This window comes from Saccharicrinis aurantiacus, assembly GCF_001660705.2.
Lineage (GTDB): Bacteria > Bacteroidota > Bacteroidia > Bacteroidales > Marinilabiliaceae > Saccharicrinis > Saccharicrinis aurantiacus.
Genome location: NZ_LYBV02000039.1, coordinates 1 through 57,671, shown reverse-complemented (window position 1 = coordinate 57,671; position 57,671 = coordinate 1). Strand labels below are relative to the sequence as shown.

Annotated in this window: 54 protein-coding genes and 3 tRNA genes (1 of these 57 running past the window's edge); 32 read left to right on the top strand and 25 right to left on the bottom strand. The window is 32.5% G+C overall.

What is annotated here, in order from left to right; genetic code table 11:
• The 13 genes from uvrC to nadA all read right to left on the bottom strand — a co-directional run.
• Positions 1–1,640, bottom strand: partial view of an excinuclease ABC subunit UvrC gene (gene uvrC, locus A8B35_RS20495; RefSeq protein WP_075603847.1) — the 5' portion only. Its footprint begins 178 nt before the window's first position; the window shows 1,640 of its 1,818 coding nt (coding positions 1–1,640); its start codon is at positions 1,638–1,640; the stop codon falls past the left edge of the window.
• Positions 1,640–3,262, bottom strand: coding sequence for an adenine deaminase (gene ade, locus A8B35_RS20490; protein ID WP_075603846.1), 1,623 nt, complete (start codon positions 3,260–3,262; stop codon positions 1,640–1,642). Before ade ends, uvrC begins: the two co-directional genes overlap by 1 nt.
• A 22-nt stretch (positions 3,263–3,284) precedes the next feature.
• On the bottom strand, positions 3,285–5,162 hold the full coding sequence (mnmG, locus tag A8B35_RS20485; RefSeq protein WP_075603845.1) for a tRNA uridine-5-carboxymethylaminomethyl(34) synthesis enzyme MnmG: 1,878 nt from the start codon (positions 5,160–5,162) through the stop codon (positions 3,285–3,287).
• A gap of 66 nt (positions 5,163–5,228) precedes the next feature.
• On the bottom strand, positions 5,229–5,651 hold the full coding sequence (ybeY, locus tag A8B35_RS20480) for an rRNA maturation RNase YbeY (RefSeq protein WP_075603844.1): 423 nt from the start codon (positions 5,649–5,651) through the stop codon (positions 5,229–5,231).
• The gene (locus A8B35_RS20475) at positions 5,644–6,045 is read right to left on the bottom strand and encodes an ATP-binding protein (protein ID WP_075603843.1); all 402 of its coding nucleotides are present in this window, start codon (positions 6,043–6,045) and stop codon (positions 5,644–5,646) included. The genes ybeY and A8B35_RS20475 overlap by 8 nt, the downstream gene beginning before the upstream one ends.
• 97 nt (positions 6,046–6,142) lie before the next feature.
• Entirely contained in the window at positions 6,143–7,312 is a 1,170-nt protein-coding gene (locus A8B35_RS20470) for a murein hydrolase activator EnvC family protein (RefSeq protein ID WP_075603842.1), read from the bottom strand.
• Entirely contained in the window at positions 7,293–8,132 is an 840-nt protein-coding gene (locus tag A8B35_RS20465; RefSeq protein ID WP_075603841.1) for a DUF4292 domain-containing protein, read from the bottom strand. Before A8B35_RS20465 ends, A8B35_RS20470 begins: the two co-directional genes overlap by 20 nt.
• Positions 8,110–9,858, bottom strand: coding sequence for a tetratricopeptide repeat protein (locus A8B35_RS20460; protein WP_075603840.1), 1,749 nt, complete (start codon positions 9,856–9,858; stop codon positions 8,110–8,112). The genes A8B35_RS20465 and A8B35_RS20460 overlap by 23 nt, the downstream gene beginning before the upstream one ends.
• A 7-nt stretch (positions 9,859–9,865) precedes the next feature.
• Entirely contained in the window at positions 9,866–10,306 is a 441-nt protein-coding gene (gene dut / locus A8B35_RS20455) for a dUTP diphosphatase (RefSeq protein WP_075603839.1), read from the bottom strand.
• The gene (locus tag A8B35_RS20450; RefSeq protein WP_075603838.1) at positions 10,306–11,796 is read right to left on the bottom strand and encodes a lipopolysaccharide biosynthesis protein; all 1,491 of its coding nucleotides are present in this window, start codon (positions 11,794–11,796) and stop codon (positions 10,306–10,308) included. The genes dut and A8B35_RS20450 overlap by 1 nt, the downstream gene beginning before the upstream one ends.
• Positions 11,797–11,805: 9 nt before the next feature.
• Positions 11,806–12,831 carry a Holliday junction branch migration DNA helicase RuvB gene (gene ruvB, locus A8B35_RS20445; protein WP_075603837.1) on the bottom strand — a complete coding sequence of 342 codons (1,026 nt, stop codon included), beginning with the start codon at positions 12,829–12,831 and terminating at the stop codon, positions 11,806–11,808.
• Between the two features lie 14 nt (positions 12,832–12,845).
• Entirely contained in the window at positions 12,846–13,226 is a 381-nt protein-coding gene (locus A8B35_RS20440; protein WP_075603836.1) for a response regulator, read from the bottom strand.
• Between the two features lie 86 nt (positions 13,227–13,312).
• On the bottom strand, positions 13,313–14,308 hold the full coding sequence (gene nadA / locus A8B35_RS20435; protein ID WP_075603835.1) for a quinolinate synthase NadA: 996 nt from the start codon (positions 14,306–14,308) through the stop codon (positions 13,313–13,315).
• A gap of 1,100 nt (positions 14,309–15,408) precedes the next feature.
• On the opposite strand from nadA, the gene rpiB reads away from it, so the two are divergent.
• From rpiB to A8B35_RS20420, 3 genes are all read left to right on the top strand, one after another.
• A complete protein-coding gene (gene rpiB, locus A8B35_RS20430) occupies positions 15,409–15,846 on the top strand; it encodes a ribose 5-phosphate isomerase B (RefSeq protein ID WP_075603834.1) in 438 nt (145 codons plus the stop codon).
• Between the two features lie 77 nt (positions 15,847–15,923).
• Positions 15,924–17,300 carry a lactate utilization protein B gene (locus A8B35_RS20425; protein WP_075603833.1) on the top strand — a complete coding sequence of 459 codons (1,377 nt, stop codon included), beginning with the start codon at positions 15,924–15,926 and terminating at the stop codon, positions 17,298–17,300.
• A 119-nt stretch (positions 17,301–17,419) separates the two neighbouring features.
• Positions 17,420–17,863, top strand: a complete 444-nt coding sequence (locus A8B35_RS20420) for an RrF2 family transcriptional regulator (protein ID WP_075603832.1) — start codon at positions 17,420–17,422, stop codon at positions 17,861–17,863.
• Here A8B35_RS20420 and A8B35_RS20415 read toward each other — a convergent pair.
• Positions 17,851–18,258: a VanZ family protein gene (locus A8B35_RS20415; protein ID WP_083634598.1), complete on the bottom strand. Its 408-nt coding sequence runs from the start codon at positions 18,256–18,258 to the stop codon at positions 17,851–17,853. The genes A8B35_RS20420 and A8B35_RS20415 overlap by 13 nt on opposite strands.
• A 107-nt stretch (positions 18,259–18,365) precedes the next feature.
• On the opposite strand from A8B35_RS20415, the gene hemW reads away from it, so the two are divergent.
• From hemW to A8B35_RS20400, 3 genes are read left to right on the top strand one after another with little or no spacing between them, the layout of a single operon-like run.
• On the top strand, positions 18,366–19,493 hold the full coding sequence (hemW, locus tag A8B35_RS20410; protein ID WP_075603830.1) for a radical SAM family heme chaperone HemW: 1,128 nt from the start codon (positions 18,366–18,368) through the stop codon (positions 19,491–19,493).
• A 3-nt stretch (positions 19,494–19,496) separates the two neighbouring features.
• Positions 19,497–19,883: a rhodanese-like domain-containing protein gene (locus A8B35_RS20405; RefSeq protein ID WP_075603829.1), complete on the top strand. Its 387-nt coding sequence runs from the start codon at positions 19,497–19,499 to the stop codon at positions 19,881–19,883.
• 11 nt (positions 19,884–19,894) lie between these two features.
• On the top strand, positions 19,895–20,752 hold the full coding sequence (locus tag A8B35_RS20400) for a cation diffusion facilitator family transporter (protein WP_075603828.1): 858 nt from the start codon (positions 19,895–19,897) through the stop codon (positions 20,750–20,752).
• A 252-nt stretch (positions 20,753–21,004) separates the two neighbouring features.
• On the opposite strand, the gene A8B35_RS20395 is transcribed toward A8B35_RS20400, so the two are convergent.
• Positions 21,005–21,664 (bottom strand): DUF2461 domain-containing protein, encoded by a 660-nt coding sequence (locus A8B35_RS20395; RefSeq protein ID WP_075603827.1) that lies wholly within the window; start codon positions 21,662–21,664, stop codon positions 21,005–21,007.
• Positions 21,665–21,800: 136 nt separating this feature from the next.
• Here A8B35_RS20395 and A8B35_RS20390 point away from each other — a divergent pair, with 136 nt between their 5' ends.
• A complete protein-coding gene (locus A8B35_RS20390) occupies positions 21,801–22,460 on the top strand; it encodes a 2-C-methyl-D-erythritol 4-phosphate cytidylyltransferase (RefSeq protein ID WP_075603826.1) in 660 nt (219 codons plus the stop codon).
• Here the strand turns inward: A8B35_RS20390 and A8B35_RS20385 are convergent.
• The 8 genes from A8B35_RS20385 to A8B35_RS20350 all read right to left on the bottom strand — a co-directional run bounded on the left by A8B35_RS20385 (position 22,452) and on the right by A8B35_RS20350 (position 30,278).
• Entirely contained in the window at positions 22,452–23,279 is an 828-nt protein-coding gene (locus A8B35_RS20385; RefSeq protein ID WP_075603825.1) for a metal ABC transporter permease, read from the bottom strand. The genes A8B35_RS20390 and A8B35_RS20385 overlap by 9 nt on opposite strands.
• Position 23,280: 1 nt before the next feature.
• Complete coding sequence (locus A8B35_RS20380) at positions 23,281–24,024, bottom strand: metal ABC transporter ATP-binding protein (protein WP_075603824.1); 744 nt, start codon at positions 24,022–24,024, stop codon at positions 23,281–23,283.
• Between the two features lie 2 nt (positions 24,025–24,026).
• Complete coding sequence (locus A8B35_RS20375; RefSeq protein ID WP_075603823.1) at positions 24,027–24,920, bottom strand: metal ABC transporter solute-binding protein, Zn/Mn family; 894 nt, start codon at positions 24,918–24,920, stop codon at positions 24,027–24,029.
• Between the two features lie 309 nt (positions 24,921–25,229).
• Positions 25,230–26,870, bottom strand: a complete 1,641-nt coding sequence (locus A8B35_RS20370) for an AMP-binding protein (protein WP_075603822.1) — start codon at positions 26,868–26,870, stop codon at positions 25,230–25,232.
• A gap of 185 nt (positions 26,871–27,055) precedes the next feature.
• Positions 27,056–27,751 (bottom strand): DUF2490 domain-containing protein, encoded by a 696-nt coding sequence (locus A8B35_RS20365; RefSeq protein ID WP_075603821.1) that lies wholly within the window; start codon positions 27,749–27,751, stop codon positions 27,056–27,058.
• Between the two features lie 126 nt (positions 27,752–27,877).
• On the bottom strand, positions 27,878–28,300 hold the full coding sequence (locus A8B35_RS20360; protein WP_075603820.1) for an SPOR domain-containing protein: 423 nt from the start codon (positions 28,298–28,300) through the stop codon (positions 27,878–27,880).
• A gap of 131 nt (positions 28,301–28,431) precedes the next feature.
• The gene (locus A8B35_RS20355; RefSeq protein ID WP_139314958.1) at positions 28,432–29,133 is read right to left on the bottom strand and encodes a response regulator transcription factor; all 702 of its coding nucleotides are present in this window, start codon (positions 29,131–29,133) and stop codon (positions 28,432–28,434) included.
• Between the two features lie 113 nt (positions 29,134–29,246).
• Positions 29,247–30,278 (bottom strand): sensor histidine kinase, encoded by a 1,032-nt coding sequence (locus tag A8B35_RS20350; RefSeq protein ID WP_075603819.1) that lies wholly within the window; start codon positions 30,276–30,278, stop codon positions 29,247–29,249.
• Positions 30,279–30,601: 323 nt separating this feature from the next.
• On the opposite strand from A8B35_RS20350, the gene A8B35_RS20345 reads away from it, so the two are divergent.
• The 9 genes from A8B35_RS20345 (at position 30,602) to A8B35_RS20310 (ending at position 43,413) form a co-directional block, all read left to right on the top strand.
• On the top strand, positions 30,602–30,790 hold the full coding sequence (locus tag A8B35_RS20345; protein ID WP_075603818.1) for a hypothetical protein: 189 nt from the start codon (positions 30,602–30,604) through the stop codon (positions 30,788–30,790).
• Between the two features lie 90 nt (positions 30,791–30,880).
• Complete coding sequence (locus A8B35_RS20340) at positions 30,881–31,816, top strand: DUF362 domain-containing protein (protein WP_075603817.1); 936 nt, start codon at positions 30,881–30,883, stop codon at positions 31,814–31,816.
• A gap of 31 nt (positions 31,817–31,847) precedes the next feature.
• Entirely contained in the window at positions 31,848–32,711 is an 864-nt protein-coding gene (locus A8B35_RS23090; protein ID WP_083634596.1) for a 4Fe-4S binding protein, read from the top strand.
• A complete protein-coding gene (locus tag A8B35_RS23085; protein ID WP_083634594.1) occupies positions 32,704–33,372 on the top strand; it encodes a 4Fe-4S dicluster domain-containing protein in 669 nt (222 codons plus the stop codon). Before A8B35_RS23090 ends, A8B35_RS23085 begins: the two co-directional genes overlap by 8 nt.
• 48 nt (positions 33,373–33,420) lie before the next feature.
• Positions 33,421–34,677 carry a nickel pincer cofactor biosynthesis protein LarC gene (larC, locus tag A8B35_RS20330; RefSeq protein WP_075603816.1) on the top strand — a complete coding sequence of 419 codons (1,257 nt, stop codon included), beginning with the start codon at positions 33,421–33,423 and terminating at the stop codon, positions 34,675–34,677.
• An 84-nt stretch (positions 34,678–34,761) separates the two neighbouring features.
• The gene (gene larB, locus A8B35_RS20325; protein ID WP_075603815.1) at positions 34,762–35,523 is read left to right on the top strand and encodes a nickel pincer cofactor biosynthesis protein LarB; all 762 of its coding nucleotides are present in this window, start codon (positions 34,762–34,764) and stop codon (positions 35,521–35,523) included.
• Between the two features lie 112 nt (positions 35,524–35,635).
• Complete coding sequence (locus tag A8B35_RS20320; protein WP_075603814.1) at positions 35,636–37,912, top strand: inorganic phosphate transporter; 2,277 nt, start codon at positions 35,636–35,638, stop codon at positions 37,910–37,912.
• A gap of 696 nt (positions 37,913–38,608) precedes the next feature.
• Positions 38,609–41,359 carry a TonB-dependent receptor gene (locus tag A8B35_RS20315; RefSeq protein WP_075603813.1) on the top strand — a complete coding sequence of 917 codons (2,751 nt, stop codon included), beginning with the start codon at positions 38,609–38,611 and terminating at the stop codon, positions 41,357–41,359.
• A gap of 35 nt (positions 41,360–41,394) precedes the next feature.
• A complete protein-coding gene (locus A8B35_RS20310) occupies positions 41,395–43,413 on the top strand; it encodes a hypothetical protein (RefSeq protein ID WP_075603812.1) in 2,019 nt (672 codons plus the stop codon).
• Between the two features lie 99 nt (positions 43,414–43,512).
• On the opposite strand, the gene A8B35_RS20305 is transcribed toward A8B35_RS20310, so the two are convergent.
• Positions 43,513–44,493 (bottom strand): adenosine kinase, encoded by a 981-nt coding sequence (locus A8B35_RS20305; protein ID WP_075603811.1) that lies wholly within the window; start codon positions 44,491–44,493, stop codon positions 43,513–43,515.
• Positions 44,494–44,633: 140 nt separating this feature from the next.
• Here A8B35_RS20305 and A8B35_RS20300 point away from each other — a divergent pair.
• The 6 genes from A8B35_RS20300 (at position 44,634) to A8B35_RS20275 (ending at position 50,132) form a co-directional block, all read left to right on the top strand.
• Positions 44,634–44,707 (top strand) — tRNA-Asn (locus A8B35_RS20300).
• A 28-nt stretch (positions 44,708–44,735) separates the two neighbouring features.
• A tRNA-Asn gene (locus A8B35_RS20295) sits at positions 44,736–44,809 on the top strand.
• Between the two features lie 394 nt (positions 44,810–45,203).
• Positions 45,204–46,163: a hypothetical protein gene (locus A8B35_RS20290; protein ID WP_075603810.1), complete on the top strand. Its 960-nt coding sequence runs from the start codon at positions 45,204–45,206 to the stop codon at positions 46,161–46,163.
• Between the two features lie 99 nt (positions 46,164–46,262).
• Positions 46,263–46,751, top strand: coding sequence for a sigma-70 family RNA polymerase sigma factor (locus A8B35_RS20285; protein WP_075603809.1), 489 nt, complete (start codon positions 46,263–46,265; stop codon positions 46,749–46,751).
• Complete coding sequence (locus A8B35_RS20280; RefSeq protein WP_075603808.1) at positions 46,748–47,647, top strand: FecR family protein; 900 nt, start codon at positions 46,748–46,750, stop codon at positions 47,645–47,647. Before A8B35_RS20285 ends, A8B35_RS20280 begins: the two co-directional genes overlap by 4 nt.
• Complete coding sequence (locus tag A8B35_RS20275; RefSeq protein ID WP_083634591.1) at positions 47,610–50,132, top strand: TonB-dependent receptor; 2,523 nt, start codon at positions 47,610–47,612, stop codon at positions 50,130–50,132. The genes A8B35_RS20280 and A8B35_RS20275 overlap by 38 nt, the downstream gene beginning before the upstream one ends.
• Here the strand turns inward: A8B35_RS20275 and A8B35_RS20270 are convergent.
• Positions 50,127–50,753 carry an HAD family hydrolase gene (locus A8B35_RS20270; RefSeq protein ID WP_075603807.1) on the bottom strand — a complete coding sequence of 209 codons (627 nt, stop codon included), beginning with the start codon at positions 50,751–50,753 and terminating at the stop codon, positions 50,127–50,129. The genes A8B35_RS20275 and A8B35_RS20270 overlap by 6 nt on opposite strands.
• A gap of 84 nt (positions 50,754–50,837) precedes the next feature.
• On the opposite strand from A8B35_RS20270, the gene A8B35_RS20265 reads away from it, so the two are divergent.
• From A8B35_RS20265 to A8B35_RS20220, 10 genes are all read left to right on the top strand, one after another.
• Positions 50,838–50,911: transfer RNA gene (locus A8B35_RS20265), tRNA-Ile, on the top strand.
• 113 nt (positions 50,912–51,024) lie between these two features.
• Positions 51,025–51,939 carry a hypothetical protein gene (locus A8B35_RS20260; protein ID WP_075603806.1) on the top strand — a complete coding sequence of 305 codons (915 nt, stop codon included), beginning with the start codon at positions 51,025–51,027 and terminating at the stop codon, positions 51,937–51,939.
• A 103-nt stretch (positions 51,940–52,042) separates the two neighbouring features.
• Positions 52,043–52,438, top strand: coding sequence for a helix-turn-helix domain-containing protein (locus A8B35_RS20255; RefSeq protein ID WP_075603805.1), 396 nt, complete (start codon positions 52,043–52,045; stop codon positions 52,436–52,438).
• A gap of 54 nt (positions 52,439–52,492) precedes the next feature.
• Positions 52,493–53,473: an AAA family ATPase gene (locus A8B35_RS20250; RefSeq protein ID WP_075603804.1), complete on the top strand. Its 981-nt coding sequence runs from the start codon at positions 52,493–52,495 to the stop codon at positions 53,471–53,473.
• A 148-nt stretch (positions 53,474–53,621) separates the two neighbouring features.
• On the top strand, positions 53,622–54,470 hold the full coding sequence (locus tag A8B35_RS20245; protein WP_075603803.1) for a toprim domain-containing protein: 849 nt from the start codon (positions 53,622–53,624) through the stop codon (positions 54,468–54,470).
• A 112-nt stretch (positions 54,471–54,582) separates the two neighbouring features.
• Positions 54,583–54,891: a plasmid mobilization protein gene (locus tag A8B35_RS20240; RefSeq protein WP_075603802.1), complete on the top strand. Its 309-nt coding sequence runs from the start codon at positions 54,583–54,585 to the stop codon at positions 54,889–54,891.
• Complete coding sequence (locus tag A8B35_RS20235; RefSeq protein WP_075603801.1) at positions 54,888–55,808, top strand: relaxase/mobilization nuclease domain-containing protein; 921 nt, start codon at positions 54,888–54,890, stop codon at positions 55,806–55,808. The genes A8B35_RS20240 and A8B35_RS20235 overlap by 4 nt, the downstream gene beginning before the upstream one ends.
• The gene (locus A8B35_RS20230) at positions 55,762–56,277 is read left to right on the top strand and encodes a hypothetical protein (protein ID WP_139314956.1); all 516 of its coding nucleotides are present in this window, start codon (positions 55,762–55,764) and stop codon (positions 56,275–56,277) included. Before A8B35_RS20235 ends, A8B35_RS20230 begins: the two co-directional genes overlap by 47 nt.
• A gap of 7 nt (positions 56,278–56,284) precedes the next feature.
• Positions 56,285–57,031: a ParA family protein gene (locus A8B35_RS20225; protein ID WP_075603901.1), complete on the top strand. Its 747-nt coding sequence runs from the start codon at positions 56,285–56,287 to the stop codon at positions 57,029–57,031.
• Positions 57,032–57,038: 7 nt separating this feature from the next.
• Positions 57,039–57,299: a hypothetical protein gene (locus tag A8B35_RS20220; RefSeq protein WP_075603799.1), complete on the top strand. Its 261-nt coding sequence runs from the start codon at positions 57,039–57,041 to the stop codon at positions 57,297–57,299.
• Positions 57,300–57,671: the final 372 nt, after the last annotated feature.

Here is a 57,671-nt window from a genome sequence, read left to right as displayed (position 1 = left end):
TTCTTAGAACGCTGATTACGATGAAAAGTTATTCCAAATCTGTGCGCTTCGTTTCGAGCGTGCTGAATAACTTTTAATGACTCTGAATTTTTATCAAGATATAAAGGAATAGGGTCACCTGGAAAAAATATTTCTTCTAGTCGTTTTGCTATTCCTATAACAGAAACCTGATCTGTCACACCTATTTCTCTTAACGATTTCATGGCAGCTCCCAATTGCCCTTTTCCTCCATCAATAATTATTAGCTGCGGTAAAGATTCGTTTTCTGCAAGTAATCGTGAATAACGTCGTTTTAATATCTCCTCCATCGATGCAAAATCATCAGGACCTACAACTGTTTTAATATTAAAATGACGGTAATCTTTCTTACTAGGTTTACCATTCTTAAAAACAACACAAGCAGCAACAGGAAACGCACCTTGAATATTTGAATTATCAAAACATTCAATATGCTTTGGCAAATAAGGCAAACGAAGATCTTTCTGCATTGTGTTCATTAATCGCTCTTCTCGAGTTTCTTTCTTTCGTATAGATTGCTGCTTTAACTTTTCGAGTCTATAATACTTAACATTGCGCTCAGATAATTCTAACAAATTTCGTTTATCACCCTTTTGGGGAATGCTGAACTTAATGTTTTTAAAATCAGTATCGGGCTTTACATTTACAATTACCTCTCGAGATGTACTATGTAATCGCTCCCTAATTTCTGTAATTGCTATTGATAACAACTGCTCTTTGGATTCGTTAAGGCGCTTTTTAAGTTCAATTGTATGTGCTTGAATAATGGCTCCATTTACCACCTTTAAAAAATTAATATAGGCAGATTCTTCATCATGAATGATTGAATAAACATCAATGTTAGTAATATTAGAACTAACAACAGTTGATTTACTTTGATAAGAACTAAGCTGATTAATCTTTTGCTTTATTTCTTCAGCATCTTCAAACTTAAAATCAGCAGCATAAGCCATCATCAATTCCTTCAGATATTTTATAACAGAACCAATATTACCCCTAAGAATATTCTTAATAGCATCAATGTTTTTGCGATATGACTCTTCATCATACTCACCTATACATGGCCCCTTGCAGTTACCTAGATGATACTCCAAACAGACCTTATATTTACCCTCTGCAATTTTATTTGGAGAAAGATTTAGCTTACAATTTCGTAAAGGATAGAGTGATTTGAACAAATCAAGTAATGTCCTAACCATAGTTGTGGAAGTGTAAGGACCAAAATATAAACTACCATCCTTAATTACATTGCGAGTAGAGAATACGCGTGGAAAGTTTTCATTCTTTATAACTATCCAAGGATATGATTTATCATCCTTCAGCAGCACATTATAACGAGGCTGATATTTCTTTATTAAGTTATTTTCGAGTAGTAAGGCATCCTCTTCACTACCTACTACAATATGTTCTATATTGGCAATATTACGAACTAAAATAGCTGTTTTACCATTCTCTGGCCTACGAACAAAGTAAGAGGAAACGCGCTTTTTAAGATTTTTAGCTTTGCCAACATAAATGATTTTACCATCAGAATTAAAGTATTGGTATACTCCCGGGTCTGATGGTAATACAGCTATCTTTTGCTTTAAGAAGTCAATCTTAGGATTGATACTTTTATCCATTAAACAAATAAACTAGTAAACGAGAATCTATTTACATCGAATAAACCTTTATCTCCTATTTTAAGAGATGGGATAACTAATAAGGACATAAATGAAACAGTCATAAAAGGAGCTTTTAAAGGAGATCCTAACTTTTGAACCTTCGTATTTAACTGCTCATACTTTCGAGCTACCTCTACTCCATCGGATGCAGTCATTAAACCAGCCACCTCTAGAGGGAGTATATCTACCCCCGAATCGTCTTTTACAGAAATTCCACCTTTCTCTTCAATAATAGCATTTAATGCTTCAACTATTGATTGATCATCCACTCCAACCGCAATCAAGTTATGACTATCGTGAGCTACACTACAAGCAAAAGCACCTGCTTTAATTCCAATATTTTTAATGAATCCAACAATTGGTTTTTCAGACTTATAACGATTAACAACAACAATCTTTAATATGTCATCTCCCACTAAAGGTTGCAAATATTCATCTTCAGAATTGGTTTCCCACAAATACTCATCAGTTAACAAATCACCATCTACTGGAACAATAACCCTAACCTTCTTCCCTATTTGGTTTTCAATTTTTATATCACATTCTGAAAGCGAACTAATATTAAAATTATTAATAGGTGTAGATTTTTCAACCTCAAACTTTAAAGTATTATTATAAACACACGTTCCGTTTATATATGTTTCTAGAATATTAAAATCAGTCAAGTTATCTATAATAATAAAATCTGCGGCATCCCCCTTCCTTAACAAACCAACAGGTAAATTATAATGTTGAATTGGTTTTAATGTTGCGGCTCTTAATAGCGACATAATATCATAACCTTGTGCAATACCCTTCTTTATAATTTTATCTATATGACCTTTATTTATAATCTCATCAGGATGACTATCATCAGTACAAAGCATTACTTCATCAGGATGAGTTCGAAATAAATCAGCTAAAATATCGAAGTTTTTTGCAGCACTACCCTCTCTTATTTGAACGGTAATACCTCTATTTATTTTTTCAATAGCTTCTTCTGTTGATACACATTCGTGATCAGAACTGATGCCTGCTTGCGCGTATTTACGCAAACCTTCCCCAACTATTCCTGGTGCATGACCATCAATTTTCTTCCCACTTCTATGGGCAGCTTTAATTTTACTAAGTACTTCTTCGTCTTGATTTATTACCCCTGGAAAATTCATCATTTCTGACAGAAACCAAATATCATCCCTTTCTAATAGCTTCTGTATATCATCACTATTCAAAACGGCCCCACTCGACTCAAAAGGAGTTGCTGGCACACACGATGGGGCACCAAAGAAGCATTTTAAGGGTGTTTGTTCTGCATCCTTAATCATATAATCAACCCCCTCAATACCCAACACATTAGCTATTTCATGAGGGTCGGTAACTACAGCCACCGTTCCACGTGGAACAACCAGTTTAGAAAACTGACTAGGCGTTAACATTGAACTCTCAATATGAACATGAGAATCAACTAGTCCTGGTAAAATATAGTTATCAGAAACCGTATCGCGTTCCTCAACCTTAAAAACTAATCCATCTTTGACTTCTATCCTTCCCTTAAAAATTCGAGAATTAATAACATCAACAATATTACCTTCGTAAATCATAATTTAAGTTCCACGTGGAACATTAACGTCCCATTAATACCAATAATACATTTATATCACTCGGACTAACACCAGATATTCTACTGGCTTGACCAATTGTTTCAGGATTTAATTTAGCGAGTTTTTGTCGTGCTTCAGTAGATAATGAATTAAGTTCGCTATAATTAAACCGACCTTGTATTTTAAGATTTTCTAAACGTGTTAATTTTTCAGCCATCAACTTTTCTCTTGAAATATAGCCCGAGTACTTTATAAGTATTTCTGCAGCATCAAGAATTTCATCATATCTCTCCTTATCAATTGAATCTAGAAATTTATTAAAAGGCTCAATAGTTTTTGCAAGTTCAAAAATAGAAATTTGAGGACGAGTTAAAATATCTTTCAATTTAACTGTTTGTTTTAAAACGGAAGTGTTTTTAGTTTGAAGAAATTCATTTATAAATTTTGGCTTAATACTAAAATCCTCAAGGAACTTGATTACTGAATCGCGTTGTTCAATCTTGGCGTTTAATAATTCAAGACGCGAATCTGTTGCAAGACCAATCTTATGAGATTTAGGAGTTAATCTAAAGTCAGCATCATCTTGACGCAATAATATTCTATATTCCGCACGCGATGTAAACATTCTATAAGGTTCATCAACACCTTTAGTAACTAGGTCGTCAATTAAAACACCAATATAAGCTTCATCCCTACCGAGTGTAAACTTCTCTAAATTATTAATTTTCTGATGGGCATTTATACCGGCCATTAAACCTTGAGAAGCGGCTTCTTCATATCCAGTAGTTCCATTAATTTGGCCAGCAAAATACATATTATCAACCAATTTGGTTTGTAAGGTATGATAAAGCTGTGTTGGAGGAAAATAATCATATTCTATAGCATAGCCAGGTCTAAAAATAGATGCATTCTCTAATCCAGGAATATCTTTTAATGCTTGTATCTGAGTTTGCCAAGGTAATGAACTACTAAAACCATTTAAATAATATTCAATTGTGGTCTCCCCCTCTGGTTCCAAATGTAATTGATGTTTATCTTTTTCAGCAAAGGTTACAATTTTTGTTTCTATACTAGGGCAATATCTCGGACCTATGCTTTCGATAGTACCATCATACATAGGAGAACTATCAAGATCACTACGTAAAGTATCATGTACATTAGAATTAGTATAGGTTAACCAACAACTTTTTTGTTGAAGCGGGCTAACTTCATTTGGTAAATAGGAGAATTTATAGAATGTTTCTTCGCCTGGTTGCTCAATACATTTAGAGTAATCAATAGTTCTGCCATCTATACGAACGGGTGTTCCTGTTTTCATGCGTCCGGTAGTAAAACCAAAATCAGCAAGCTTTTTAGAAAGTCCGTAAGAACTTGGCTCACTAATACGACCGCCTTCCATCTGAACTTTACCTATATGCATTAATCCATCAAGGAAAGTTCCATTCGTAAGAATTAGAGATTTACAAGAGAACTCTACTCCCATTTTCGTAAGAACAGAGCTTACTTTATTATCATTAAAATTAATATCTACAACAGTATCTTGCCAAAAGTATAAATTATCAGTTTGTTCTAGTATACTTCTCCAATTAGAAGAAAAAACCATCCTATCACACTGAGCCCTAGGACTCCACATTGCTGGTCCTTTACTTCTATTGAGCATTTTAAACTGAATAGAAGACCTATCGGTAACAATACCAGTATAGCCACCTAGAGCATCAATTTCACGAACAATTTGACCCTTTGCAATACCGCCAATAGCGGGATTACAGCTCATTTGAGCAATTTTATTTAGATCCATCGTAATTAATAAAGTACGCGAACCTAATTTAGCAGCAGCAGCTGCTGCTTCACATCCAGCATGCCCCCCACCAACTACAATTATATCATAATTAAAATCCATAGCAAAAAAATAATTTGCAAAGATACAAGTATTCAGTTTCTTACATCCTATTATGGAACAGAAAATTTAGGAAATTGTTTTTAATAATTCTAAGGACAAGTTCTCTTGTTTAGTCATTTCCAGTTGATCTTCATCAGATTGATCATCATAACCAATTAAGTGAAGAATACCATGGATAATTACTCTATTGAGCTCTTTAGTAAAAGAAGTATTAAATAGTTGAGAGTTACTTTTAACAGTATCTAAACTAATAAAAAGATCGCCTGATATGATTGAGCCTTCATTATAGTTGAACGTTATAATGTCAGTGTAATAATCGTGATCAAGATAATCTTTATTAACTTGAAGAATATACTTATCAGAGCAAAATATATAAGAAATATCCCCTATTGATTTATCATTAGTATCAATAACTTTTGATATCCAACTACTTAAAACACTATTAGAAAGTGTAATTTCATCAATATCTTCAAAATAGAAATTAATCATGTAGATTAAAAGTAAGCTTAACTAAACGACCTTCATTTTCAAAATCTAGCTCATCACTAAGATGTTTCATTAAAAAAATTCCACGTCCGTGAGACTTTTCAATATTTTCTGGTAAAGTTGGATCGGGAATAGTAGTAAAATCGAAACCAGAGCCAGAATCTTCTATTGAAAAAATAAGTTTAGTTTCAGTTAATTGATAGGATACAGATACTAATAAATCATGGTTCAATTTATTACCATGTACTATAGCATTATTAACCCCTTCCACTACGGCTAAAGATAATTTACCATAAACATCAGCATGTAAATCGAATTTAACAGAAATATCATCGATAAGTTTTTCGACAGTATTAATGTTTTGTATGTCGGAATTGATAACAATTTTTTCCACCATAATTTATCTTAATTACAAAATCTGTTCAAATTTAATAATTATACTAAAAATTAAACAAATGGTTACTTTATATTGATAAAATAACATTCAAGTAACATTAGTTAATACTTTTTCCCAACCAAATGAGAGGATTAATTTTTTTACTTCCCTCCCAAACCTCAAAATGCAAAATAGCATTATTATCTGTACTAGAAGTAAAAATTCTTCCAATTTTTTGATTTTTAGCTAATATTTGCCCGTTTTTAACGCTTACGTCCTTGAGGTTTGCATAAACTGTTAAATATTTACCATGACGAACAATAACAGCCTTATTGTAGCCAGGAATGGCAATTACACGGCTAACCTTACCATCAAATATAGATTTAACATCATTATCCTTGGTCGTAGTGATATCTATACCATTATTCTTCACTTTTACGCCCTTTAAACTCGGATGATTATGTTCACCAAAATAACTAGTTACTATTCCATTACTAACAGGCCATGGCAATTTTCCTTTAAATTTATAAAAATCACTAGGGTCAAATGTTGCGGATTTATTTGCTTCACGTGAAATTAATTTCTCAATTTCTTTTTGTAGGCTTTTACTTTTTTTAGTGTTATTCTTAATATTTTGTTTCAACCATCTTTCATCAGTATTTAATTTAGCTATCATAAGCTTTTTTGATGATATAGATTTTTCGATATTACGTGATTGATTAAATAAACTATCGTAAACAGATTGTTTCGAATTAAGAATATTTTCTTGTACTTGTAAAATACTATCGTGCTTTATAATGCTCTCGTTCAAAACTATTCCTTGCTTTTTGCGATAACTACTATATTGACGCAATAATTGAAACCTACGATACGCTTCAGAAAAGGAAGAACTGCTAAATAATAGCATAAACTCATTATAATTAGAAGTACTAAATTTATTAGCTTCGATAATCAAATTAGAATAATTCTTTTTTAACGATTTAATGTCATCATTTAAATCATTTAATAATAGAAGATTTCTATTTACTTCATCATTTAAAAGACTAATTTCTTCTTTGTAGGATAAAAGTAGCTGATTTTGAATACTCAATTTGGAGTTTAATAACTCTAGTTGATTTAAAGTATTATTCTTAGATTTCTTTTTTGATACAAGTAGTTTATTTGCCCTATTAATTTCAGAAATATATTTTGCATGTTCTGATTTTAATTTCCCAATATCATCAGATTGCGCACTTATATGCACAAAAGAAAAATAAAGTAAAATAAAACTACATATTCGTAACTTCATAACTAGATGGGATTTTAAAATGTAGGCTACCTCCATCATTTACTTCAAGATTATTGGTAGTCAAAGACAATTTGAAATGATTTATTCCATCAATAACATCAACATTGATAAGTTTAGGAAAAACAAGATTGTTAAATTTAGTAAATTCTGAGTAAGTAATTTCTGTTGTTCTATTACTTGAAAAATCTTTAATAAAGTGATTACTTATTCTATATAATTCCGGAAGAATTAGCATATCATGAATTAATAAATCACTATTCTGGCGCTTTACAAGCCGATTAAAACGCCTTTCCTTAATAACACCGAAAGTATATTGATTATTTCGAATTCCATGCTTATAACGCTTTAAAACATCAGATATAGGTTCATCTGATGGAGGATATGTAAACGCCATATTTGCTAGGATGGATTGAAGAATATCGAAATTAATATCAAGATTATATTTATTAGCAAAAAAATCATATTCAGTATGAAATACCTTTTTATTATGCTTATCCAAAATAATAATACTATTAGGTAAGAATTGAGCCCTAACAACCTCAATTCCCATTACAGCCATAATTGAAACAATAATAGCAGAATCCTTTTGTATCACGTAACTACCTTTGAAGCTCTTTTTTGTTTTACCATCGTTAAAGCTAATATTTAGCTTTTTAGAATACAGTTTTTTAAAATCAAGTTGATTTTCAAGGATAGAATTTCTTAATTTGGAGTCTGTTATATTAGAAACCGTACCTTCATTAAGAGTACGTGTGGTCTTACAACTAGTAATGAAAACTAGTATAGTAACTACAAAACTAATTCTCAATATATGATTCACTTTCAATCTTTTTTAATAATGTTTCTGATTTATTCCCCATATCCAATGATTTCTTCCACTGCTCAACTGCACCAAGAATATCCCCATTTTTAAAAAGTATATCACCGTAATGCTCAACAATCACATCACTAGTATCTCCACCATTATCAATAGCACGTTCAATAATATATTTTGCCTCAAAAAAACGGCTTCTTTTAAATAAAACCCAAGCATAAGTATCAAGATAAGTACTATTACCTGGTTCCAATTCAACAGATTTGGCAACCATTTTTTCAGCTTTATCAAGGTCTTTATTTTCTAATGATAAATAATAACTATAGTTATTTAAAACAATAATATTGTGTTCATCAATTAAAAGCGCTTGGTCATAGGCCTTAAAAGCAGACTCAGTATCTTTTAAGCTATAGTATACATCACCAAGACTAGCATATATTTGACCTTTAAGTTTCATATTGGAATCAGCATTCTTTTCTCCTTGAATAAGAATTAATTTTGCTTCTTCCCATTTTTCAAGCTGCATGCAAGAAATACCATGGAAGAAACAAAAAACAGCTTCATCAGGATAAATCAATAATGCTTCTTTAGAATCACTATATAATAAATCAATTTCTTGAAGCTCAATTTCCAAATATAAAAGATCCTGCCAAACAGCAGCATTTTCAGGTTCAATTTCTAAACCCTGTTTATATAGCGATAACGCTTTGTGTTTATCTCCTGACTTTTGCACATAGTTAGCCTTATAATAAAAGCTACGCGCATCATTTGAGTGAACCTCGGTTAATATTTCAAAAAGACTAGTGATTTGAGTCGTATCAGAGTAATTTTTAAACTCATCAGACATTAGGAAAGGTAACATACGTTGAAACTTAACCTCTATATTTAAGTCAGTATCTTTTAATCCGTTTTGAAAATAGGAGAAGAACTTTACTGTATCCTTTCTTTGTAGCTCAATATTAGCAAGTGAAAAGTAGCCTAAACCATTAGTAGAATCAAGCTCTAATATTTTCATGTAAGCAGATTCAGCCTTATCAAGATCTTTAGTATAAAGATAAACATCACCTAAGAAACCATAATAACGTGGTTCATAAGGATTATCTTTAATTAAGGCATTAACTTCTTTATAAGCAGAATTATTCTTACCTAATTCGAGATACAATTTTTCTTTTTCAAGAGAAACCATCTCGTTTAGTCCTAACTGATTTTCTAATAAATCTAGCGACGAAATAGCTTCCTCAAACTGTTTATTGGATGTATAAAGTTGAGACAAAACATACAAGTATTCGATATTATCAGGGTACTTATTACTCAAATTCTGATAAGTAGTGATAGCACTACTAATTTGACCATTCTGCTGATAGATATCACCGAGTAAACGTTGGTAGTATTTATTGCTAGAATCGAGATTAGAAGCTTTAACAAGTAAATCTTGAGCTCCGGTATAATTTTTAACGCCAATTTCTATATTAGCCAACTCGTAATAACATACACTACTATTAGGGTCAATCTTCAGGCATTCAACGTAATACAATTTCGATTTATTTAAATCACCATGTAATTTTAAACGTTGAGCTTCGTAAAAGAAATAATCAAACTTTCTCTTTTCTGAAGAATTAAGAGATGTATGAGTTTTAACCCCCTTATTAGAATCGGAACTACTTGTATTTTTAACACTTCCACATGAAGCAAGGAAAAGTAATACGAAACCTAAATAAATATATTTAACCATAGAAATTTTAATTTTTACCTGTATGTCCAAAACCACCTTCTCCACGTACTGAGTCATTCAGTTCGTCAACTACATCAAATTGTGCATGGACATATTCCTTAATAACCATTTGACAGATACGCTCACTGTTTTTAACAACAAATGCTTCATTGGATAAGTTTACGAGTATTACTTTTATTTCTCCTCTATAATCAGCATCTATTGTTCCAGGGGTGTTTAAAACAGTAATACCAAACTTGGCTGCTAATCCACTTCGAGGCCTAATTTGAGCTTCGTACCCTTCAGGAAGTTCAATAAATAAACCCGTTGGGATGATAACTCTTTCAAGTGGGTTTATAGTAATATCTTCAGTAATGAAAGCCCTTAAATCTACACCTGCAGAGTGCGGCGTAGCATATTCAGGGATGCTATTTGTACTCTTATTGATTATATTAATTTTAACTGCCATTATATTGCTTTCTTTAAATTCTTGAATTCGTTTTTATACACAATCAGTAAAAATACAATTAATAATCCTATACTTAAACTGTATCTAAATATATAGTTTAAAAGTGTATCAAACGTATTTGAGAAAAATGTATTGAAAATATATGTGATAAGGTATAAGCTAATAGTTAATAAACCATACGAACTTATCTTTTTCCAATTATAATAGATAGGATATATTTTATTCGAATAATATATGGATTGCAGCACCATTATAGCATAACCAACTAAACTACTAATTGCTGCACCTATATATCCAAACATGGGAACAAGAACAAAATTTAATAATACTGTAACAATACATCCGACGATACCCATTACGGCGCCGTATTTAGTATTATCAGAAACCTTATACCAGACAGATAAAGTGAAGTAAACGCCGCTAAGTAACTGTGCAAGTAAAACAATAGGAATGATAACGTTTCCTTCTAAATAGTCGCTTGTTAAAAAGAGGTTGATAACATCTAAAAAGTAACAAACTCCAAGAAATATAAAGAAACCAAAAATAGTGAAGTAAGTAAGTATATTATTATAAATCGAATTGTCGTTAGATTCGCGATGATGCTTAAAGAAAAAAGGCTCAAAAGCCATACGGAAAGATTGGGTAAACATGGCCATCAATACACCAATTTTAAAATTTGCACCATAGATCGCCAATTGCTTAATACCTTCATCTCCACCTATTAATTTAGGAAGAAGAATTTTATCTATATTTTGATTTATCATACCTGTAATTCCAACAATTAATATCGGTAAAGAGTATTTATACATCCTAATTAATAGAGTAAAGTCAAACTTGCCAATGGAGCTAATAGCAGTTTTTACTAAAAAAAGAAGAACTACAATTGAAGCCAATAAATTGGATATTAAAACGAAATAAGCTTCTCTACCAGGCGAGTAAACAATATGAACAAACTTGTAAAGGATAGAATCTGCAGAATAATTCTCAACAATTATAGGGCATATCCTTAAAAAGAAAATATTTAGTCCAATAATAACAAGAACATTAATGAGTTTTAAAAGTGCGAATTTTATACTTCTATTGTCAAATCTTAGCTTAGCAAAAATTAACGCACTAACGGCATCGATAGCAACTAGTAAAGCTGCAACTTTAATAAGATCAGTATAGTTACTATTAGCAATATTATCCGAGATTGGATAAAGAAGTAATAGAAATAAAATAGAACTAGAGCAGATACTTATGAAGGCTGTTGTGAATACGGTTTTAAAATCGTCTTTTTTAGCAAATCTAAAAAAAGTAGTTTCGAAACCATAAGTTAAAATCACTAAAAATATGGCGATATAACTATAAATATTCGTTACTAGTCCGTATTGGAATAAATCCATTGTACGGATATAGTAAGGCATTAAAAGCCAGTTTAAAAGACGAACCAAAATAGTCCCACCTCCGTAAATAACAGTTTCGCTAGCTAAAGATTTAAACTTTCCCAAAATGAAGTATTAAAAAAGTGAGAATTGCTCTTGGTTACTATTGTTCCTACCCAAATGATCATATGCAAGTGGAGTTACCATCCTACCACGAGGAGTTCGTTTTATAAATCCTTCTTTAATAAGGAAAGGTTCATAAACTTCTTCGATGGTTCCACTATCTTCGCCAATGGCTGTACCAATAGTAGTTAAACCGACAGGTCCTCCTTGAAACTTATCGATTAGAGTTAACAAAATTTTATGATCCATTTCATCTAAACCATGCTGATCAATATTTAAAGCTTCTAAAGCATATTGAGCAATATTTAAATCAATGGATCCATTTCCTTTTACTTGAGCAAAATCCCTAACCCTACGCAATAAAGCATTTGCAATACGGGGTGTGCCCCTGCTCCTTCGTGAAATTTCTAAACAAGCATCTTTACTAATTTCTGTATTTAGAATATTCGATGATCTATTTATAATACCCGACAAAATACTATTATCGTAATATTCAAGATGTGAGTTAATACCAAACCTTGCTCTAAGCGGACTAGTTAATAAACCACTGCGTGTGGTTGCACCAACTAAGGTAAACGGATTCAGATCAATTTGAATACTTCGAGCTCCTGGACCTTTATCTATAACAATATCAATTCTAAAATCTTCCATTGCGGAATAAAGGTACTCTTCTACAATAGGACTTAAGCGATGAATTTCATCGATAAATAACACATCATTAGGCTCAAGGTTTGTTAATATCCCTGCTAAATCGCCTGGTTTATCAAGAACAGGACCACTGGTAATTTTAAAACCCGCATCCAATTCATTGGCTATAATATTTGAGAGTGTTGTTTTTCCAAGACCTGGAGGTCCATGCAAAAGAACATGATCAAGAGCTTCACCTCTCATGGTTGCCGCTTGAACAAATATTTTTAAATTTTCAACAATTTTAGGTTGACCTTTAAAATCTTCGAAACGAAGAGGACGTAACTTATTTTCTACGTCATGTTCAGCTGATCTATATCCTTCTTCGCGAATATCAAAGTTATCATCCATTAAGAAAATCTAATTTAAACAATTCCGAGTTTTTTTATTTTATTAAGAAATAATTCAAGACTAAAAGGCTTTGTCATATATTCATTCATACCAGCCTCAATACATCTTTCTCTATCAGAATCAAAGGTATTTGCAGTTAAACCAATAATAGGTGTTGAATACTCGAATGAACTTTCATATTCTCTAATTAATTTAGAGGATTCTAATCCATCCATAACTGGCATCATTAAATCCATAATTACCAAGTCATACCTAGTTGATTTAACCTTTTGAAAAGCCTCCTCTCCGTTAGAAACAATATCTATTTTATAACCCAACCTTGTTAAATTAACAAAAATCAGTTTTTGGTTGAGAGGATTATCCTCAACTAATAAAACAAACACAGTCTTTGACATAATTAATAATTAGAATATGATAAATACTCAACAAAAAAATAAAAATTATAACAAAAACGAGAACTGTTGGTCAAAAAAATAGTGTATTATAGCTCTAATTTTGCTGAGATATCGAGCATACGCTCAATTGGCTTAACAGCTTTAACTCTTACATCCTCTTCAACTTCAACAGTTGGCCAAGAATATTTTAATGCATTATAAATTTTTTGCATGGTATTTAAACGCATAAACTCACACTCATTACATGCACAAGTACTATCATTAGGAGGTGCAGGTATAAAAACTTTATCAGGGCTTTTTAATTGCATTTGATGCAAAATACCTGCCTCAGTAGCAACAATAAATTTATTTGAGCTACTAGATTGACTATAATTTAATAATGAAGCTGTTGAACCAACGTGGTCTGAAACCATTAATAATGGCTTTTTACATTCAGGGTGCGTTAAAATTTCAGCATCTGGATTTTCCTTCTTTAGTTCTAAAATTTTCTCGAGTGAAAACTTCTCATGAACATGACAGGCTCCATCCCATAGGATCATTTCTCTTCCTGTAATACCGTTTATGTAATTACCCAGGTTACGATCAGGTCCAAAAATTAACTTTTCATCAGCAGGGAAACTATCTACTATGGCTTTAGCATTTGTAGAAGTAACCACAATATCAGATAATGCTTTAATTTCAGCAGATGTATTTACATAAGTAACTACTTTATGATCTGGATACTGATTGATAAATTTCTCAAATTCATCGGGAGGACAACTATCTGCTAAACTACATCCGGCATTTAAATCAGGAACAAGAACTGTTTTCTTTGGCGAAAGAATTTTAGCGGTTTCCCCCATGAAGTGGACACCAGCTACCATAATAATATCTGCATCTGTTTTAGCAGCAAATTGAGCCAAGGCCAAACTATCTCCAACAAAATCTGCGATATCCTGAATTAAATCATCTTGATAAAAATGAGCCATTAAAACAGCATTCTTCTCTTTTTTCAATTTTGCAAATGACTCTTCTAAATTATCAATATTTGATATAGACTCATCTACATATCCTTGCTTCAACCAATTTTCCTTTAACTCCATTATAATAAAGAATGTATAAAAGATATTTAATATCTAAAATTAAAACGACAATAGACTGTTGATGAGATGTATTTCAAACTTTCAATAAAAAATTACTTGTATTTGAAATTCGAGTCAAATATGAAATAACAACTAAAACACTTATTATCATCATAATAAATAGCAACACTTACTACTTATAAAAGAATGCAAATTTAATAAGAATATTGATTCAACAGTACTTAATTTTATAAAATAGTGTTGAATCATCTAAAAGGTGAAGTAAGTAGTAAACTAGAAGAAACACGTATCCTTGAAAATCGAAATACAAGTTATTTTTAGACATTAAAAAAGAATCATGAGTTATTCCTTATTTTATGTAATTAACTAACTAAAACTAGCTTTAAAATAGATTAGAAACGAATATCAAAGTCAATCTCTCTAGAATAAAATGAAACCCTGTTTAAATTAAAAAACGTAACAATTGGTTACTAAACTTTTCTTTCACACAATAGATTAATATAAACTGATAGAATTTTAAAAAGAAAAATGATAATGATAATAGGCTGTTAATTCGGTTTATAAATAATTGAGATTTTAGTTGCTTTAAATTGCAATGAACATTTACATTCTATCAATTAAAACTTAATTAACAGTAATTTTAAATGCTAACCTATTGTATAATAGTGATATTTAATAGTTAATTAACATACTGTTTAAACTAACAATATCTAATAACATTACCTTATTAACTCCCAATTTTGGTGTTTAAACACTGTTAGAAATTAGTAGTAAACTATTATAAAATTTACTTGACATTTAATAACTCTCATAGGCTTATTTAAAAATTACAAAACTCCAAGAAAAACTTTTATATTCTTTTAATTTACAATTCACATATTGTTAACATGAATCCACACGTTATTCACAGTAATGAATTGTTGACTAGTAAATTACCGGTCATAATTGTCATTTCATATGTTGAAAAGATGTGTAGTATGTTGTTTAAATAGTTATCACATTACTGCATATAAGTGCATTATCCGTTTATAAACTAATGTGTATAAAGTAGCTTATTAGCAACTTATATGCAGTACATTTTCTATCTTTGCAACAAAAAAATGAAAATTACTAAAATTGCTTTTGCTGCCGATCATGCAGGTTACGAATTAAAGGAGGAGTTGAAAGAATTTATTAGCGCTAAAGGTATTGTTGTTGCTGACTTTGGTACTAATTCTACAGAGAGTACTGATTATGCTGATTATGCACATCCTATGGCTAATTCTGTTGAGAGTGGCGTTGCCGATTTGGGTATTTCAGTTTGTGGAAGCGGAAATGGTATTAATATGACAGCTAATAAGCATCAAGGAATTAGAGCTGCTTTATGTTGGAATAAAGAAATATCAGAGTTAGCTCGATCTCATAATAATGCTAATGTTTGTTCGTTACCAGCTCGTTTTATTTCAGTAGAGGAGGCTAAAGAGATTATTGAAGCCTTTATTACTACAGAATTTGAGGGTGGCAGACATCAAAACCGTATAAATAAGATTCCTTGTTAATACACATCATTAAGTATTAGTATAACAATGAATTAACAATTTATTAAAACTGTTAATATCTTAAAAGAATACCAATAGTGAGTTTAGAATCAAAAAAATTTCAAAAAAAATCTGAGGATATCGCTTTTGATATAAAGCATCGCGATAAAATAAAATTTAATATATCGCGCTATAATGCAGCTGTTGAAAAAGGAGAGCTGCGTTATGCAGATATTAATATCGCAAGAAATCGTGCTGCTGCTCAAAAAAGAGAGGTTCTGAAAAACTTACACACTTACTTGTTGCAGTTTGAAGAAAAAGCAATTGCTAACAATAACGAGGTTTTATGGGCGCAAGATTCAGAGGAAGCTATTGGTTATATTCAAGATATTTTAAAAACAGAAAAAGCCAAGCTTGTTGTTAAAAGTAAATCAATGACCACTGAGGAAATTGAATTTAACGAAGGAGCAGAGGCTATTGGTGTTAAGTCGGTTGAAACTGATTTAGGTGAATATATTGTTCAGGTTGCTGGTGAAAAACCATATCATATTGTTACACCAGCAATGCATAAATCAAAGCAAGATATTGCCGATTTGTTTCATGTACACTTTGGTACAGATATAGATGGATCACCAGAGTACCTAACTAATTTTGTAAGAGAAAAGCTTCGTGATGATTTTATAAATGCTGATATAGGTGTAACGGGTGCTAATTTTTTACTAGCGGATATTGGTGGTATTGCAGTTACCGAAAATGAGGGTAACGCAATTATGTCTGCATCATTTCCTAAAACACATATTGTAATTGCGGGTATAGAGAAAATTATACCTTCATATAAAGACTTAGGTACCTTTTGGCCTTTATTATCAGCGCATGGTACCGGTCAGCAAATGACGGTTTATAATACTATTTATACGAGTGCAAAAAAGGACGGTGAAATAGATGGTCCTGAGAAAATGATTATCATTTTATTAGATAATGGCCGATCTGAACTCTATAGTCAGCCAACACAAGCAGAATCTCTATCGTGTATTCGATGTGGAGCTTGTTTAAATGCTTGTCCTATTTATAAAAATATTGGTGGTTATACTTATGATGCTACCTATAGCGGACCAATTGGTAGTGTTATTACACCACATTTTAAACATTTCGGAAGTTATAAACATTTAAGCTTTGCTTGTAGTTTATGCGGACGCTGTGAAGAGGTTTGTCCGGTTAAAATACCACTTCCTAAATTGCTATTACACAATAGAAAGGATTCAGTTGAGAGAGGTAATGTATCCTTTGTTGAAAAGATGTCAACAAACTTCACTTCCTCTGTATTTCAATCTAGGGCATTAATGGATTTTCTCCCAGGTTCACTAAAAAATGCTGGATTAACAATGGTACAATCCAAGCTGATAGGAGACAAAAGAAAATTAGATGGTATTGCTAAAGAATCCTTTAGTAAACAATGGTCAAAAAAAAGAAAGTAAAATAAGTACTTATTCTATATTTGTGTATTTTAGCATTTCAAAATCTTTATATATTGTTTATAAGTTGAAATCTTGATAAACCAATATAGAAAATTGTACTTTTAAAACTTTAAGATAATATGTTATCAAATACGTGTAAATATGCTGTTCGATCAGTAATTTATTTAGCTATCCATCAAGAAGAAGGAAAGAAAATTGGCATAAAACAAATCTCTTCTGATTTAGAAATTCCTACCCCCTTTTTAGGTAAAATACTTCAAACCTTGGCTAAGCAAAAAATATTATCTTCCAATAAAGGCCCCCATGGTGGTTTTTCATTAGCCGTTGATCCTGAGGAATTAACACTATTAGATATTGTTAAAATAATTGATGGAATGGATATATTTGAAACCTGTTTAATAGGTATGAATAGTTGTAAAGCTGCAGATTCAAATAGTAAACCGTGTTCTGTTCACGATCAGTTTAGCGATATTAGAAAACAACTTTATAATTTATTTAAAAATGAAACTTTTGCCAATATTGTGAATAAGGTTGGTGAGAAGGAAGATTATTATTTATTATAATCTACTTTTATCAGAAATAACTTGTATACAGTTGGCTTGTTTTTAAGTATTAAAAATAAGCCAGTGCCAAAACATACACCTAAAAAATTAAAAATAGCATCGTAAATGTTTCCGTTTCGAGTGCTTGTTAAATACAGTTGTAAAAACTCCATTATTATACCAATCGCAATGGTATCTAAAACAATCCATCTTTTTTTAATGTGTATTTTATGAGCATGGTTCTCAAGTAGAAATACGAAGCTTAACCCAAAATACATACAAAAGTGGACTAACTTATCAATGTGTTTGAAAAAATTAATATCGTTTGGTACTACTTTACCAACATTCATAAGGCTTAGTATCGATATAGATATTATTACCAGTATGGTTCGTATATAAGATTTTAATAGGCGCATTGTATTATCGTAAAAGTTTTAAAAGTTGATAAGCTGTTAATAACCTCTCTATTTTATTATAAACTATTGTTTCACGTGAAACGTTAACTAAAACAAAATTAGTTCCAATGATTGGTATATATATACATGTTCCGTTTTGCTCAAAAAAGTGTGGTTATTGCGATTTTTACAGCATTATTCGTTTAACTAACAAAAGTGACTATTTAAATGCACTTATCAAAGAAATAGAATTACGAGCTGATGAATTTAATACACGAAAAGTAGCTACTATTTATTTTGGTGGAGGAACACCTAGTTTATTGTCATTAAGTGATTTTAAATCTATTTTCGACGTTATTAATAAAACTTTCGATATATCATTAACAAAAGAGATTACTGTTGAAGTAAATCCGGATGATGTTACTGTTGATTATATAAAGGGTTTAAAAGCCTTTGGTGTCAATAGAATTAGCATGGGGGTTCAAAGTTTTAATAATAGAATATTAAAGTTTATGAATCGCAGGCATAACAAAAGTCAGGCGGTAGAGGCTGTAAATAATATTAGGGAAGCAGGTATTAATAATTTAAGTATAGATTTAATTTATGGAATACCAGGAATGACCTCAGAAGAGTGGAATTCTTCAATTAATGAAGCTTTAAGTTTAGGAGTTCAGCATATTTCAGCTTATCACCTTACCTTTGAGCCTGATACTCCTTTTTATAAACGATTGCAAAAAAAGGAAATATTAGAGATTAATGATTCCGAAAGTGTGAAACAATATGATGCACTTGTTGAAGGTCTAGCAAAAGGTGGGTTTAATGATTATGAAATTTCTAATTTTAGCTTGCCTGATTACGAATCTAATCACAATTCTAATTACTGGAATGGTAATAAGTACTTTGGTTTCGGACCGTCAGCACACTCCTTTGATGGTACCATAAGGCGATGGAACTATTCTAATTTAGATAAGTATGTTGATGGTATAAGCACAAACCAAGCGTATTTCGATTCTGAATCATTAAGTTTAATAGATAGCTATAATGAAACTATAATGCTCAGTTTACGAACGAAAAAAGGTTTAAGTTTAGATGTGTTAAAGAGTAAATTCGAGAGTACATTTTTATCTCATTTTAATACTGTATTACAAGATTATTTAGATAACAGTAAATTAATAATTGATAATGGTTTTGTTAGTGTTAAACGCGATAGTAAGTTTTTGACAGACAAAATTATTAGTGATTTTTTTATGGTGTAGTTTATGAAGAATTTGATTATTGTTTGTATACTGTTTATTGTCCATTCTACTTTAAAAGCTCAAGTTAAAGAGGTATGTTCTATTAATTGTAAGCAGTTTTATGAGTTGTCACAAAAGGCAGAAAATGTTTTAATTGTTGATATTAGGGAATCAAAATATTACAAAAAGGGACATCTTAATAAAGCGGTTTACGGTGGTAAAAAAGAAATATTAAAACCTATATTAGATAAAACCTCTAAGGATACGCCAATCTTTATTTATTGTGAAGTTGGAAAACGTTCAAAACAGGCTGGTGAATGGATATTGAAACAAGGATATCAAACAGTTTATCAGTTAAGCGGAGGTGTTAAAAATTGGGATACAAAAACATACCCTTTCATTAAGGAGTAAATAATAATTGGATGAAACGAAACATTGGTGTTATAATATCTTGGTTATCAATAGTACTTAATATTGTACTATTTGCTATTAAACTTTGGGTGGGTTTGTTATACAACTCGGTAGCATTAATAGCTGATGCTTGGCATACTCTAACTGATTCAGTTTCTTCTTTTGCAGTATTAATAGGTATAAAAATATCTGATAAACCGGCAGATGAAGAACACCCTTTTGGTCATGGACGAGCAGAATTAGTATCAACAATATTTGTTGGTTTTTTATTGGCTCTTGTTGGGGTTAATTTCACATACGAATCCTTTATTAAGCTTCGCGATCATCAAGAATCTCAGTATGGGATGTGGGCAATTATAGTTACAGTTATTTCATTAGTTGTAAAAGAAATAATGGCTCAGTATTCTATCATTTTTGGAAAAAAAATAAACTCAAAATCTTTGGTCGCTGATGGATGGCACCATCGCAGTGATGCATTATCCAGTTTAATAATATTGGTGGGTTTATTTTTAGGTAAATACTTTTGGTGGATGGATGGTGTGTTGGGGTTAATTGTTTCAGCATTAATATTTTATACTACCTACTCTATACTCAAGGAGGCATTCTCTTTATTTTTAGGAGAAAAAATTGATGACGACCTAAAAGAAAGTATCCTTCAAATAGGGAAGTCTAATTTTGAATATCCGCTCGAAGCACATCACTTCTTATTACATCAATATGGAAACCATGCTGAGCTAACTTTCCATATATATTTACCCGGGGATATGTCGTTAAACGAAGCTAGTAAAGTTGCAATGGATTATCAAAAATTGATCCGCGATGAGCATAATATTGGAGTTACTATTCATATAGATTCCTTAGAAAAGTAAAAATATTTACCCTAAATATTGGTCAGATGTTATTTTTGGCACGCAGTTTGTTTTATTCCTATTCGAAGAGCAAGAGAGTTTTTCATAGATTAGGTTAGGGTTTAGGTTATAAATTGGAATGTCTCTAAGGCATTCCAATTTTATGAAATCCGCATAAAACAGACATAAGAAGTTTTTTTTCATAGATTAGGGTTTAGGTTAAAAGAAAGGGATTCAACAACGGTTGAAATCCCTTTTTTTATGCACTAATTATTAGTTTTCTAGAGCTTCATTTAAAAAGTCATTCAGTGGTTTTATAGTTTTAAAAGTGTTTTCAATTATTGTATTTAATTCAGATGATTGGACTTCATCATCACTTAATTGAGTTATAACAGTGTATGATTTATTTCTGATTAAAGCAATATTTTCATCATTCTTATCAAATCCTTTAGGAGCAGTTTTTAATTTATCTCCATACATTTCAGGAAACATTGTATTAAATGTTTTATCGTTAATAATGCTTCTATACTCCTCGGGATTCTCTAAAATGAAGGAACGTATTTTCTTTAATTCGTTAGGTTGCGGAACATGGATGCCACCGCCTATAAAGCTATTATCAGGCTCAATATGCAAATAATATCCTCCATATATACTCTTGCGTCCATCGCGGTTAATATGGGCTCCAAAGTTATTTTTATAAGGTAGTTTATTATTCGAGAATCTTACATCTCTAAAAATTCTAAACGTACAGTCTTTTGCTTTAGGATGACCTATCCTTTTATCAATATTGTTAGTTAAGCCAATTAATTCATCCACATAAGTTTCAAAATCTGTTTTAGCTTTTTGGTAGAAAGGCTTATTGTTATGAAACCATTCTTTATTGTTATTAATACTTAACTGCACTAAAAAATCAAATATTCCTTCTGGTAGCATATTTTCTATATTTTTATTTAGGATTTCAAGGTACAAATAGAATACTAAAAAATCATTAGATAAATATTTACACACTGCTTTAATCTGGATGCCTAACTTTTGATTAATTTTGATGCTGAATCATCAAATTAAAAGTATGAGAAAAGCTGTTATTATTGTTGCAGGGGGTAGCGGATCGCGAATGAAAAGTGATATACCAAAACAATTTTTGTTATTGAAAGGCGAACCGATTTTGATGCATACTATCCGTGCTTTTCACAATTTTGATGATGAAATTAAGGTTGTTTTAGTGCTTCCATCCACTCAAGTGAGTTATTGGCAACAGTTGTGTATTGATCACTCTTTTAAAATTGAGCACACGATTACTGAAGGAGGAAATACTAGATTCCATAGTGTACAAAATGGTTTAAAGGAAATAAGTGAACCTTGCCTTGTTGGAGTCCACGATGGAGTTCGTCCTCTTGTTAGTTCAGGTACTCTGGAGCGATGTTATGCTGCGGCAGAAATTAATGGCAATGCCATACCAGTTACTGATGCCATTGAATCCATAAGAGAAATTCAAAATAGTACCAGTGTTGCTGTTGATAGATCGGTTTATAAGATGGTACAAACCCCCCAGGTTTTTACTTCAGAAATACTACAAGAAGCCTATAAACAAGGTTTTAGTGAATTATTTACAGATGATGCTAGTGTTGTTGAAAAGCTCGGAAAACAAATCCATTTGGTTGATGGTAATAGAGAAAATATAAAAGTAACCACACCAATGGATTTAAAGATTGGAGAATGCCTACTTTAAATTCAGTTTATCTTTTATAAAAATTACAGCTCTAATCATTATCCATATGCTTATTAATGCAAATATTATGGTTGCACCCGATGGGATATCCATAAAATAAGAAGCACTTAATCCGGCAATTATTCCTATAAAACCAAAAAGGATAGACCAAAATATTATTTTTTTATAATCTTTAGTTATCAGCATTGAAGCTGCTTGTGGTATAGTAAATAAGGATAATACTAGTATAATACCAGCAATTCGTATGCTTAATACAATTGCCAATGCAACAGCAACTGCCATGCTATACTTGATGAGTTTAACATTTAAACCTGTGGTAGATGCATAGTTCTCATCAAAGGCAGTGTACAAAATAGGTCGAAAAAAAAGAATGTTGGCGGCAATAATAATTAACGCAAATATGGCCGTAACAATTATATCTGTAGTAGTAACTGTTAGTATATTTCCGAAAAGAAAACCCATTAGGTTTGGTGTATAGCCAGGTGTCATAAAAACAAAAATGATACCTATGGCCATTCCTAATGACCAGAGAATAGCAATGGCACTATCCTCTCTTACTTTTGCTTTTTGCGCCGACCACTCAATACCTAAAGCAGAGAAAACTGCAAATACAGCAGCCCCTAAAAACGGATTAAGGCCCAGAAAATAAGCAATTCCAATGCCTCCAAATGAAGCATGGGTAATTCCTCCACTAATAAAAACAATTCTGCGCGATACTATATAGGTGCCAATAATACCAGCTAAAATGCTTGTTAATAAACCCGCCAAAAGCGCATTTGTGAAAAATTTGTATTGAAATAATTCGAAGAATTCTAACATTTTAATGTTGGTTTAGTACCCTATGCGGAACGTGTCCGTGTGCAACTAATTCAATAGGGCACTTATAGGTTGAAAGTACTTTTTCTGAAATTTTATTACTGTTATGATAATGAAGTTCTTCATTAACACAAGCTATCGTTTTTATTATAGGTGATATAGTTCCAATATCGTGCGAAACTAACAATATGGCCATTTCTTTATTTAGCTCACTTAGCATGTTGTATAATTCCCCTTCAAAATGCTTATCTACATAGGTATTAGGTTCATCTAAAATTAAAACAGACGGCTTATTAATAATAGCTCTCCCTAGGAAAGCTCGTTGTCTTTGCCCACCCGATAACTCTCCAATTGTGTTATTTTTATATTCCGTTAACCCTAATTTATCTAATAACTCGTTAGCCTTATTTTTGTCGGATTTAGAGTATTTTCCAAAATAACTTTTACTACCCATAATACCAGATAAAACAACTTCGCTTACCTTGATGGGGAATTTTGTATCTATTTCATTGCTTTGCGGAAGATAACCAATGTAGTGCTTGTTATTTTTCCAGGCGTAATTAAGTTTTCCTTTCTGAATAGGTAATAGCCCTAGTATAACTTTTAAAAGAGTGGACTTCCCTCCCCCATTTGGACCAATTATACCAATAAAGTCATTCTGCTTAATATCTAAATTGATATTTCGCAAAACAGCTTGGTTCGGTTCATAACCAGCAGATACATTATGTAATGAAATTAAACTGTCCATTATTAATCTTGTTGAAAGGAGTTAACAAGTGTATTGAGAGTATTGTTTATTTCAGTAATCCAATCCTCCGCTAATGGGTTAACACTTATAATATCAATATCCAATTCTTTAGCAACTAATTCTGCATTTCTTGAATCAAATTCCTGTTGGATAAAAATTGCATTTATATTATTTGCTTTGGCTTTTTCAATTATAGTTTGTAACCACTTTACACTTGGCTCTTTTCCATCATTTTCAATAGAAATTTGCTCTAAATTATAATCTTGTGCAAGATAGGTATATGCAGGATGAAAAATTAAAAATTTGCTTCCCTCATGTGGTTTAAAACTTTCTGTAAATTTTAGATCTAATGCTTTTACTTTTTCTAAGAGTGTTGGATAGTTTTTTTCTATTAACGCACTGTGTTCTGGAAAATGCTTAAGTAATGCATCTTTAGTATTTGTAATTACAGTCATCATCGTTCTGGGCGATGTCCAAATATGCGGGTCAATACCTCCTTCGTGTACATGATCTCCATGAACCACAGCTTCGCCTTTTATTAATTGAACACCTTCAGAAACATCAGCAATTATAATATCACTATCTATAGATGCTATTTTATCCATCCAGTTTTGCTCAAAACCAATATGTCCGATACGTAAATAAAGTTTTGAACTGTGTAGGTTTTTAATTTGGGAAGGAGTGGGTGAATATGTAGCCGGACTATTGCCAGGTAATACCATTACATTTACCTTAATAGAATCTCCGAGCAATTGGTTAACAATATATTTTTGAGGTAGAATACTGACTGTAATTTCAGTTTTATCAGTTTTACTTTCAGTACATGATGTTTGTGTAATGGCTAGAAGTACTAATACAATACTTAATATTGAGAAATATTTATTTGTGCAGTTCATTTTAATAAAATCTATAAATGTATAGCTGCAAATGTACTTTTTAATTTTATAGCTATAAGCAGAAAAATAACTAAAGAGCGGGTGTTTATTATTTAAAACCTATTTAAGCGGGAGGGAATAATAAGAAGATGGCCATGGGGCATAAAAAAAGGATAGATGAAAACATCTATCCTTTACCCTTAAAATCAGCTTTGTTAACCAAATCTAAATCTATGAAAAAAAATCTACATTACAAATGTAGCTTAAAGTATAGTGAACTAGTACAAACAAAAGTTAAACGATGTTAATGTTACGCGTAATTACTGATGTTTATATGTATTTGTATCTTTTGATACTCTTTTTTGGGGTTTTATCAAACTCTTCTGGAACTTCAGTTACCTTAGATAGGTTCATATAGGCAGGTAATTCAGCATTAGCTTTATTTTTTAAATCAGCTATTATTACTGATAATTCCTTTTCCTGAATATTTTCGGCATCAGCTAATTCAAAATCGGGGTATACTAAAGCTTCTAATTTGCCATCGCCCATATCTCTAACTAAACATTCCTGAACGTAATCCATACTGCATAGTTTGGTTTCAATCTCTTCAGGATAGATGTTCTGGCCTGATCCACTTAAAATCATATTTTTACTGCGGCCTTTTATAAATATGAAGTTTTCAGCATCAATAACACCTAAATCTCCTGTATGTATCCAGCCTTCAGCATCTATTGTTTGTGCTGTGGCTTCGCTATTTTTAAAGTAACCAAGCATATTATTATCGCCCTTCACTAAAATTTCACCAACTTCATTATAAGGATCTTTTGAGTCAATACGAACTTCCATCCTATCAACTAAGCGACCTGCTGAGCGAGGTTTAGCTGTTTTATATGGCTCGTAACTAATTAGCGGACCACATTCAGTCATTCCATATCCAATAGTAAACGGAAAGCCTATTTTTCTTAAGAAATCTTCAACATCCTTATTTAGTGCTGCCCCACCAATTATTATTTCTCTAAACTCTCCACCAAAAACATCAACTAATTGGTTTTTAACTTTAGAGAATACTACCTGATTTAACAGAGGCACTTTAACTAGTGTTTTTGCTGCTCCTTTCTCTAAAGCTGGCTGAATTCGTTTTTTAAATATCTTTTCTAGAATTAATGGAACAGCCAATATTAAATGTGGCTTTATCTTTTGAAATGCTTCTGTAATAATTTTAGGTGATGGTACTCTACTTAATAGAGTTATTTCGCAACCAACAGTAAATGGCCACAAAAATTCAAACAAACAACCATAAGCATGGGCAAGAGGTAGAAACGAAACAATTCGTTCTCCTGATGTTAAATCAAATTTATCTTGAGCGAATTTAACATTAGACCAAATACTTCTGTGTGGTATCATAACTCCTTTTGAAAAGCCTGAAGTACCTGAGGTATATGAAAGAACCATCAACTCTTCCTCTCCTATTTCATCAAATTTGAGGTCCTTTATTTCAAAAGGTTCTTGCATTAGTTTTTCCAATAGAATTGAATTAGCACTAATGTCATCACAGCCATTTGCCAATGCAACAAACTTATCAATACTAATAATGCCTTTTAAATTTGGCATTTTTGCTTCATCAATCTTATTAAAAATAACTTCTGTAGAGAATAGTAATTTAGATTCAGAATGGTTTACAATGTGGTGTATTTCACTACTTCCAAAGTCAGGCAAAATTGGAACTACAACAGCACCATAGGTTACCACAGATAAATAGCTAATGGTATAGTTACTGAGGTTTCTACCAATAAGAGCAATTTTATCGCCCTTTTTAATACCACAGTTATTATACATTTTGTGCAAGCTATTTATGCGTTTAGCTGCATCATTGTATGTAAAAGAATCGCCATCAAAATCAGCGAATGCTTTTTGGTTATTAAAGCTTTTTAGGGCTTTCTCCACCATTCCAATAAATCCATTATTATCCATAATATGATATGCTAGTACTTTTTACCAAAAATTAATTACGGTTAGTGGTTAAAACAAATTTAGGTATTGTAATATTTAAAAAACATGTTAAATATCGCATGTAATAATTATTACCTTATTCAATAGGCAATAATCTTGCCATCAGAATTATAATTAAGTTTTACGGAGCTACTTATGCTATTGGATTAGTTATTATCGAAGAAGTTTAATTTTTGTGTTATAAAAAACTGTAAACGATTATGAGAAGTGGCATCTGAATAATTGATTCTCATATAGCCTCCTTGTAAATGGGTACTTTCGGTTATTTGGTAGCCCAACATTGCATAGGTTCTATTTTGGCTTAGGTTTAAGCTTGGTTTAGTATTTAGAAGTATTTCGTTACCAATGGTTGTAAAAAATACGCCTTTCCCCATTTCTTTGGCATTTAATGGTATCCCAAGTTGCAGACGATACCTTGCGCGTTGTTCGTTTGTGTTTTCTAAAAACCTAAATTCATATCTGTATCTATGTTGAAAGTTTACTCTTCCAACCTTATGTTTGGCAATTGCCTGAAGTGTTGTTCTAAACTCTTCATTCTTTGTTTTATCTTCCTTGTTTTCGGTGTAGTTATAACTCATATGGTATTCCTGACCAAGTCCAACTTGAAAACTTGGGTGAATATTATAACTAAAGAATGGTCTAAAGAAAACGTTTTGATTGTTTGATATCGGTTCGTAGGTTCGCCATTGACCTTCAACAAATAATTCAGTTTTGGGGCTAAAATTGAAGAAGCCATTATAAACATACCAAGATCCTAACTTATCATTACCTTGGGCTAATACAGATGTTGTTATAGACAACATTATAAAACTTAACGACAGTTGCAGTTTGTAGTTCTTCATTGTAATAAGTTCTTTATTTTTTTTGTGAATTTTTTATTGCAACAATAATTAAGCCTAGTTTGTGTTTATTATAATAAAAAAAGCCTGTTAGAAATTAATCTAACAGGCCCCTAGTATTTCTTTATCCTATTTTATAAGTAACCAAACATCTTGATTATTTGGTAATTTTCTTTCCATTGATAGTTCATTAAAAGCTTCATCTCTATCACTAAAACCTTTATACGATACTTTATAGAACTCTTGATTTTCTCGGGAGTGTCTTACTATTACCTCAGAGTCAAAACCTTGTTCAGTTAACTCGTCACGCAATTTATAAGCATTACTTTCTTTCTCAAAAGAACCAATAATTAAAAAGTATTTATTAGGTTCTACTGGTTTTGGCTCCTCATAAACAGGTTCCTCAATAGGTTCTTCTGGGATTGTATCTTTAACAACAACTGGCTTTTTAACTACTTCTTTTTTAACTTGTTTCTTAGCTTCTTTTTCACTCTCTCCACATGAAGTGATAATTAAAACAAGGGCTATTGATAGGAGCAGGATTTTATTCATGAGTCTGTAAAATTAGTGAATCGCCTAAAAATATAAATTATTTAATATAATAATGGATTTTTTTTTACTTATTCAGCAAAAAAAAGCATTCTAATACAAGAATGCTAATTTTATTTTATGAATTGTTTATTTTATTCAACGAACTTATATCCTACCCCTTTAATGGTTTTGATATGGTTTTGGCCAATTTTTTCTCTAACTTTTCTAATATGCACATCAATAGTTCTATCACCTACAATAATACTATCGCCCCATACCGAATTATATATTTCATCTCGTGTAAACACTTTATCAGGCTTAGAAGCTAAAAGCATCAATAACTCAAACTCTTTTTTAGGAAGTACAAGTTCTTCGCCTTTATTAATGATAACATACTTTTCTCTGTCGATAGTTAAATCTCCTATTTCAATAATGCTGCTTTGAACATTATCATTTGAAGAACTTTCAGGTTGATATCTTTTTAAAAGAGCTTTAACTCTTGATATCAATACCTTTGGTTTTATAGGTTTTGAAATGTAATCATCAGCACCAGCTTCGAAGCCAGCAATTTGCGAATAATCTTCATTTCTTGCTGTTAAAAATGCAATAATGGCGTTTTTTAAAGATGGAATCCTTTTAATTTCTTCACAAGTTTCAATGCCGTCCATTTCAGGCATCATAACATCTAAAATAATTAAGTGAGGTAGTTCTTTCTTGGCTACTTCAATGGCAGCACTTCCATTTTCTGAGGTAAGAACGTGGTAACCTTCTTTTTTTAGGTTGTAACTTACAAACTCTAATATATCTGGCTCGTCATCAACCAGTAAAATCTTATAACTATTCGCTTCCATCATATTTTTGGCGCATTATTTATCGGCATGAAATTACATAAAACAATTTATATTACATTTCGATACCTTTATTATAACGTGAAATTATCGTTAATTAAAGTTTTTAGTATCCTTACTTAACCTTTTTCAAGGGTTACAGTAAAGCTTGTTCCTTTACCAAACGTACTTGTAACATTAATTGTTTGATTGTGTGCTTCTATAATGTGTTTTACAATTGCTAAACCTAAACCAGTGCCACCTTGCTGACGCGATCTGCTTTTATCAGCTCTGTAAAAACGTTCAAAAACTCGTGGCAAATCAGCTTCTTTTATACCGGTACCATTATCTTTTACTTCAATAAGGTATCTATTATCCATATCGTAGAAGTTAATGCTGGTTTTTCCTCCTGTTTTACCGTAATTTATAGAGTTAAGAACTAGATTACTTACTACCTGAAAAATTCGCTGTTTGTCTGCATTTACTAATAATTGCTTTTGGCCTGCTTTGTTTAGTTTTAAAGTAATATCTCTATCCTTAGCTCGAATATCTTGCATATCATATACATCTTCAATGAGCTGAAATAAGTTAAAGGTTTCTTTTTTAATTTCTAACTCACCTGCTTCTAGTTTAGATATGGCTTCAAGATCTTCAATTATACTGATCATTCTATCAATACTTTTTTCTGTTCTATTTAAGTACAGCATATTGATATTCGGATCGTCAATGCCTCCATCCATTAAGGTTAAAATATAACCTTGTATATTAAATATTGGTGTTTTTAATTCGTGTGATACATTACCTAAAAACTCTTTTCTATATTTTTCGGTTTGCTTTAATTCTTGTATTTCTTTGGTTTTACCTTGTATCCAATCTGCCACTTCGAGCGATACTGTTTTTAAGGGTTCACTGTTGGATAGGTGCTGAAAATCAGGAGTACCAGCATTAAAGTTGTGTATGGTTTTATAAATGGGTTTAATTTTGGTATTTATATAACTCTTTATGGAAAAGTGTGTGTAAATTGCAAAAATACCAATTGAAATAGGAGTAGATATCAATAAGGAAATCACAATGTTGCTTGAGAAATAATTAATTAAGAAAAAGAGAATTGTTATGGTTGAGTAAACAAAAGTAGTTATAGTAGTTACTCTTTTTAATGTAATATTTCGCATATTTTAAATAGGTAATAGTGTGTGTTTTGTAGTATACCTTATGAACAAGCAAATGTATAAATTAGAAATAGATTTAATGTTAATTGAAAATGAAATAAGAATATATTAATAAGAATAGTTACAATTTACTTAGACTTATTTTATATTAGAAATATATTTTATTTTAAGTTGATAATTCCATTGAATTTGTTGCAAATTACTTGCCAAATTGTTTTCGGTATAGATGTTGTTCTCAAGAATGTAAATGGGTTTATATTCTTATAATTTAGCTTAAATAAAGGAGATGTAAGTTTTAAACAATAATAATTTTAATAATTAATAAGATGAAGAAGATTAGCTTATCAACAATGTTTTTAGCGCTTTCAGCTGCTGTTTTTGCTCATGCAGGGCATAATCATTCAGAAATGAATAGTAATGAATTTTCTCTCCATTTATTATGGATTGCTGTTCCCGTTGTTATTGGAGTTGCTACTTTTTTTGTAATGAGAAAAAGAAAAAATGCTGAGCAGTAGATAATGATTAATACACATTACAGTAATTGGCCTTCTTGTATTTTACCCAGGAAAACGTGAAGGCTACACACAAATTAAATAAACTACACAATGGACAGAAGAAATTTTCTTAAAAAAGGTGCCACAGCAGCGGCTGTTTCAACAATTGCACCTCAGATAATAGGTGGTAACGAAGCAAATGCAGCCAATACAAGTGTTGAAAAAAGTGGAGAGTTAGTTGCTGTAATGGGAGATTCACCTTCTGTTATGCTTACAAAAGCTATTGAAGAATTAGGTGGTATTACCAAATTTGTAAAAGTTGGACAGAAAATAGTTATTAAGCCAAATATAGGTTGGGCAAAAGAACCCGAAATGGCTGCTAACACTAATCCTGAAGTTGTAGGTGCTTTAGTGAAACTTTGTAAAGATGCCGGAGCAAGTGAAGTTTTAGTTTTTGATCATACTTGTAATGAGTGGAACTCCTGTTACGAAAAAAGTGGAATTAAAGAAGCTACCGAAGCCAATGGTGGTAAAATGGTTCCGGGTAATAACGAGAAGTATTATAAAGAGGTAGATCTTCCCAAAGGGGTTTCTATAAAATCAACAAAAATTCATGAAGCTATTATTAATTGTGATGCATGGATTAATGTGCCCGTATTAAAACATCATGGTGGCGCCAAAATGTCGCTGTCTATGAAAAATTCTATGGGTATTATCTGGGATAGAAAAGTTTTCCATAAGGATGGTTTACAGCAATGTATTGCCGATTTAGCAACTTACGAAAAGAAGCCAATTTTAAATATTATTGATGCTTATAGAGCCATGACTCAAAATGGACCTCAAGGCAAAGGTGTTGAAGATACATTAGTTACAAAAGCACTATTCGCTTCTGCAGATCCTGTGGCTGTTGATACGGCAGCGGTTAAGTTCTTTGGGCAAATTAAAGACATGCGTTTAGAGGATGTAAAACACATTTCTTTGGCTGAGAAGCATCAATTAGGAACGCAAGATTTAAGTTCGGTTAATGTAAAAAGAGTGAAACTGTAAGTCTCAAATCCACATTAAATATTAGAACTTTATGATGCAAAAAATAAGACAAATTATTGCTGCAATAGTATTTGTACTGTCCACATTATACATTTGCGGAATAAGTGGATTTTTACCTGAATGGTTAAATCCAAAAATATTAGTCGAAATTCAATTAATACCTGCAATTCTCTCTGCTTCTTTTGTAACAGTTATTGCCTTAATCGCACTTACTTTTATTATTGGACGTGTTTATTGTTCTGCCATTTGTCCTTTGGGTATTTTTCAGGATTTGGTGATGCGTTTATCCAAGTGGATTAAAAAGAAGCGTAAAATAAAACGAGCAAAACCACACTATGCGCAAGCTAATAATGTATTACGCTATAGTATTTTACTTTTAACAGCCTTGTTTCTTTTATTTGGCAGTACTTATTTGGTATTATTACTCGATCCGTATTCTATTTTCGGAAGGTTTAGCGCAGCCATATTAACGCCAATCATCACATTTGTGAATAATATTTTTGCAAGTGTTGGAAATGCTGCAGGAAATTACACATTTAATTTTAAAGAATATCACCTTCCTACTTTTGCGGTTTTATCCACGGTTATTCTTACCATCGGAACCATAGTTTATTTAGATATAAAGTACAACAGACTTTGGTGTAATACACTTTGTCCGGTTGGTACAGCCTTAGGTTTGGCTTCAAGGCTTTCACTTTTTAGGATAACTATTAATAATGATAAATGTGTGGATTGTAAGGCGTGTGCTCGTACTTGCAAAAGTAATGTTATCGACCATTTAAATGATTACAAAGTTGATCACAGTAGATGTGTTTCGTGTTTCAATTGTATTGATTCTTGTAAAAAAGATGCTTTAAGCTTAAGTGTAATTAAAAAACGTGCTACTAATGATTGATTCAAAAAATAACCGTCGTGCTTTTTTTAAAATATCGATGGCAGCTTTGGGTGCTGGAGTGGCTTCCAATTCTTTACTAGCTTCAAATGTTGAAAATAAAACAAAATTATACCCTTTACCTCCAGGTGCAGTTTCTTTAGAAAGATTTAAAAGCAAATGCACCGCATGTCAATTGTGTGTTAACCATTGTCCAACTGGGGTGCTTAAGGCATCTCTGTTTGAGAACGGTTTAACAGGAATGATGCAACCCATATTGAAGTTTGATGTAGAACAGTTTTGTGAATATGAGTGCAAAACCTGTATCGATGTTTGTCCGAATGATGCTCTTGTAAAGCTAAGTTTAGATGAAAAAAAGGTAACTCAAATTGGCGAAGTACAACTAATTTTAGAGGAGTGTGTTTTAATTACTGATAACGAAGATTGTGGTGCCTGTGCAGAGCATTGTCCTACGGCAGCTTTAAAGATGGTTCCTTGGAAGAATGGTTTAACAAAGCCGAAAGTGGTTAATCCAGAGATGTGTATTGGATGTGGTGGCTGTGAGTCAATATGTCCTACAAATAAAAGAGCCATATTTATTGCAAGAAACGAAGTACATATTGAGGCAGATAAACCAAAGGTAGAAGTACAAGAAGAAGTTGAAATTGATGGTTTTGGTTTTTAAATTGAAGGCCAATTTGATCTGTTTCTAATAGATTGAAATATATATTTGATGGAAATTACATACAACTGCTTTGCAGGAATTAGTGGAGATATGAATTTGGCAGCAATGCTAGATTTAGGGATGGATTTGGAACTATTAAAGAAAGAGCTTTCAAAACTAGGTGTGGATGATGAATTTGAACTTCAGGTATATCCCGCTCAAAAAAGTGGTATTAACGGAACTCAGGTAAATGTTCTTTTAAAAAATCAAGCACACTCGCATCAATCGGGTGAACATAGCCATCATCATTCTCATGATGAAGAGCATCATCACCATGAACATTCGCATGATCATCACCACCATCACCATTCACATTCGCGTAATTATGCCGATATTGAAAAGCTAATTAATGCTTCTACGCTACACGAACAAATTAAAACGATAGCTAAAAATATATTTTGGGAAGTTGCCGTTGCCGAAGGTAAGGTACATAATAAGCCACCACACGATGTGCATTTTCATGAGGTTGGTGCTACCGATTCGATAGTTGATATTGTTGGAGCAGCCATTTGTTACCACCATCTTAATATTACGCATGTTACATCAACAGTTCCGGAATTGGGTGGCGGTTTTGTAAAATGCGATCATGGTAAAATGCCTGTGCCAGCTCCTGCTACAGTAGAAATATTTAGAGGTGTAAAATGCAGTTCGGGTGCTGTGGATAAGGAAATGACCACGCCAACGGGTGCCGCCATTTTAAAGGTGCTAACAAATGAATGGATTGCTCATCCAGAAATGGAAATTATCAGAACAGCATATGGTATAGGACACAGAACTGTTGAAATACCTAATGTTTTGAGGGTTTATGAAAGTAAGCGATCTGCTGAAATAAACCAGAGTAAGTCACTCATGATTGAATGTAACATTGATGATATGTCGGCCGAAGATTTAGCGATAGTACCAGATCTATTATTAAAATCGGGTGCACGAGATGCTTATTTATCTCCTATTGTTATGAAAAAAGGAAGGGCTGCAACTAAACTATCAGTACTTTGCTTAGCGCAAGATGCAGAAGTAATTGCCAATACTATTTTTGAACATACCACAACAATCGGACTAAGAAAATACCCTATAGATAAAATAGAATTACCCCGGGTTTCTAAAACAAAAGAAACACCTTATGGTGAGGTTAGATACAAGGAAAGCACGCTTCCGAGTGGAGAAAAAAGAATTAAAATTGAATTTGATGATTTAGAAAAGCTTGCGAAGGCAAATAATCTTTCAATTTCAGTTTTACGCACAAATACCAAAAACATCATCAAATGATAATATAAGTTAGATTTAGACTAATTGTTTTAAGTAGCTTAAATATGAAAACCCTTTTGTAAACTCCGTCTTTAAAAAATACTTATGAATCAAGCACATTTAACAAACTTGCTACAGCAGTTTAAAAATAATGAGTTACCCTTAAATGAGGTTTTAGAAGCTTTAAAAACCCTTCCTTTTGAGGATATTAACCATACGAAACTTGATTTTCATAGGGAACTACGCAATGGTTATCCTGAGGTTGTTTTTGGAGAGAATAAAACCATAGAACAGCTGATAGATATTGTTGCTAAAATGGAAGAACATCAAGTTAATTTATTGGCAACCCGTATTAGTGCTGAAAAAGGGAGTGCATTAAAATCGCAATTTCCGAAATCAGAATACCATTCCTTATCAAAGTGTTTTACCTATAAGTTTTCCCTTTCGAAGCCATTAAATGAAAATGAAATACTTATTGTAACTGCCGGAACCAGTGATTTAGCTGTTGCTGAAGAGGCGCATATAACGGCTCAAATGTTAGGGCATGCTGCCAATATTATTAGCGATGTTGGGGTGGCCGGAATCCATCGTCTTTTTGCTCAGTTAGACAGGATAAGAAAAGCAAAGGTTATTATTGTTGTGGCAGGTATGGAAGGTGCATTGGCAAGCGTAATGGGAGGATTAGTTGATGTGCCATTAATTGCAGTACCCACAAGTGTTGGTTATGGGGCTAATTTTAATGGGGTGAGTGCTTTATTGGGCATGTTAACATCTTGTGCAAATGGCATTACGGTTGTGAATATTGATAATGGTTATGGTGCAGCTTATGCGGCATGTAAAATTCTAGATTTAGATAAGGTAAAATAACTCAAAACTTTTTAAGTCAACTTAATAGTCTAATATTTAATATACAGTTCATATTACAAATCGAGTTTTATGAGGAATCCTTATATATTTGCACTCTAATTTTTGCGCATACATGGACCAAATTTATTTAATCGTATTTATTTTAGTATTACTTGGCTTTATCGACCTGATAGTAGGCCTTTCGAACGATGCTGTTAACTTTTTAAGTGCAGCTATTGGATCAAAAGTAGCTAAAAGGAAAGTAATATATTTGGTTGCTGGTATAGGTATTATAGCAGGATGCCTACTCTCAGGAGGCATGATGGAAGTAGCTCGAAAGGGCGTGTTTTATCCACAAAACTTTTATTTAACTGAATTAATTATACTATTTCTTGCCGTAATGATAGTGGATATCATTTTGGTAGATGTATACAATACATTCGGTTTTCCCACATCCACCACAGTGGCCATTATTTTTGAGTTACTGGGCGGAGCTTTAGCCATTGGCTTAATTGTAATTAGCGGAGATAATCCGAACAATTTAGTAATAAGCGATTTAATAAACACCCACAGTGTATTTATTATTGTAGGTGGTATTTTATTTTCAATTGTATTTGCATTCTTATCAGGGGCAATATTTCAGTTTATAGCCCGGTTAATATTCTCGTTTCGATACAAAAAACGTTTTAAGTTTTTATTTTCCCTAGTGGGAGCACTTGCCATTACAGCCATTCTTTTTATGGTAATAAAAAAGGAAGGTGCATTTGCCGATATCTTTTATGGCGATTTAGAGATGATAATCAACCAAAACCTAGTATTAGCTTTAGGTATTATTTATGCAATATCATTCCTTATCTTCTTAGTACTTTCTTTTGTATTCAATGCTGATATTCCTAAAATAGTAGTTTTCTTTGGCACGTTCGCATTGGCATTATCCTTTGCTGCCAACGATTTGGTTAACTTTATCGGAGTTCCTTTATCGGGTATCGAAGGGCTTATGGCTTTTGCTGAATCCGACATTACTGATCCGGCTTTATTTTCAATGAATATTTGGGGTTCGGGTTATCTTAATCAGTCACTTTTTCATAAAAATTGGTATCCGTTTATTTTCTTAGGATCGGGACTAGTTATGATGATTACTTTGTTTGTATCTCGTAAGGCGCGTTCTGTTACTGAAACCGAAGTTTATTTGGGCCGACAAGACTCGGGTTATGAACCCTTTGAGCCATCGCATACTTCAAGGGCCATTGTGCGTAATTACTTTATTTTTTACGAAAAGGTGAAGGCCGTTATTCCTGTTAAGGTAGCCAACGTTATTAGTAAGCAGTTTAAGCGCGATGAATTTGAGGAGGATATTAGTGATAATAACGACATAGTTTATTTTGATACAATTAGAGCCAGTGTAAATTTAGTTGTAGCAAGTATTTTTATAGGTATTGGTACTTACTTTCGTTTTCCATTATCAACCACTTTTGTAGTATTTATGGTAGCTATGGGTACTTCATTATCTGATCAGGCTTGGGGGCGCGATAGTGCTGTGTATCGTATTTCGGGTGTGTTATCGGTTTTAGGCGGTTGGTTTTTAACAGCCTTAATTGCCTTTATAGCATCGTTTTTAATTGTATTAATTTTGTGGTGGGGAAAACTATATGCCTTATTCCCTTTATTAGTTGCGGTGGGCTACGTACTTTATCGCACTACTAAAAGCCATAGAAAAGCAGAAAAAGAAAAGCATTTATTAAAAGTAGAAGCTGAAAAGCAGCTTATTAAAAATGTATCAAAGTTGGTTGATTTGGCTAGTGAGCGCATCAGAAAACAACTTTTAGAATCTTCAAAAATATTTATTCTTGTGGTTCAAGGTTTTGTTGATGAAAACTCAAAGCAATTAAAAGAAGCTACTGAAAGAATAGATTATTTAGACAAACTATCGCAGAGTACTAAAAAGGAATTGTTTAATAACTTCTCGTTTTTTGGAGAAGAACACTTTGAATCAAGTCACTTTTTTGTGCAAGCAATGGATTATATTAGTGAGTTGGTATCGGTATTAAAGCATCTTACAAAACCAATAGTTTCTCACGTTGATAACCATCATAAGGGTTTATCAAATTCTCAACAAGAAGATATATTATTACTTCTCGAAGAAATTACGGGTTTTTTTAATTACTTGGTTCACATCGAAAAAGAACACCGTTTTGATTCGATAGACGAAATTATCCAGCGTCAGCAATATTTAGGTGAGTTAATTATTGATTTACGTAAAAAGCAGATAAAGCGTATTATGGATGGTAATGGCAAAACACGAGGTAGCATTTTATTGCTCGAGTGTTATGCTGAAACCAAGAATCTGGTATTGTATACAATCAACCTAATAAAAGCACACCGCGATTTTTATCAAAGTAGCCAGAAGTAGTTTTTTATAATAGTTTACTTATTTAAGTACTATTAGGGGACTGCCTGGGCCTTATATGGTTTTATATATAGCCCACATTCTCCTCAGAGGCCATATATAGTTCTATTTATTGCTCTAATTTTTACCAGACACCAATATATAGTATTGTTTATTCACTAAATGATTGCCTGCAGCCATATATAAAACTGTTTATAGAGTAAATTCTTTCCGGATGGCCATATATAGTTTTATGTAGGCCTCCCCTTCTTTCCGCCTGCAAAATATAGTTTTGTGTAAACCTCAATAGAAAAGTGGCCTTAATATATTATTGTGTTATTTGTATATCAAATACATATTGCAACCTAAATCAATAGTATAAATTCTATCCCTATAATTGAAATAAATAGGATATCGAGTACCGAAGTAGTTCGATAAACGGCTTAATGTTATCAAATATTTAATTCAATATTACTTAAATGAATTCTTAACATTAATAACTTACCTAATAATAGCCCTAACCAATTAATATATAGCATGTAATAGTTTATTTCGATTAACCAATAATTCACACACCCTTAATATTTAATTAGCTAACAGTCCGTAATAGCACTCTATTTTTGCTTCCACTAATTAACAACTGATTCTTATCATTTTTCTTTTTACACAGGAAAGGAAAACAATTGAAGAAGTTGAATATGACTAAAAACACTTATTGGAATGAAAAAAAGTTTAATTGTTGCAGTACTGTTAACTATTTTGGGAATAGGAACAGGTTTTGCTCAACAAGGTTTTTTAAAGGGGAAAATCACCGATGCTAATACTGGGGAAGAATTAGTTGGTGCAGCAGTTGTTATTGATGGAACAACAATAGGAACAATCACAAACTTCATGGGTGAGTATGCCATGCCACCTATCGATGCAGGAACCTACAAAATAAGAGTTCAATATATCTCTTATGATCCACAGGTATTCGAAAACATCACAATCACAGCCGATCAAGAAACCGTATTGGATATTAAGCTTTCGCAAGCTACCATGGATATTCAAGAGGTTAGTGTGGTTGCCAAAGCAAACAGAGAATCAGAGAATTACTTAATGATGGAGCAACAAAAGGCTTCTATTATTAAAGAGAGTATTGGTGCAAAAAGGATGTCGGCCTTAGGGGTTTCTGATGCGTCAGATGCCACATCAAAAATATCGGGTGTTACTAAAAGTGAAGGCTCAGGAGACGTTTATATCCGCGGTTTAGGCGATCGTTACCTAACTACTACCTTAAACGGATTACCCGTTCCTTCTGATGATGTGGAAAAGAAGAATATCGATTTGAATCTCTTCTCAACAAACATCATAAAAAATGTAGGAATTAGTAAAACTTATAGCCCTGGGGGTTATGCCGATCAAACTTCCGGAATTGTTGATATTAATACCAAAACATCAGCAACAAAAATCACATTAGGTCTTCGTGGTGGTGTTAATTCAAATGTTATTAACGATGGAATATTTGGTAATTTCAGAGCTACTCAAAACTACGGCGATCAAACACTAGGTTACTACAGTGCACCTTATTCTACTAATGATGCCATTACACAACAAAGTTGGAATACTAGTGTAAAAAAGACGCCAGTAAACTATCGCATGTCTTTAGTTGGTGGTGGTAAAATTAATAAGCTATCCATTTTTGCTACGGTTTCGCAATCTGCTTCTTCCGATTATTATACCGGAGAATTTAAAAGCTACCGTTCTAATGTATTAAATACTGCTTTCGATGATGTAGAGCAATTTCAAACAGAGTATAATACCACTGCATTAGCTAGTTTAACTTATGATTTTAACATGAATCATTCATTAAGCTATAATAGTTTATTTGTTCATAAAACAACAGATATGCTTTATGAGCAAGGTAGAAATGAAAATGGTTATGTATATGATCAGGACCCTAAAGAAACAGAAGCTTTTGTGCGAGATCAAAACCTCAAGCAATCAAACATTGTGGTAAATCAATTACTTGGATCACATGCCTTAGGCGATAAAAATAAGGTAAAATGGGCTTTTGGTTACAATATGGTGGATGCTGAAGAACCAAACCGTATTCGTAATGAGGTGAATATTTTCGACGACTACTCTCAGTTTGCTCACGTAGGTGATTTTCAGCAACGCAAATCAACACAAGGAATTAAAGACAACGAACTGAACGGCTATATTAATGACGAATTAAAATTAGTAGACGAAGAAGATAAGTTAATGAAGCTGGATTTTGGAGCTAATTTTAGAAATAAAACCAGAGATTTTAATTCATTATTTGTAGGTGTTAAAGGTAAAGGAGTTCAATTTGAATCCATTGATAATATGGATGAAGTTTTATTGGATACTGATCTTTACGATAATGGATCTTTATTATTGAAAGATAGAGACCCTGATTTATATGAAGCTGAACTTTTAGTTTATGGAGGCTTTTTAAATTTTACATATGATGTTAATAAATTATCCGTTAACCTTGGTGCTCGCTATGAAGCTGATATAATAGATGTTAGTTGGGATGTTGCCAACTATATTAATAAAGAAACGGGTGAAACACGTATTGGTGCGGTAAAAAACACCTATAATAATATTTTACCAGCGCTTAACCTTAAATATGCATTAAACGATAAGAGTGCATTACGATTTGCGGCTAGTAAAACAATTACACTTCCTGAGTTTAAAGAGATTGCTCCTTTTGAATATGTTTCACCAACAGGACGTGTAACCAGAGGTAATCCTGAGTTACAGAAATCAGATAACTATAACTTCGATTTAAAATACGAAATGTTTCCAAGCAGAGGACAATTACTTTCAGCAACTGCTTTTTACAAGTTAATTAACGATCCAATTAATATGACGCAAACTCGCGGTTCGTCAGGTATCTTTTATTATGCAAACACCGGAGAAGAAGCAAATGTATATGGTTTAGAGCTTGAAGGCAGATTCGATCTTATAAAATCAGAAACCGAAGGAAAAGCAGGTTTAGATTTTACATTTAATGCCACTAAAATGTGGTTTGAACAAGATTTGCTCGAAGAGTTTCAATACAATAGTAAAACAACTAGCGATTTACAAGGAGCCTCAGATCTTATTTTAAACGGAAGTTTAAGTTTTAGTAATCACAAGCCTAAAGAATTTGTGGCCACAATTAGTGGAAATTACTCATCAGATAAGATATTTTCTCTCGGTTCTCCGGAGGATTTTACAGGTAGTGACCTCTATTTTAATAACGAAATTATAGAAAAAGGATTCGTTACGCTCGATCTTGTTTTAAGTAAAAAAATATCAAAAAGAGTATCGCTTCGATTCTCAGGAAAGAACTTATTAAATCCAACAATTAAACAAACTCAGTTAATAGAACCATTGAATGACGATGCGTCTAACGAGACCGTTTTATCATATAAGAAAGGTGTAAACCTAAGCTTAGGTTTAAGAATTGATTTGAATTAAATCCGATTAATCTATTTAATTAAACAGAAGAAAAAATGAAAAAGTTAGCATTAAGAATTTTAGCTATTGCTCTATTAGCAGTTCCATTCTTAACAAGTTGTAAAGATGATGATAAAGAAAAGGAAGAAGGCGAAAACGCTACAGTTCTTGAAAATCTTAAAAAAGGAGTAATGGAAGGTAAGCTTACTGAAGATTATTCTTTAGAAGCATCAACGTCTTACAAATTAACAGGATCGTTTACCGTTACAGAAGGTGCAACACTTACAATTCCTGCAGGAACAGAGATTATTGCTGATGCCGGTGGAACCGAAGTTTATATTGGTATTCTTACGGGTTCTAAAATTAATATTGAAGGTTCGTCAACTAGCCCTGTTGTGATGACTTCTGCTGAAGGTAACCCTGGAGATTGGGGAGGTTTAACCATTTGTGGTTTAGCTAAAACAACCGCTGGTGCCGATGCAGTTGCTGAAGTAGGTGGTTTTATTTATGGTGGTGCCGATGATGCTGATAATTCAGGGTCAATCAGATATTTGGTTATTAAAGGTACTGGAGCATCTATTAACTCAGAATCACAATATAATGGGGTTTCTTTTTATGCTGTAGGCTCAGGAACTACTGTTGAAAACTTAGCTGTTATTAATGGTTCTGATGATGGAGTTGAGTTCTTTGGTGGATCAGTAAGCGTTACTAACCTTTTCTTAGAAAATAATGAGGATGACGCTATTGACTGGACTGAAGGATGGAATGGTACGGTTACAAATGCTTATGTATCACATACTATTGCTGATTTCTCAACAGTTGTTGAGGCAGATAAGGATAACAATAATCCAAAAATTATCAATTTAACAGCAATCTCTACTACTGGTGGAACTGCACTACAATTCAAAAAAGAGTCGGGTTCAACAATCACAGGTCTTTACCTTTCTGGTTACGAAGTTGACCTTGATATGAAAGATGAAGGTAGCCTAAGTAATGTATTTATTGATGGAGCTAATCCTGATGCTACTTTATTAGATATTGAAGGTAATGCAACTAAATATGAATTGAACTCAGGTAAAGATTCTGAAATGGTTGATATTTCTGATTGGACTTGGGTTAGTGCTGGTGTTAGTGCTGAGTTAACGGGTAACGTTGTTGGTAAGGTTACTTTAAATGCGGATACTAAATACAAACTAACCGGATCTTACATTGTACAAGAAGGTGCAGAATTAACAATACCCGCAGGTACAAAAATTACAGCTGCAGCTGATGGTACTTCAGTTTATATTGCTGTATTAATGGGTGGAAAAATTAACATCAATGGTACTGCTGATAACCCAGTTGTAATTTCTTCTGCTAATGCAGAGCCTGGCGATTGGGGTGGTTTAACAATTTGTGGTAAAGCAAGCACTACAGCGGGTGTTGATGCTGTGGCTGAAGTAGGTGGTTTTGTCTATGGAGGAAACAGTGCTGATGATAATTCAGGTTCTATCACTTATTTAGTAATAAAAGGTACGGGAGCTTCAATTAATTCAGAGTCTCAATATAATGGTGTTTCTTTATATGCTGTAGGTTCAGGTACTACATTAGAGAATATTGCTGTTATCGACGGTGCTGATGATGGTATTGAATTCTTTGGCGGTTCTGCTATGGTTAAAAACATTTACCTTGAAAATAACGAGGATGATGCTGTGGATTGGACTGAAGGATGGAATGGTGCTGTTGAGAATACTTATATCTCACACACAATTGAAGGTTTCTCTACTGCTTTTGAAGGTGATAAAGATAATGGAAACCCTACATTCACTAATGTTACAGCAATCTCTAATACTGGTGGAACTGGTTTACAATTCAAAAAAGAATCTGGTGCAACTATCACAGGATTACATATTGAGGGATATGATATTGAATTAAACATGAAAGATGCTGGTGCAACAACTAATGTTATTGTTGATGGTTCTGCAGCCGACGTAACTGATAAAGATGGTGAAGGAAAAAACTTCGATTTCAATTCAGGAGCTGATTCTGATGCAATTGATATTTCATCATGGACTTGGAGAACAGCTTCTCTATAGTTGATATTGATAAAAAGTAATAAATACAAAAGGCTGCTCAAATTGGGCAGCCTTTCGTGTTATGTATACAAATCAATTAAAAGTCGATTATCTACGATCTTAGTTCAAAATCTTATCCATCTCTGCTTTAATCGTATTCCAACGTGTTTCATCCATTTTTGGTCCAACTACTTCAATAACTTTACCCGATAGTAATGCACCTAATTCTCCGCACTTTTGCAAAGGTAAATAGTTAACCAAGCCATATAAGAAACCAGCTGCATATAAATCGCCTGCACCCGTTGTGTCAATGCTATTGGCATCAATAATACCCACTTGTACAGTCTCGTTAAACTGGCGGATTAAAGAACCCTCTTTTCCTAATTTTAAAATAGCAATATTACAATCCTCAGCCATTGCGTTAACAGCCTCATGATTTTCTTTTTGCGTAAATGCTTTGGCTTCTTCTTCGTTGGCAAATAAAATGTCAACATATTTGGCAACCATATCTTTTAAAAATGCCAAGTTATCTTCAACAACGTTGAAACTAGCCAAGTCTAATGAAACGATTAAACGAGACTCTTTAGCCATTTGAAGAGCTTTCTCTATCAAAGGTTGGTTGTATACCAAATAACCCTCTATATGGAAGTGTGAGTAGCCTTTAAACAAGTCCTCTGTTATTTCATCGGCTGCTAATTCGCAGGCAGCACCTAAATAGGTAGCAAAAGTTCGTTCGCTATCCGGACTAATTAAGGCAACCGCTTTACCTGAGTCCATGTCGCTTTCTAATAATAGAGGCTCAATATTTTTAGCACTCATATCTGATTTAAAAAAGGCGCCCATTTCGTCTTTACCAATTTTACCAAAAAATCCGGTATTAACACCTAAGTTTGATAATCCATGTATGGTGTTGGCAGCCGACCCACCTGAAGCTTGTTCTTTAGGTAAACTAGCAGTTTGTTCTAATATTTTTGCAGACGTATCTGCATCCACTAATTGCATACTTCCTTTAGGAAATTCAAGGTTTTCAAGAATTTCATCGTTTTCCATTCGAGTGAGTATATCAACCAATGCATTACCCATTCCCAATATCTTGCTCATAATCTGTTGTTTATATTTTTATTGATATTTTTTTTGAAAATTTTCCTCAAAGATATTGCATAATATCAAATAAGCTATTACTTTTGCTGCGCATTTAGAAAAAAGCATTGCTCAAACGAGAGTAATATAAATGTTCATACTCCTTCTTAGCTCAGCTGGTTAGAGCACCTGACTGTTAATCAGGGGGTCCTAGGTTCAAGTCCTAGAGAGGGAGCATTTATTGGAAATACCAGAGGAAACATTCCTTCTTAGCTCAGCTGGTTAGAGCACCTGACTGTTAATCAGGGGGTCCTAGGTTCAAGTCCTAGAGAGGGAGCAAAAAAAGAGATTCAATTAATTTTGAGTCTCTTTTTTTTTGCACCAAACTCAATCGCCGATATTTTAAATTACTTACCAACTATTTTTATTCCTTTTGATCAATTTTTAAAGATATTATAACGATGTTTTTCCGAAATTTATAGATCAAATATCGGAATAACGTCGAATGTATTTCGAACAATATCTATTTTGGAAATTTGATAGTTCAGCAGAATATTCACTTATATTTATCGGTTTATGGGAAAATATTTGAATTCCTATGTTTCTATTAATTAATAGTTTATGTCTTAAAAATAAAATTATTTACAAAAAAGTTAATTAAATTAGTAGGGTAAACAACAGCTAAATCGGTATTCTATTGTAGGCATGTTAAAAACTATAAATTTTGAATTATGAAAAGGATACTAATTGCAACTGTTGCAGCATTAACAACATTATTATCATGTAATAAAGATAAGATAGATTCTTCATCTGAGTTAGTTACAAATTCTGAAGATATAACCTTGACTTCAGAATCTATTGCAACCACAGAGGCCTCAGTTGATGATGCTGTAGAAGCTGCTGAATATGAGGTTGAGTTATTTTCAGGAAGCGAATCTTCAATGGAATCTTTAACGATTGAATCATCATCAAATGAGTTGTTAAAATCAACAGAAGTTGATTATAGAAGAAAACATGAGAGTCGGTACCGTTCAGGAGAATGTCCTAACATTACTATTAGTTCAGAAGAAGGAGGTTTCCCAAGAACGGTAATTTTAGATTATGGCGATAGTACGGAACTTACAGATGGCAGAATTATAAGTGGAGAAGTTGAGATTGTATTATCTAATAAAGATGTGATAGGTGGTTCAACCAGAACAATTACCTATAATAATTTTACTGTTGACGACGTAAATATGAATGGTACCTCTGTTAAAAGCTTTACTGGGGGTAAAACGGAAGATAAAGTAGTTAATATAGTTAGTGATTTAGTGATTGTATTACCAGAAGGTGTAACGATTAACCGTACTGCCGAGAAAATAAGAACTTGGTCAACAGGTCTAGATACTCCAGAGGATCATTCGGATGATGTTATGGAAATAACAGGTTGGGCTGATTGTGAAGATTCAGATGGTAATACTTACAGAAGAGATATTACTACACCTTTAGTTAAAAAAGGCGATTGTAGATTTGTTGTGAGTGGAGAGGTTAATATTACTAAAGGAGATAATACTTTTGCAACTATTAATTATGGTGATGGAGAATGTGATAACATTGCTGTGGTTACTACAGAAGAAGAATCGAAAGAAATTACAATTGGAGAACATAAAAGAGATAAAATAGAACGAGCTGAAGTTCAAAACGAAGAATAGTAAAAATCATCATAGAAGTCCGTGAAAACGGTTAAATTTACGGACTCAATTAATTTTGGGTTCGTAAATTATTTTTAAATAGATAAAGTTGAAATTGATTTGACATCTGCCGAATTTAAAATATTATTTGACGAGCACTTTTCGGAATTACGTAGGTATATCTTTTATAAAGGTGCCTCTGAAGACGTAGCCACTGATATCGCTCAAGCAGTTTTTGTAAAACTTTGGGAAAAAAAGCCAAACAGTAAACCAAAGGAAATTATAGGTTTACTTTATAAAATGGCCTCAGATATTTTTATTAGTAAATATAGGCACGATAAGGTAGTGGCAAATTATGCTGCCAAAGCTCCTCCGCCAGATACTTATCAATCACCAGAAGAAGTGCTTGAGTATAAGGAGTTAAATCAGAAATATGAAACAGCTCTAGAAAAACTTCCAGATAAGCAGCGAGAGGTATTCCTTTTAAGCAGGATGGAAGAACTAAAATATTACGAAATAGCTGAACGCTTAGAATTAAGTGTAAAAGCAGTTGAGAAGCGGATGAAAAATGCCCTTCAGTTTTTAAGAGAAGCAATATTAACATCATGAAAAGAGATAAATCACATAATAACTCAAAAAATCTTAAGGAAGGAATTAGTGCTTTTCCTGAGATAGAGGTTTCGTTTTCGAAATCGGAGGCTGAGGTATGGAGTGAGTTATCTGATGTACTTTCTCTTGAAGAAGATCCACCTCATAAAGAACAAGAACAGAAAAAAGGTAAAGTTGTAAAACTAGCATGGATTAAAATTAGTGCAGCTGCAGCAATTGTTATGTTGCTATCAGTTACTAGTTTTTCATATTTGTATACTAAATCGGTAATTACAAAGGCCTCTGAGCATATGTCAGCAACTTTGCCCGATGGTTCAATAGTAGAGCTGAATGCAGTATCAAAAATTTCTTATAAACCTTTATGGTGGAAAATAGACCGTAAATTACAATTAGATGGAGAAGCTTTCTTTAAAGTAAAGAAAGGGAAATCTTTCACGGTTGAATCATCCCGTGGGCGTACCATTGTTTTAGGAACCAGCTTTAACGTTTTTGCCCGATCAGAGCAATATAAGGTAACCTGTTACACTGGTAAAGTTAGGGTTGTATCAGTTTACAACGGACACGTAACAGATATTGTACCTAACGAATCTGCTGAAATTAATACTGATGGATCTATAGCCTTACGTAAACTAAAGAGTGTTGATAATGAAATAATGTGGATGAACGATATGTTCATTTTTACAAGTACACCAATAAAATATGTTTTTGAAGAAATTGAACGCCAGTACAATACTAAAATTGTTGTAAAAGCTAAGCTAAATAAACTTTATAGTGGTAACTTTATGCGAAACAGATCAGTAGAAGAAGTTGTTAAAATGGTTTGTTTGCCTCTTGGTTTAAGTTTTGAAAAAACACTAAATGGATTTGTTATTACTGAAACAAAAATACCTGAATAAATATATTTTTATTGCCTTACTATTATCAACCTTGTACTGTAGTAATGCTTCTGCTCAATCATACATTGTTAATTGTGAAAAGAAGCCCTTAAATCAAGTTTTAATTGAATTAAGAGAAGGTGATCAAATGCAATTTTCTTTTGATGATCACTTACTATCTCAATTTGATATTACTATAAATGCTGAGTTTAACTCAAGCGATCAACTTGTTTCTAGTTTAATAGAAAACCTTCCCCTCAAATACAAAAAGAGTGGGGAGGTTTTTGTTATATACCCTTTTGAAGTAAAAACCCCAAAAAAAACCTACTCGTGTTCTGGTCAATTACTCGAAGTAGGAAGTGGCAATCCTCTCCCCTTTTCACATGTTTCGATAAACGGCTACAATACCATTACTGATGTTAAGGGAGTTTTTGTGTTTCCAGAATCTGAGGATAGCGTTTTTAATATTTTGGCGTCTCACCTGGGGTGTTATACGCTTGATACTACAGTTACTTCTGATACCAAACATCTTTTATACCTCACTCCTGCTAGTATTGGACTAAAAGAAATTATCATACAGCAAAGTAAGGTTAATACAAGTTATCAGCTTGGAGAAGAGTCTGGTTTAACTAAACTTAATCATTATATAGCTAAATATTTACCTGGTAATGGCGATAATTCTGTATTTAATCTTTTGCGATTACAGCCTGGTATACTTGCGGCAGGAGAACAATCAAATGATTTAATAATTTGGGGGAGTCCAGAGGGAACCAGTCGTGTTGTTTTTGATGGATTTACAATCTGGGGACTACGTACCGTAAGCGATAATATTAGCACTGTAAACCCATACCTAGCTAAGAATATTGAAGTAATGAAAGGAGGTTATGATGTTCAGCATGGCGATATGAGTGGAGGCATTGTAAATATTATAGGATCTAATGGGAATCAAGAAAAGGCTGGAGCCAATCTTTTTGTGAACAATCAAACGGTTAATGCAATGGTTGAGGTTCCTATTTTAAAAAAATCATCCTTGATGCTTGCCTATCGACAATCTTATAAGAACTTGATTGATGCTAATAGTATACGATTTGTAGAGCGCTTTAATGACAATCCTGATAACGTTTATCCACTTTATGTTCAGCCTGATTATCAATTTTATGATATTAATTTAAAGTACACCCTACAGGGAGATAATAAAGATTTGTTTTTTGTGAGTTTGTTAACAGCAAAAGATAACTTCTCCTATTCTTTAAATCAGGAAAGAGAGAAATCACAAATAAAAGAGAATAATCAGGAAGATAATAAGCAGAATGGAGGAACGATATTTTATGGAAAAACATGGAAAAATGGTAATTCATCAGATATTAAGCTAAGCTATTCTAGCCTTAATTCTGATGTTGATAGAGTAAGAGATGTATATATACCTAGAGGTGATATAACAAACCCATGGAGAAATGATTCGAACGAAGATAAAGTATCAGAATTAGAATTAAGATTTACCCATAATTTCTTATTAAATGATGTGCATTACATTCAAACCGGACTATCTTTAATTGAAAATAGAGTGGTTTTACAAGAAGATTCATTCAACTATAATTTGTTTCAATATGAGGAACAAGATCTTCGGTTTAATGGTTTTATTCAGGATGAAATAAAGATAGGTGCTCGTATAAAACTTAAGGCGGGACTACGTTTTAATTATTCTTCTAGTATTAATAAAATATATTGCGATCCACGCGCATCCCTTCATTTCAAGGCTAATTCAAGAATAAAGGTAAACTTTGCCATAGGTAAATACCATCAGTTTTTAGTAAAAAGTTCTGTGGTTGATGATAATGGGAGTTATAAATATTCTTGGGTAATTGCGGATAATACTAATATACCCCTTATGTTATCGAATCATACCGTAGCAGGTATCACATATTCTCACGATGGATTTACCGCTAGTATGGAATCATTTTACAAAAAAAATGAAGGTCAAACACGTTATGTTAAAACAAGGAGGTTAGATCAAAAATTTATTGGTAATAGCAGGAGTTATGGGGTTGATTTTCTTGTAAAGAAGGAATTTAAGAAGCACAATATTTGGGCTAGTTATTCATTAGGGAGAACTGAAGAATTGTTCTCCTATTTTAGGGATGATGAATACTTGAGAGCACCACAAGATCAGCGCCATGAACTAAAATTAGCAGGTCTATTTAGTGTACGTGACTTTTATATATCAGGCAATTATGTTTATGGTAGTGGTTTGCCATTTTATCCTAGTTATTCCAATCCAGAGTATACAGAATCACCATATAATAGATTTGATGTATCCTTGATATATAAATTTAATATTTCAAAACTAGATGCGGAGTTAGGTCTCTCAATACTTAACGTATTTGATACAGATAATACCAAATATTCAAGTTTTGAGAAAATACCTTACAACCAATTGAGTACTATATTTACAAATTCAGAATCAATACCCTTTACCCCATTGCTTTATTTAAAAATGCAATTATAATAGATGTTTTGTGGCCTTTGCTACCCAAGCATCAGAATCATCAATGTGCCATCCATCAATACCTAATTCTTTTGCTGAGGAGATATTGAGTTCAGAATCGTCTAAAAACAAGGTTTCTTCAGCTAAAATATTCGCATCTTTAATTAGGGTGGTATATATTTCAGCATTGGGTTTCTGCATTTTCATTTTGTGCGAATAATATAACTTATCAAATAAATTATTGAGAGAACCAGCTATAGGAACTAAATTTTCGCAGGCGCTAATGTGCAGAGGATTGGTATTGCTCAGTAGATATATATTGTATCTCTCCTTAAGTTTTAAAATACATTCAATACGTTCTTGTTTATAATCCAGAATTAAGGCATTCCAGGCATCTGTAATTTCTTCTGAGGAATTATTTTTGGTGGTTAATCCCTTTATTTCATTAATAAATTCATCAGAATTAATCTTTCCTTTTTCAAAATCCCCGAAAAATGAGGCTTGTTGGTATTTATCTAAAAAATTTTCTTTACCCTGCCACCCCATATGTTTAAATCGTTTGGTGGTGATATCCAGGTTAATATCGACAACGACATTACCTAGGTCGAAGATTAAATTTTTAATGTGAGAATATTTACTCATAATTTTTCTACAATGTATTTGTTAGTTAGCGAATACTTACTATTTTTGCAACCGCAATATACAAAAACACTTTGTATCGGTTGCGGGCTCATAGCTCAGTTGGTTAGAGCACCTGACTCATAATCAGGTGGTCCCTGGTTCGAGCCCAGGTGGGCCCACGTTGATTAATAGCCACTTACGAGATTATTCTTGTAAGTGGCTTTTTTGTTTCCTACACATTTCCCCACACATTTTGTACTTTTGTTTGAATAATCAATAAATCTAATTAATTATGGGATATACAATCGTTCCAAATGGAATAGTAGGTGGATTGATAGATATCGTACCTCAGGAACAAATAGATGAAATCGTTGCAGGAACACAGCCATCACTTGTAAAGCATAATACTGCAGAATTATTCGCTGCTTATGGAAAGACTTTGCAGTTTATTATAAAGCCATGTGTTCCTGATGATTGGGGCATTGATTATATAACAAGAAATATGACTATGCTTATGTCTCAGTATGACTTTGTTGAAAAATATCCAACACAAAGTGACAGGATAGAGTTTAATCATAATTACGTATGTGAACGAATTAGGAAGAATTCTGATGATTGGTTTGAAAAACAATTAAAACCTGATAATAGAAAAGAACTTTATTTAAGTATTTATACTATTGAAAGCAAGATTCAAGAAAAGGTAGTTGAAGATTGTTATTTAGAGAGCACAAAGCTCGATGGAGTCTTATTAAATTATATTAAGGCTATAATTGAATTGTTCAGGAAGCGTCTTAAGGTTATTAAATTAGAAGAGATTGTAGCGAAAGCTAAAGAGGTACCGAAAGAGTTATTTGATATATGGATGACAAATTCTGAAAAATTAGATAGATGTAAATCGTGGGATTTGGTAATGAATTATCTTAAGGAGAAACGATTTTTAAGAATTGATGGACAAAATTTATATTGGGAGTATGCAAAAGGGAAGAAAAAGAACGTGTATCTGGCAGCCTTTTTATATCAGTTGAAGGAATTCAACTATATTATTATTGAAGATCGTAAAAGTGAGTTATACATGAACCTGCTCGTAAAGTCTTTTAATGTCGATTTAAAAACCCCTGCAGATTTCACTCTTAATTCGATCAATGATTTGAATAATTCAGAAGAAGTTTCATTATTCAAAAACTTGCCAAATTATAATTCTATTTAATCTTTTTTTTATGAGAATATTTTAATTCGTGTCAGCACTACCCACTTTGATTATACTTGCAGTAGAAATATAAAAATCTAAAAGCAATTAAAAACTTCTGCATATGGATACAGAACTTGAAAGGATTCAACAAACAGAATTACAAGCTAACAATCTCAATTTTGGATTATTAAATCAAAAGGTTGATTATTTAATTAACCAGCTAACAGATTTAGGTAAAGAAATTGAACGTACTAAAAAAGAACCAAAGGAGAATACAGGTGATATTATTCAAGTAAAGGATGCCGCTAAGCTCTTGGGAAGATCGGTTTCAACTGTATACATCAAAGCTTCTAAAGGTGAATTACCTTCGTGGAATGATTCTGGCCGCCTGCTATTTAGTCGTAATGAGCTTGAAAATTGGGTTTTAGCAAATAGAAAAGAATCGACAAAGCTAACTAATGAAAGATCTTCATTATCAAATATGAAAAAATCTAGAAAACGATATTCAAAGAAATAGGAGCTGACTCATCACTTCCGGCTCCTATCAATTAAATTCATTATAAATCTTAATATGACAAATTTACAAAAAAATTTGAATGGGAGAATTATATCTCTTAATTCTAAAGTTTACAATCCATCTTCACTTAAAACAGCGAAAGAATTAGCCGATGAAGGTTCTTTATTAGAACCGCTTAAATGTATCTGGGGTTCTTATATATTAGAAAACTCTTTGGTTCATAACCCTAGTGAACGTGGTACAGGTAAGACTCTCCTGAGTCTGCAGATATGCTTAGCCGTTTCCTCAGGATGGAGCTCTTTTTGCGGAGAGAAGATTGAGATAAATGGGAATACTTTATTGATTAATTTTGAGCTTGACGAAGATATGTTTAAGCGAAGGTTAGATAATCTTTTCAAATCGCCACCTACGTTGCTAAACCAAAGTAAATATCAAACTAGGGTATATACAACTACAAATACTCTCCAAGAAGAATTGCATGAAATAAGCGAGATTGTGGATACCCATAAGCCTGTCCTTATTGTAATAGATAATTTTAAGTTAGCATTTCGTGATTCTGATGGCAACTCAAATAGAGATGCCATTATAGCTATGAGAGAATTATTAAACCTGAGAAGCTTATCTCAGTGTTCTATTGTTTTAGTTGATCATACACGAAAAAATACACGTGCACTATCAACAGAAAGTGACTTGCAATCGGGCGCAGGCAGTAAGTCAGATTTGGCTGATGGCGATTTTTTCTTAAGAAAATCTACAAAAAATGAGTCTTACCGTATTTTAAAAAGGTCTAAATCTCGAAACTGTGCAGACCAAGTTGGAGCAAAGCTACTTCATTTAAATCCAGAGTCCTTGTGGTTTGAAGTTATTGAAGAAAACGTAGATGAACTTGAACATTTAGGTCAGGGTGTATTTAGAAATACTGATGAAAAGAAAGAGATCGCAATGAGTCTTCGTGATTCTGGTAATACGATGGAACAAATTGCCGCTACTCTTGGGAAGTCCAAGAGTACGATATCTCGGTGGCTTAAAGAATGATAGGTTTGTTTTTTGGAATTCGTGAAGTCTTGTTCTGTTCCATCCATATTGTTCCACTTGCGTTATTTGTCCCGTTTGACTCATTTGTCCTATTAGTCCCATTCACCTCATTTGTTCCGTTGTAAGAATCTGCTAAATCTAAATTATTATGAATTGTAATCAAGCAAAAAATATCCCAATTGTATCATACCTAAAGGAGTTAGGGTTTGAGCCCTGTAGAATCTATAAACATAACTACTGGTTTATTAGTATGATTAGACAGAATGAATCAAAAGCATCTTTCAAAGTTGATATAAAACAGAATTGTTGGTTTGATCATGGTTTAGGAGAAGGAGGCAATATACTAGATTTAGTTATGAGACTTCATAGTTTAACAACGATATCGAAAGCTTTAAGAGTATTAAGTGAAACACGTAATAATAGTTCTCTTTCTTTTCATCAGGCAGTAAATAAAGATGTAATTGAAGAAAAGCATACTTATAAAGTTAAAGAACTAAATAATAAAGCACTCTTAAATTACATTACTCATAAAAGGGGATTATCAGTACTATTATGCAAAAGGTATTGTGAAGAAGTATATTATAAAATGAATGATAAGAACTACTTCGCAATTGGATTTAAGAGTGTTTATGGCGGTTATGAACTTCGCAATAAATTTTGGAAAGGGTGTATAGGCAAAAAAGGTATTTCAATAATTAATAATGGTAAAAATGAATGTTTCTTATTTGAAGGGTTTATTGATTTTTTATCCTTCATACAACTTTTCCCAGCTATGGAATATGAGCGCGACTATATAATACTAAACTCCATTTCTATGCTTAATGAGGCTATTAAAATTGCCACCAATTATAAATTAATTACAACCTTCTTTGATAATGATGAGTCTGGATATAGGGCTAGTAATACTATTAAAGAAAGCACTTTGAAATCAATTGATGCATCATCCTTTTATGCTGATTTTAAAGATGTCAATTCATATCTAAATAACAATAAGTAATAGTTTGACGGAATTCTAGAGCAAGCGGTGTTGATAGAGGGCAATGCCCGACTTTTTCAAACTCTATCAACGCTTGTTTTTTGCTCCTGATAGTCGCATAAAAATATAAAAAATGAATAATCTACGTAGTATAAAAATCACTGTAAGATTAAATCAACAGGAGTATGATGTTGTAAAAAATAAATCTGATAAATGCAGAATTTCCATCTCAACTTTTATTAGAAATTCAGCTCTTGATAAACAGATTAAAGAAACTATGTCTAGCGAGGAAATTACTCTATATCGTAAGTTAGCAGGAATGAGCAATAATATTAATCAGTTAGCAAAAAATAGTCACACTCAAGGTATGGCTTCCATATCTGTTATTCTTCTAAAATCTTTACAAGAGTTAGATTCTGTAATTAAACAGATAAAGGTATGATTAGCAAAATTGTAATGGGCAGTGATGCTTATGGTTGTTGTAAATATCTATTACAAGATGAAAAAAGAGCAACAGTTATTGATTCAAATGGAGTTCGGAATTATGACTATAAATTAATGGCTGCTGATTTCAATACAAACCGAGAACTACTGCCTGAACTTAATAAGCATGTTGTACATGCTATCTTATCATTTCCACATGAAGAACAGCCTAGTAATTTGGATATGGTTAAATACGGCAGGCAGTATCTTAATGAATTGGGCCTAGATAGTTCTCCTTATTGTTTTGTACATCACAATGATAAAAAACATTCACACTTCCACATAGTGAGTTCTTTGGTTGATTTACAAGGGAATAAGGTTAATGATTCTTGGATTGGGTTGAGAGGTAAAAAGGCAGCTCAAAAAGTCACCTTGGAAAATAACCTTATACCAGCTGTAGGAAAACATGTTTCTAAAATGAATTTATCTGCTTTAAACGAAAAAGAAGCTGCAAAATATAAGGCTTATTTACTAATTAATAGTTCAATAGATAGGTGTTATTCTTTTAGTGAACTTGGTACGAATTTGGAGAAAAAGAATATTAAGATGGCTTTTAAATACAAAAGAGGAGATCAGAGTGTAATTCAAGGCATATCGTTTCATATCAATGGATATTCGTTTAAAGGATCCGAAATAGACAGAAAACTGTCCTATAAGAGTATTGAGAACCGTTTAATTGATAATAGACATAGTATTTCACCTAAAGTACAACTCTCAACTAAAAATTATATTAATAATCACGTTTCTGTAGATAAAAACATGCCGATAGATACCATGAGTAATGTAATTGGCTCTATAGGTTCCTCTACAGGTAATTACATTGAAGAAAATGAGAACGACAAAAAACGAAAGAAAAGAATTCGACCAAAGTTCTGATATGCAGTTGGTGTTATTGCAAACAATTCTTGAAAAAATTGAGCTTCAAGAATCTCAATGTAATGATGGTTTAATTAAGAAACATAGCAAGGCTATTAATACAATTGGTAGTGCTATAGAGAAACTTAGTGAATGTGTTTCTGATGTTATGAGGATAATGAGTCAACAAACTCTACGACAATCAAGTACCGTTAAATATCCGGAGGAAGATCAATATCAGTCACAATATGAGAAAGTTAAACGAAACATCTCTCTGTATGGTATTGTGTTTATTGCAATAATATTTGCGTTCCTGACGGTCAATTATTCGGTAAGGTACTATATGGTGAGAGGTAATTATATAAAATATGAATCACTGAGGATGCATGGACCTAGTAATATACAGAAAGTCGTTTCAGATATAGATTCTTTATATAGTAACTGCTCATATAATGAGTATAAGATCAAGTATACTAAAGATAAAAATTAAGAGTATTATGAAACATATTTATGCAATAGTTAATAATAAAGGAGGAGTTGGCAAAACAAGTACTGTTTATAACCTTTCTGCAGGGATAGCTAGAAGAAACAAGCGTGTTCTTATGATTGATGTAGATCCTCAAGCTAACTTGACACAGTCTTGTGGTTGTGATAGTAGTGATAACGTCTACAATTCACTATTATATGATAAAGAACTGCCAATAATCGAAGTAAAACAGAACTTATTTATTGCACCTTCTTCTATGGAGTTATCTTCTTTTGAGCATTTAAATGAGGTCGGTAAGGAGAATATTCTTCGTTCTTTAATAGCGAAATTAGAAGACAAATTCGATTTTGTATTTATAGACTGCCAACCTTCATTATCGGCTTTAACAATGAGCGCTTTAATAGCTTCAAATAATGTTATCATACCGCTTCAAAGTCATTTTTTATCAAGTCATGGACTAAAGAATCTTCTAACAGTGATATCAAAAACAAAACAGCGACTAAATCCTAATTTAGAAGTTGGAGGAATATTATTAACCATGTTTAAAAAGAACACTGTTTTATCAAGAGATATAGCAGATTTCACAAGCTCTAATTTTAAGAATTTAGTTTTTAAGACTAAAATACGTGATAATATATCTATAGCTGAAGCGCCTGCAAGCCAATCAGATATTTTCTCATATTCTCCAGGTTCGCTGGGAGCTTTGGATTATGGGAAATTCTGTTCCGAATTTCTAGCACGTTTTAATTCCAAATAATACTACTATGGCCAAGAAAAAATTTACAAATACCTTTAATGATATTTTTACACAAGAAGAAAGTAAGGATAATGTAATCGATACTAAGAAGAGTACGAGTAAGATTAAATCGACTTATCTTTTTGAGGAAACTACACTTCAGGCTATAAAAGCAATTAGTTACTACAATCGAATTCCAATAGGAGATGTTATTAATCAGGCATGTAAAGAGTATATAAAGTCGTTTAAGGATTTAGATAATGCCTTGGAACTATATTCACAAAAGTAGTATGGGTTGTATGGAGTGAGAATATATTGTTGTATTGCCATACTATATGGCTTAGCAATATTAGCCATATTATATTTACTATGAATATAGTATGGTTAGTACTAACTTCTATTGTTAATTGTATTATGGAAATGGCAAGGGCATATAGTAATAATCTATATTAAGCTGATCCATGTTCTACTATTCAACATACAAGGCACTGAGGAACTATCAGCCTTTCATCTGGTATTAATTTTGCTAATACGGATCTAATTTCTTGTATTACAGTTTTGAAATAGAATATTTTAAATTCTCTTTTTTTAGACTGAAGAAAGTAAGTATAGAATAATAGGTTCTGTCGGGGAGGTTTTCTTCAGTTATCAGTTCTTTTTT

Coding starts and splice junctions, on each gene's coding strand:
- A8B35_RS20390 (WP_075603826.1), top strand. CDS start 21,801: ATGAGAAAAGCTGTTATTATTGTTGCAGGGGGTAGCGGATCGCGAATG.
- A8B35_RS20385 (WP_075603825.1), bottom strand. CDS start 23,279: ATGTTAGAATTCTTCGAATTATTTCAATACAAATTTTTCACAAATGCG.
- A8B35_RS20305 (WP_075603811.1), bottom strand. CDS start 44,493: ATGAGCAAGATATTGGGAATGGGTAATGCATTGGTTGATATACTCACT.
- A8B35_RS20230 (WP_139314956.1), top strand. CDS start 55,762: ATGAGAACGACAAAAAACGAAAGAAAAGAATTCGACCAAAGTTCTGAT.
- A8B35_RS20315 (WP_075603813.1), top strand. CDS start 38,609: ATGAAAAAAAGTTTAATTGTTGCAGTACTGTTAACTATTTTGGGAATA.
- A8B35_RS20260 (WP_075603806.1), top strand. CDS start 51,025: ATGGGATATACAATCGTTCCAAATGGAATAGTAGGTGGATTGATAGAT.
- A8B35_RS20245 (WP_075603803.1), top strand. CDS start 53,622: ATGAATTGTAATCAAGCAAAAAATATCCCAATTGTATCATACCTAAAG.
- ruvB (WP_075603837.1), bottom strand. CDS start 12,831: ATGGATGATAACTTTGATATTCGCGAAGAAGGATATAGATCAGCTGAA.
- nadA (WP_075603835.1), bottom strand. CDS start 14,308: ATGGAGTTAAAGGAAAATTGGTTGAAGCAAGGATATGTAGATGAGTCT.
- A8B35_RS20345 (WP_075603818.1), top strand. CDS start 30,602: ATGAAGAAGATTAGCTTATCAACAATGTTTTTAGCGCTTTCAGCTGCT.
- A8B35_RS20370 (WP_075603822.1), bottom strand. CDS start 26,870: ATGGATAATAATGGATTTATTGGAATGGTGGAGAAAGCCCTAAAAAGC.
- A8B35_RS20340 (WP_075603817.1), top strand. CDS start 30,881: ATGGACAGAAGAAATTTTCTTAAAAAAGGTGCCACAGCAGCGGCTGTT.
- A8B35_RS20470 (WP_075603842.1), bottom strand. CDS start 7,312: ATGAAGTTACGAATATGTAGTTTTATTTTACTTTATTTTTCTTTTGTG.
- A8B35_RS20320 (WP_075603814.1), top strand. CDS start 35,636: ATGGACCAAATTTATTTAATCGTATTTATTTTAGTATTACTTGGCTTT.
- dut (WP_075603839.1), bottom strand. CDS start 10,306: ATGGCAGTTAAAATTAATATAATCAATAAGAGTACAAATAGCATCCCT.
- A8B35_RS20405 (WP_075603829.1), top strand. CDS start 19,497: ATGAAGAATTTGATTATTGTTTGTATACTGTTTATTGTCCATTCTACT.
- A8B35_RS20375 (WP_075603823.1), bottom strand. CDS start 24,920: ATGAACTGCACAAATAAATATTTCTCAATATTAAGTATTGTATTAGTA.
- A8B35_RS20280 (WP_075603808.1), top strand. CDS start 46,748: ATGAAAAGAGATAAATCACATAATAACTCAAAAAATCTTAAGGAAGGA.
- A8B35_RS20235 (WP_075603801.1), top strand. CDS start 54,888: ATGATTAGCAAAATTGTAATGGGCAGTGATGCTTATGGTTGTTGTAAA.
- A8B35_RS20475 (WP_075603843.1), bottom strand. CDS start 6,045: ATGGTGGAAAAAATTGTTATCAATTCCGACATACAAAACATTAATACT.
- larC (WP_075603816.1), top strand. CDS start 33,421: ATGGAAATTACATACAACTGCTTTGCAGGAATTAGTGGAGATATGAAT.
- ybeY (WP_075603844.1), bottom strand. CDS start 5,651: ATGATTAATTTCTATTTTGAAGATATTGATGAAATTACACTTTCTAAT.
- A8B35_RS20220 (WP_075603799.1), top strand. CDS start 57,039: ATGGCCAAGAAAAAATTTACAAATACCTTTAATGATATTTTTACACAA.
- A8B35_RS20400 (WP_075603828.1), top strand. CDS start 19,895: ATGAAACGAAACATTGGTGTTATAATATCTTGGTTATCAATAGTACTT.
- A8B35_RS20415 (WP_083634598.1), bottom strand. CDS start 18,258: ATGCGCCTATTAAAATCTTATATACGAACCATACTGGTAATAATATCT.
- A8B35_RS20380 (WP_075603824.1), bottom strand. CDS start 24,024: ATGGACAGTTTAATTTCATTACATAATGTATCTGCTGGTTATGAACCG.
- A8B35_RS23090 (WP_083634596.1), top strand. CDS start 31,848: ATGATGCAAAAAATAAGACAAATTATTGCTGCAATAGTATTTGTACTG.
- A8B35_RS20355 (WP_139314958.1), bottom strand. CDS start 29,133: ATGATGGAAGCGAATAGTTATAAGATTTTACTGGTTGATGACGAGCCA.
- A8B35_RS20360 (WP_075603820.1), bottom strand. CDS start 28,300: ATGAATAAAATCCTGCTCCTATCAATAGCCCTTGTTTTAATTATCACT.
- A8B35_RS20440 (WP_075603836.1), bottom strand. CDS start 13,226: ATGTCAAAGACTGTGTTTGTTTTATTAGTTGAGGATAATCCTCTCAAC.
- A8B35_RS20310 (WP_075603812.1), top strand. CDS start 41,395: ATGAAAAAGTTAGCATTAAGAATTTTAGCTATTGCTCTATTAGCAGTT.
- A8B35_RS20270 (WP_075603807.1), bottom strand. CDS start 50,753: ATGAGTAAATATTCTCACATTAAAAATTTAATCTTCGACCTAGGTAAT.
- A8B35_RS23085 (WP_083634594.1), top strand. CDS start 32,704: ATGATTGATTCAAAAAATAACCGTCGTGCTTTTTTTAAAATATCGATG.
- A8B35_RS20290 (WP_075603810.1), top strand. CDS start 45,204: ATGAAAAGGATACTAATTGCAACTGTTGCAGCATTAACAACATTATTA.
- A8B35_RS20350 (WP_075603819.1), bottom strand. CDS start 30,278: ATGCGAAATATTACATTAAAAAGAGTAACTACTATAACTACTTTTGTT.
- ade (WP_075603846.1), bottom strand. CDS start 3,262: ATGATTTACGAAGGTAATATTGTTGATGTTATTAATTCTCGAATTTTT.
- A8B35_RS20240 (WP_075603802.1), top strand. CDS start 54,583: ATGAATAATCTACGTAGTATAAAAATCACTGTAAGATTAAATCAACAG.
- A8B35_RS20460 (WP_075603840.1), bottom strand. CDS start 9,858: ATGGTTAAATATATTTATTTAGGTTTCGTATTACTTTTCCTTGCTTCA.
- rpiB (WP_075603834.1), top strand. CDS start 15,409: ATGAAAATTACTAAAATTGCTTTTGCTGCCGATCATGCAGGTTACGAA.
- hemW (WP_075603830.1), top strand. CDS start 18,366: ATGATTGGTATATATATACATGTTCCGTTTTGCTCAAAAAAGTGTGGT.
- A8B35_RS20225 (WP_075603901.1), top strand. CDS start 56,285: ATGAAACATATTTATGCAATAGTTAATAATAAAGGAGGAGTTGGCAAA.
- A8B35_RS20420 (WP_075603832.1), top strand. CDS start 17,420: ATGTTATCAAATACGTGTAAATATGCTGTTCGATCAGTAATTTATTTA.
- A8B35_RS20255 (WP_075603805.1), top strand. CDS start 52,043: ATGGATACAGAACTTGAAAGGATTCAACAAACAGAATTACAAGCTAAC.
- A8B35_RS20395 (WP_075603827.1), bottom strand. CDS start 21,664: ATGCTACCAGAAGGAATATTTGATTTTTTAGTGCAGTTAAGTATTAAT.
- A8B35_RS20250 (WP_075603804.1), top strand. CDS start 52,493: ATGACAAATTTACAAAAAAATTTGAATGGGAGAATTATATCTCTTAAT.
- mnmG (WP_075603845.1), bottom strand. CDS start 5,162: ATGGATTTTAATTATGATATAATTGTAGTTGGTGGGGGGCATGCTGGA.
- A8B35_RS20275 (WP_083634591.1), top strand. CDS start 47,610: ATGGATTTGTTATTACTGAAACAAAAATACCTGAATAAATATATTTTT.
- larB (WP_075603815.1), top strand. CDS start 34,762: ATGAATCAAGCACATTTAACAAACTTGCTACAGCAGTTTAAAAATAAT.
- A8B35_RS20365 (WP_075603821.1), bottom strand. CDS start 27,751: ATGAAGAACTACAAACTGCAACTGTCGTTAAGTTTTATAATGTTGTCT.